44 protein-coding genes and 2 pseudogenes are annotated in these 50,882 nt (G+C 46.7%); 25 read left to right on the top strand and 21 right to left on the bottom strand.

Features of this window, described 5'->3' with window-relative positions; translation table 11 throughout:
• The 21 genes and pseudogenes from IX315_RS04410 to IX315_RS04510 form a co-directional block, all read left to right on the top strand.
• A partial coding sequence (locus IX315_RS04410) for a hypothetical protein (protein ID WP_211837218.1) occupies positions 1 to 2,751 on the top strand: 2,751 nt, incomplete at its 5' end.
• Between the two features lie 116 nt (positions 2,752 to 2,867).
• Complete coding sequence (locus IX315_RS04415) at positions 2,868 to 3,980, top strand: OmpA family protein (RefSeq protein ID WP_211837219.1); 1,113 nt, start codon at positions 2,868 to 2,870, stop codon at positions 3,978 to 3,980.
• A gap of 444 nt (positions 3,981 to 4,424) precedes the next feature.
• The gene (queC, locus tag IX315_RS04420) at positions 4,425 to 5,081 is read left to right on the top strand and encodes a 7-cyano-7-deazaguanine synthase QueC (RefSeq protein WP_211635092.1); all 657 of its coding nucleotides are present in this window, start codon (positions 4,425 to 4,427) and stop codon (positions 5,079 to 5,081) included.
• Complete coding sequence (locus tag IX315_RS04425; protein WP_211639388.1) at positions 5,078 to 5,518, top strand: 6-pyruvoyl trahydropterin synthase family protein; 441 nt, start codon at positions 5,078 to 5,080, stop codon at positions 5,516 to 5,518. The genes queC and IX315_RS04425 overlap by 4 nt, the downstream gene beginning before the upstream one ends.
• On the top strand, positions 5,515 to 6,123 hold the full coding sequence (locus IX315_RS04430; protein WP_211835527.1) for a 7-carboxy-7-deazaguanine synthase QueE: 609 nt from the start codon (positions 5,515 to 5,517) through the stop codon (positions 6,121 to 6,123). Before IX315_RS04425 ends, IX315_RS04430 begins: the two co-directional genes overlap by 4 nt.
• Positions 6,124 to 6,336: 213 nt before the next feature.
• Positions 6,337 to 7,335: an AAA family ATPase gene (locus IX315_RS04435; RefSeq protein ID WP_018358890.1), complete on the top strand. Its 999-nt coding sequence runs from the start codon at positions 6,337 to 6,339 to the stop codon at positions 7,333 to 7,335.
• Positions 7,336 to 7,343: 8 nt separating this feature from the next.
• Complete coding sequence (locus tag IX315_RS04440) at positions 7,344 to 8,216, top strand: DUF58 domain-containing protein (protein ID WP_018358891.1); 873 nt, start codon at positions 7,344 to 7,346, stop codon at positions 8,214 to 8,216.
• Entirely contained in the window at positions 8,213 to 9,187 is a 975-nt protein-coding gene (locus IX315_RS04445; protein ID WP_211837220.1) for a hypothetical protein, read from the top strand. The genes IX315_RS04440 and IX315_RS04445 overlap by 4 nt, the downstream gene beginning before the upstream one ends.
• Positions 9,184 to 10,164, top strand: a complete 981-nt coding sequence (locus IX315_RS04450; RefSeq protein WP_211642360.1) for a vWA domain-containing protein — start codon at positions 9,184 to 9,186, stop codon at positions 10,162 to 10,164. The genes IX315_RS04445 and IX315_RS04450 overlap by 4 nt, the downstream gene beginning before the upstream one ends.
• Positions 10,164 to 11,189, top strand: a complete 1,026-nt coding sequence (locus tag IX315_RS04455) for a vWA domain-containing protein (RefSeq protein WP_134848842.1) — start codon at positions 10,164 to 10,166, stop codon at positions 11,187 to 11,189. Before IX315_RS04450 ends, IX315_RS04455 begins: the two co-directional genes overlap by 1 nt.
• Positions 11,189 to 11,917, top strand: coding sequence for a tetratricopeptide repeat protein (locus IX315_RS04460; protein WP_167620579.1), 729 nt, complete (start codon positions 11,189 to 11,191; stop codon positions 11,915 to 11,917). Before IX315_RS04455 ends, IX315_RS04460 begins: the two co-directional genes overlap by 1 nt.
• Positions 11,917 to 13,713 (top strand): BatD family protein, encoded by a 1,797-nt coding sequence (locus IX315_RS04465; protein WP_134848843.1) that lies wholly within the window; start codon positions 11,917 to 11,919, stop codon positions 13,711 to 13,713. Before IX315_RS04460 ends, IX315_RS04465 begins: the two co-directional genes overlap by 1 nt.
• A gap of 9 nt (positions 13,714 to 13,722) precedes the next feature.
• The gene (locus IX315_RS04470) at positions 13,723 to 14,481 is read left to right on the top strand and encodes a tetratricopeptide repeat protein (RefSeq protein WP_018358897.1); all 759 of its coding nucleotides are present in this window, start codon (positions 13,723 to 13,725) and stop codon (positions 14,479 to 14,481) included.
• Between the two features lie 11 nt (positions 14,482 to 14,492).
• On the top strand, positions 14,493 to 15,188 hold the full coding sequence (locus IX315_RS04475) for a phosphatase PAP2 family protein (protein WP_018358898.1): 696 nt from the start codon (positions 14,493 to 14,495) through the stop codon (positions 15,186 to 15,188).
• Between the two features lie 41 nt (positions 15,189 to 15,229).
• Positions 15,230 to 16,330 carry a phosphotransferase enzyme family protein gene (locus tag IX315_RS04480; protein WP_134848844.1) on the top strand — a complete coding sequence of 367 codons (1,101 nt, stop codon included), beginning with the start codon at positions 15,230 to 15,232 and terminating at the stop codon, positions 16,328 to 16,330.
• Positions 16,330 to 16,758 (top strand): diacylglycerol kinase family protein, encoded by a 429-nt coding sequence (locus IX315_RS04485; RefSeq protein ID WP_134848845.1) that lies wholly within the window; start codon positions 16,330 to 16,332, stop codon positions 16,756 to 16,758. Before IX315_RS04480 ends, IX315_RS04485 begins: the two co-directional genes overlap by 1 nt.
• Complete coding sequence (locus IX315_RS04490) at positions 16,755 to 17,792, top strand: adenosylcobinamide amidohydrolase (RefSeq protein WP_211635103.1); 1,038 nt, start codon at positions 16,755 to 16,757, stop codon at positions 17,790 to 17,792. Before IX315_RS04485 ends, IX315_RS04490 begins: the two co-directional genes overlap by 4 nt.
• A 541-nt stretch (positions 17,793 to 18,333) precedes the next feature.
• Positions 18,334 to 18,549, top strand: coding sequence for a (4Fe-4S)-binding protein (locus tag IX315_RS04495; RefSeq protein WP_018358230.1), 216 nt, complete (start codon positions 18,334 to 18,336; stop codon positions 18,547 to 18,549).
• Positions 18,550 to 18,643: 94 nt separating this feature from the next.
• A pseudogene (locus IX315_RS09865) lies at positions 18,644 to 18,835 on the top strand (GNAT family N-acetyltransferase); the annotation flags it as partial.
• A 799-nt stretch (positions 18,836 to 19,634) separates the two neighbouring features.
• Entirely contained in the window at positions 19,635 to 20,501 is an 867-nt protein-coding gene (locus IX315_RS04505; RefSeq protein ID WP_018358233.1) for a GLPGLI family protein, read from the top strand.
• Positions 20,502 to 20,573: 72 nt separating this feature from the next.
• Positions 20,574 to 23,060 (top strand): TonB-dependent receptor, encoded by a 2,487-nt coding sequence (locus IX315_RS04510; protein WP_211639384.1) that lies wholly within the window; start codon positions 20,574 to 20,576, stop codon positions 23,058 to 23,060.
• A gap of 23 nt (positions 23,061 to 23,083) precedes the next feature.
• On the opposite strand, the gene IX315_RS04515 is transcribed toward IX315_RS04510, so the two are convergent.
• Entirely contained in the window at positions 23,084 to 23,425 is a 342-nt protein-coding gene (locus IX315_RS04515; protein WP_134848847.1) for a PAS domain-containing protein, read from the bottom strand.
• A 129-nt stretch (positions 23,426 to 23,554) separates the two neighbouring features.
• On the opposite strand from IX315_RS04515, the gene IX315_RS04520 reads away from it, so the two are divergent.
• The 4 genes from IX315_RS04520 to IX315_RS04535 all read left to right on the top strand — a co-directional run bounded on the left by IX315_RS04520 (position 23,555) and on the right by IX315_RS04535 (position 28,801).
• Complete coding sequence (locus IX315_RS04520; protein ID WP_018358236.1) at positions 23,555 to 24,676, top strand: mannose-1-phosphate guanylyltransferase; 1,122 nt, start codon at positions 23,555 to 23,557, stop codon at positions 24,674 to 24,676.
• Positions 24,677 to 24,679: 3 nt separating this feature from the next.
• Positions 24,680 to 25,414 carry a JAB domain-containing protein gene (locus tag IX315_RS04525; protein WP_018358237.1) on the top strand — a complete coding sequence of 245 codons (735 nt, stop codon included), beginning with the start codon at positions 24,680 to 24,682 and terminating at the stop codon, positions 25,412 to 25,414.
• A 15-nt stretch (positions 25,415 to 25,429) separates the two neighbouring features.
• Positions 25,430 to 25,993: an FHA domain-containing protein gene (locus IX315_RS04530; RefSeq protein ID WP_026215637.1), complete on the top strand. Its 564-nt coding sequence runs from the start codon at positions 25,430 to 25,432 to the stop codon at positions 25,991 to 25,993.
• Positions 25,994 to 26,083: 90 nt separating this feature from the next.
• The gene (locus IX315_RS04535; RefSeq protein WP_211638809.1) at positions 26,084 to 28,801 is read left to right on the top strand and encodes a TonB-dependent receptor; all 2,718 of its coding nucleotides are present in this window, start codon (positions 26,084 to 26,086) and stop codon (positions 28,799 to 28,801) included.
• Positions 28,802 to 28,885: 84 nt separating this feature from the next.
• Here IX315_RS04535 and IX315_RS04540 read toward each other — a convergent pair whose 3' ends face one another.
• From IX315_RS04540 to IX315_RS04635, 20 genes and pseudogenes are all read right to left on the bottom strand, one after another.
• Complete coding sequence (locus IX315_RS04540) at positions 28,886 to 29,902, bottom strand: porin family protein (RefSeq protein ID WP_211830245.1); 1,017 nt, start codon at positions 29,900 to 29,902, stop codon at positions 28,886 to 28,888.
• A gap of 12 nt (positions 29,903 to 29,914) precedes the next feature.
• The gene (locus IX315_RS04545; protein ID WP_211837221.1) at positions 29,915 to 30,688 is read right to left on the bottom strand and encodes an ABC transporter permease; all 774 of its coding nucleotides are present in this window, start codon (positions 30,686 to 30,688) and stop codon (positions 29,915 to 29,917) included.
• On the bottom strand, positions 30,685 to 31,302 hold the full coding sequence (locus IX315_RS04550; RefSeq protein ID WP_018358242.1) for an ABC transporter ATP-binding protein: 618 nt from the start codon (positions 31,300 to 31,302) through the stop codon (positions 30,685 to 30,687). The genes IX315_RS04545 and IX315_RS04550 overlap by 4 nt, the downstream gene beginning before the upstream one ends.
• On the bottom strand, positions 31,289 to 32,197 hold the full coding sequence (locus IX315_RS04555; protein WP_018358243.1) for an ABC transporter substrate-binding protein: 909 nt from the start codon (positions 32,195 to 32,197) through the stop codon (positions 31,289 to 31,291). The genes IX315_RS04550 and IX315_RS04555 overlap by 14 nt, the downstream gene beginning before the upstream one ends.
• Complete coding sequence (locus IX315_RS04560) at positions 32,194 to 32,643, bottom strand: DUF695 domain-containing protein (RefSeq protein ID WP_018358244.1); 450 nt, start codon at positions 32,641 to 32,643, stop codon at positions 32,194 to 32,196. Before IX315_RS04560 ends, IX315_RS04555 begins: the two co-directional genes overlap by 4 nt.
• Positions 32,630 to 33,538 (bottom strand): hypothetical protein, encoded by a 909-nt coding sequence (locus IX315_RS04565; protein WP_033408426.1) that lies wholly within the window; start codon positions 33,536 to 33,538, stop codon positions 32,630 to 32,632. Before IX315_RS04565 ends, IX315_RS04560 begins: the two co-directional genes overlap by 14 nt.
• Complete coding sequence (locus tag IX315_RS04570) at positions 33,535 to 34,239, bottom strand: MBL fold metallo-hydrolase (RefSeq protein WP_211635128.1); 705 nt, start codon at positions 34,237 to 34,239, stop codon at positions 33,535 to 33,537. Before IX315_RS04570 ends, IX315_RS04565 begins: the two co-directional genes overlap by 4 nt.
• Positions 34,236 to 35,222: a ferrochelatase gene (gene hemH / locus IX315_RS04575; RefSeq protein WP_211640495.1), complete on the bottom strand. Its 987-nt coding sequence runs from the start codon at positions 35,220 to 35,222 to the stop codon at positions 34,236 to 34,238. The genes IX315_RS04570 and hemH overlap by 4 nt, the downstream gene beginning before the upstream one ends.
• Positions 35,219 to 35,836: a ribonuclease H1 domain-containing protein gene (locus IX315_RS04580; RefSeq protein ID WP_018358248.1), complete on the bottom strand. Its 618-nt coding sequence runs from the start codon at positions 35,834 to 35,836 to the stop codon at positions 35,219 to 35,221. The genes hemH and IX315_RS04580 overlap by 4 nt, the downstream gene beginning before the upstream one ends.
• Positions 35,837 to 36,493 (bottom strand): thiamine diphosphokinase, encoded by a 657-nt coding sequence (locus IX315_RS04585; protein WP_018358249.1) that lies wholly within the window; start codon positions 36,491 to 36,493, stop codon positions 35,837 to 35,839. It lies immediately after the preceding gene.
• Positions 36,490 to 37,071, bottom strand: coding sequence for a nicotinamide riboside transporter PnuC (gene pnuC / locus IX315_RS04590; protein ID WP_018358250.1), 582 nt, complete (start codon positions 37,069 to 37,071; stop codon positions 36,490 to 36,492). The genes IX315_RS04585 and pnuC overlap by 4 nt, the downstream gene beginning before the upstream one ends.
• Positions 37,072 to 37,134: 63 nt before the next feature.
• Complete coding sequence (locus IX315_RS04595; RefSeq protein ID WP_167657136.1) at positions 37,135 to 37,278, bottom strand: hypothetical protein; 144 nt, start codon at positions 37,276 to 37,278, stop codon at positions 37,135 to 37,137.
• Positions 37,279 to 37,550: 272 nt separating this feature from the next.
• Positions 37,551 to 37,853, bottom strand: a pseudogene (locus IX315_RS04600) (four helix bundle protein); the annotation flags it as partial.
• Positions 37,854 to 38,116: 263 nt separating this feature from the next.
• Positions 38,117 to 41,065: a DUF4906 domain-containing protein gene (locus IX315_RS04605; RefSeq protein ID WP_211837223.1), complete on the bottom strand. Its 2,949-nt coding sequence runs from the start codon at positions 41,063 to 41,065 to the stop codon at positions 38,117 to 38,119.
• Between the two features lie 23 nt (positions 41,066 to 41,088).
• Positions 41,089 to 43,974 (bottom strand): fimbrial protein, encoded by a 2,886-nt coding sequence (locus IX315_RS04610; RefSeq protein WP_211837224.1) that lies wholly within the window; start codon positions 43,972 to 43,974, stop codon positions 41,089 to 41,091.
• A gap of 25 nt (positions 43,975 to 43,999) precedes the next feature.
• Complete coding sequence (locus IX315_RS04615) at positions 44,000 to 46,321, bottom strand: fibrobacter succinogenes major paralogous domain-containing protein (RefSeq protein WP_211837225.1); 2,322 nt, start codon at positions 46,319 to 46,321, stop codon at positions 44,000 to 44,002.
• A gap of 132 nt (positions 46,322 to 46,453) precedes the next feature.
• Positions 46,454 to 47,467, bottom strand: coding sequence for a FimB/Mfa2 family fimbrial subunit (locus IX315_RS04620; protein WP_211837226.1), 1,014 nt, complete (start codon positions 47,465 to 47,467; stop codon positions 46,454 to 46,456).
• A gap of 103 nt (positions 47,468 to 47,570) precedes the next feature.
• Positions 47,571 to 49,148 carry an Mfa1 family fimbria major subunit gene (locus IX315_RS04625; protein WP_211837227.1) on the bottom strand — a complete coding sequence of 526 codons (1,578 nt, stop codon included), beginning with the start codon at positions 49,146 to 49,148 and terminating at the stop codon, positions 47,571 to 47,573.
• Positions 49,149 to 49,215: 67 nt separating this feature from the next.
• Positions 49,216 to 50,673, bottom strand: coding sequence for a DUF3868 domain-containing protein (locus IX315_RS04630; RefSeq protein WP_211837228.1), 1,458 nt, complete (start codon positions 50,671 to 50,673; stop codon positions 49,216 to 49,218).
• Positions 50,674 to 50,727: 54 nt separating this feature from the next.
• Positions 50,728 to 50,882: DUF3575 domain-containing protein (locus tag IX315_RS04635; RefSeq protein WP_211837229.1), on the bottom strand; the 155-nt coding region annotated here is incomplete at its 5' end.

Consider the following 50,882-nt stretch of genomic DNA (forward strand, 5'->3'; position numbering starts at 1 on the left):
TCTGTGGTTAAAATCGGAGAAAACGGCAATTGGTTCATCGATGGTAGGGACACAGGTCTCCCATCCCGTGGCAAGGACGGTGCTAAGGGCGACCAAGGCGCTCCTGGCAAGGAAGGCGCTAAGGGCGACAAGGGCGACAAGGGCGACAAGGGCGACAAGGGCGACAAGGGCGCTAAGGGCGACAAGGGCGACAAGGGCGCTAAGGGCGACAAGGGCGCTAAGGGCGACAAGGGCGCTAAGGGCGACCAAGGCGCTCCTGGCAAGGACGGTGTATGGTACGAGCCAGGCACTGAGGGAGCAGAGAAGGGCTTCTGGGTGGAGGTATCTACCGATGCTGAAGGCAAAAAGGTTCGCAACGTTACTACCATAAAGTGGCTTCCAGAGGGTACAATCACTGCTATATTCAAGGATGGGGCAGTTACATTCTTCAACGTTGCTGGTGCACATGAAGGTGTTAAGATTGGTCTTGTGCCAATTACTAGCCTAGTCATCATTCCTGATGCTGTAACCAAGCAAGGATCTTTCCCTATCATTAATTTCGGCAATATTATCTATAATGGTGGTTGTGATAGTGAAAGTACTCCATCATCAGAAAGCACTATGAAGTTTAGGGTTTCTCCATCCAATGCAACTCTAGCTTCTATTGACGTAGAAAATATAGATTTTTACCTCAATTCCCCAACCCTACGCGCAGAGAAAAAGTTTATAGAAAAAGTAACGAATGTAGAGCTTAAGGATGCTATTCTTTCTGTAACTTTCAAGGTAAATAAGGAGATGGCACCTAAGGGTAATGATAAGGAGCATCAGATTCAGTTACGCCTGCCTTTTGCAAAGGAAATTAACGAAGGAACAGAAGTCCATAGCGATTGGGCAAAGGTAAACTTCACAGACATTTCGTTAGAACTTGGTCGTAGTCCTAATAACGCTATCGATGATCAGGACGAGAGCCCAGTACGTTTATACCCTAGCCTAGAAATAGCGAAGGAGAGCAGAGTTGCTTATCCTATTTATTACAACGAAAAGACTGACCTTCGTGATATTGTTAAAACCTTTGAATGGTGTGACAATGATGTCCTGAGACCATTTTCTGACAACGCTAAGTATGACTTAAACTATGTCTTTGATCTTCTTGATAATGATGGAAAGAAAATCGTCTATAAATTAGGCGACAATAAGACCGATCAGCAAGAGTTTATTGACCTTGAGAATGGTTTTGTGAGTGCACGAGTTTACGGACAAAAAGGAAACAAAGCAGCTATCGACAAAACCCCTATCGTTAGGGTTCGCCTAATGAACGGCAAATGCATTGCAGCAGCTGGATACATTAAGCTCCAATTTACTGAGGAAAAGACTCCGATTGTTAAGCCAGAAATTAAGCGCGTTGTTATTAAGCCTATTGAGAAGGATGCTAGTTGTGATGCTATCATAAGCGTTATGACTGCTAAGCAAATGAACGAGGAGTTATATCATCACGCTAATCTAAGCAAGGCAGACTTCCACGAGAAGTTCCAAATCAGGAAAAAAGTATTTGCGACCTCTCCATACACCAAGGATGGCAAGTCATATATCGTAAATACTTCAAAGGAGACAGTGGCTGATCCATCGTTCCAATGGGACTACGAGGAACGCACAGGAACCGAGCCTGTAAGATTCTATGTAACACGTCAGATGCAAGCTAAGTATGCTGGGCAAACCATCAGAGCGGTAGCGGAGATCTACGACGTAACCACCAAATTTGTACACTATGAGGTAATCTTCGACATCAAGATTGGTGTAGAGAAAGTTTATGTTCAGCGTTTCACCAATATGTGGAATGGGAATAGGGGTATGATCAATACTGAGATTCCTGCAAAGGAAAATAACAACAGTATTATGCCTAATCTGAATAGTATGTTCAAACTTGAAGGAAACACCTCTAGTTTAACTCTTCGCTATGAAGATGGTAAGGTTATCAATGATCCTTCTTATACCTATGAATACGAGTTTGATACAGAATACTATAATACAAATCGTACAGTAAAAGGAACTGATGGTAAGACTTATACTTTCGATGTAGATAAAGACAAAAAGAGCCTATTTGCTAAACTTGGCGACAAAAGGGAAAAGATTGCAACTTTAGAAAAGTTCGACGGAGATCTGAGTGACTACTTAAAGTATGAGAAGGGAAGTGAATTCGCGAAGAGAATCCTCAATGCCGAACGTGAGAATGTAGTGATAGGTCTTGTCATTAAGACAACAAAGTGCAATGGTGAGACTCCTACTGCCATTACTTCATTAAATGGTGGTCTAGAGCGAGGAAAGTTCCAAGTAGTAGTTCGTCGTCCTATCAATATGAACTCTGAGACTGATAAATACTTCATTGACGGTCGTGATAAGGGTGCAGAGAATGCTTTCTTTAATGTTGCTGAGATAGTTGAGCTTACCGACTGGAGGAACATTACCTTTACCAAGAGAACTGCAAGCCCTGAGGGTGTTAACTATTACAACTACTATGGCATTGGTACCTTCAAGATTGATGCTACTAAGATCACATATCAGGACAAAAAGGATGGTGAGAAGTTCCCTCTACAACCGACTATCCAAGTAGACTATAATGCAAGCACTGGCGTACTTAGCTATATCAACAATGATATTGCCCTTACATCTTCTATCTACCTCAATGTCCCAGTAATTATCCCTCATCAGTGGGGTGAGCTTCATGGAACATTCACAATTGAGGTAAAGCCTACTTCTGAGGCCATCAAAAAGTAATCCATCTCTAGCTGCAGCTGTTTTAAATAACAGCTGACAATTGTACAAAAGTTTCTGAGCCCGCCAAGGTATGCTTTGGCGGGCTCTCATACAAATACAAACAACTACATATAACTATGACAATTAAGAAAACAATATTGGCTCTAACGCTAGCATTAGGATCTGTAGTAGTGTATGGACAAAATGTAGACCGCAAGGTAAAGGAAACGGCAAACACTTTGTTTAATAAGCACCTATACATGCAACTACAAGGTGGGATGGCACATACTGTTGGAGAGACAAAGTTTACAGACCTCCTCTCTCCCTCAGCATCTCTCCATATTGGATATCAATTTTCACCAGGTTTTGGGGTGAGAATAGGTGCCACCGGATGGCAAGCGAAAGGGGCTTTGGTAAGCCCTAATGAGCTTTACAAATGGAATTATTTACAAGGAAGTGCTGACCTAATTTGGAACATTGTCAACAGTTTTAATTACAATCCTCACCGCACTGTAAGTCCCTACCTCTTTGCTGGAGGAGGTGCTGCAATGGGCTTCAAGAATATAGAAGCACAGAAGTTGAACAAAAGCAAGTTGCCCCTATTATGGAGCTCAAAAAAGTTGTTCTGGGTAGCTAGAGCTGGATTAGGCATCGATATTAGAGTATCTGACCATATCAGCCTAATGCTAGAAGGTAATGTAAATATGCTCCCAGACAACTTTAATTCGAAGGTTGGAGATGTACTCGACTTCCAAGCCAATGCTCTGGCTGGAATCAAGATAAATTTGGGCAAAAGTTATACAAGAACAGAGCCAGTATACTACGAACCAATATCCATTGCAAAACCAGAAGAGCCAGAGGTGAAAGAGCCAGAGGACGCACCTACGGTCAAAACAGAAGCTACTACTACTCTACGTAAGTTTCCAAACCTTCCATCGATCCACTTCGAGTTTGATAGCGATAAGATAGATGAAGTGAAGTACGAAGCTGAGTTGTCTGAAATTGTGAGTATTCTCCAAGAGTTCAAGGAGACTAAAGTAAATATCATCGGATTTACGGATCATGCTGGAAGCAACCAGTATAATGATGCCCTTTCTATGCGACGGGCAATAGCTGTGAAGAATTACCTTATTTCAAAGGGTATTACTGCGGATAGAATGAACGTCACTGGAATGGGCAAGGATCCTAAAATAGTGGGCGAAAAGGCGTTTACTATACAAGCTAGAAGAGTAGATGTGCAGAACGATTAATAGCTGAGACATAATAATTTACTTTAGAAGACTGTTGCACGAAAGCAAACTACTTCGTTGCTTTCGCACAACAGTCTCTTTACACTTACATCGGCACCGGATACGATAGTTCCGATATCTAGAGCTGATATTTTATTGATTCGAATATATCAAGAGAATGTTGCACGAAGTGCCATTCTCGCCGATTTGCAAGCAAATCGGCTGAGACGTTGCACGGTAGTGAAATACAAGGCACTGAGACTGAGGCTGAGGCTGACGGGAGCGTACTCACGTACGTGACCGAAGCCGAATATCGAAAGTAACGCAGTAGTTCGCCACCGTGCAACAGTCTCATCAAATGGGTTACTAGCTATCTTACCTATGCTCGATATGATGTTTGTCTGATTAGTTTATGAAAGTAAAGTATATAGCCAGCCATTATCTTTTTTGTAACTTTGCAGGGTTATGGATAAGAAAGGAATAATAGTTGTTTCGGGCGGTGTCGATAGTATCACGCTCCTCTACGATAAGAGAGAGGAAATAGCTCTCGCCATCACCTTTAAGTATGGGTCGAACCACCAAGACAAGGAGGTACCTTGCGCAGTCTACCACTGCCAGAAACTAGGTATCCCCCATCAGGTAATAGACCTAGATTTCGTTCGCTCTATGCAGAGCTCGCTCTTACAAGGAGCTGAAGCTATCCCCACAGGGCAATACAAAGAGGATAACATGAAGAGTACCGTGGTTCCCTTCCGAAATGGCGTGATGCTAGCGATTGCGGCAGCATTTGCAGAAGATAGGGGGCTAAACAAAGTCTTTATCGCTAACCACTTTGGCGATCACGCCATCTACCCCGACTGCACTAAGGCTTTCATAGATGGCATGAATGAAGCGATGCGCCAAGGGACTTACAATCATGTAGAGGTCTCGGCACCCTACACGGGCAAGTCTAAGGCGGAGATTGTAGCCATAGGCACCGCTCTTGGTGTAGCGTACGAACACACCTGGAGCTGCTACAAGGGGCAGGAGCTACCCTGTGGCGTCTGTGCCACCTGCCGTGAGCGCATAGAGGCATTTGAGGAGAATGGTCTCACAGACCCAGTAAAGTACCAAGAGCTATGATAAAGAAACGTATTCGTGCGGAGCGCTACCACGACATCTGCTGCGGACATAGGGTAGTGAATCATGAGAGTAAGTGTAAGCACCTCCACGGGCATAACTACCGCTTTCACTTCGCTATAGAAGCGGAGGCAGGATTGGACGAGCTCGGCAGGGTACTAGACTTCAGTGTCATCAAAGATACCCTCTGTGAGTGGCTCGAGGAGCACTGGGATCACAGGTTCCTCATCTACGACCAAGACCCCTTTCTTCCCACACTTAATGAGCTAAGCCCCGAGAGTCTAGTGGTGGTGCCTTTCAATCCTACGGCAGAAAATATTGCAGAGTATATGCTCTCCCAAATAGCACCTCCACTGCTGGCACCTTACCAGTGCAAACTTACCGAAGTGCGGATAGAGGAGACCCGCAAATGCTCTGTTACAGCACAGTTGGAAGAATGAAGGAGCGCACACTCAAGCTAGTAGAACTTTTCGAGAGCCTACAAGGCGAAGGTGGCAATACGGGCCGCCTAGTGGTCTTTGTCCGACTAACGGGCTGCAACCTCAGTTGTTCTTTTTGCGACACAGCCTACAACATGATGACTCTTGAGCTCACACCATCAGAGCTTTTGGCTAGAATCCAAACGGACTTTCCTCACTGCAAAAGTATCATATGGACAGGAGGCGAACCCACCCTCCAACTGACCCAAGAGATTGTGCAGCTATTCAAAGCATCCGGCTACTGGCAAGCCCTCGAGAGCAATGGACTAAAGGCGGCACCCTTGGGACTAGACTATATTACCCTTTCTCCTAAAGGCAACACCCGTCCTCAGGTTCTGGAGCAATACCAAAATAGGCAGGTAGGTGAAGTGCGTATCGCTATAGCTGATGGGGAGGCCTTACCAGCAATAGAGGACTTGCCCCAAGCAGAGCATTATTTTCTCTCCCCTATTTTTGATGGCGATACCATTGTCCCTGCCAATGTAAGCCACTGCGAAGCCCTTATCCGTCGCGACCCTCGCTGGTGCCTTTCCCTACAGACCCACAAACTTATCGGCATCCGATAGCCTTGTACACGCGGGGCATCTACTTTACTAGATGACCGTGCACTAACAAGCGATATGGCGCACTCCCGACTATGGAATGGGGTCTCCCGCTTTTAGCATTCTTTATTATGATAAATGGAAATATCTTAGAGATAAATGGCTATATTTGCGAGCATTGGGTGGATTAGTTGAGTAAGAAACACCGAATTTGTAAGAATATAAATTATAATATAGATGGACGAGAGCAGAGTAGATGTGAGGGCACTCACGGAACTTATTGAGCGGGAGAGCGGGTTCCTCGACCTCCTAGAGAGTGGTATGAACAAGGTGATAGTAGGACAAAAGCACCTAAGGGAGAGCCTCCTCATAGGGCTCCTCGCTGATGGTCATATCCTGCTCGAGGGTGTGCCTGGATTAGCAAAGACCCTAGCCATTAAGACCCTTTCGGATCTTATGGATGCGAAGTTTAGCCGTATCCAGTTTACGCCCGACCTTCTTCCTGCCGATGTTATCGGGACTCAGATATACAGCCAGAAGAACGAGAGCTTTAGCGTAAAGCATGGACCGATATTTGCCAATCTCGTATTGGCAGATGAGATAAACCGCGCACCAGCCAAGGTACAGAGTGCACTACTCGAGGCTATGCAGGAGCGCCAAGTAACTATTGCAGAGCAGACCTTCAAGCTCCCAAGCCCATTCCTAGTGATGGCAACACAGAACCCAATCGACCAAGAAGGAACCTACCAGCTGCCTGAGGCTCAGAGCGACCGTTTTATGCTGAAGGTCGTAGTGGGCTATCCAACCAAGGCGGAGGAGCAGCAGATTGTAGAGGCTCAGATACGTAAGCAGAAGCCTAGCGTAATGCCGGTGGTTAATACCGATCAAATACTCAAGGCGCGCGATATCGTTCACCAAGTGTATATCGACGAGAAGATACACAAGTATATCGTGGACATTGTATTTGCCACTCGCTTCCCTGCTGAAGCTGGACTACCCAACCTCCGTGGCATGATTAGCAATGGCGCTTCTCCACGTGCGTCCATCAATATAGCACTAGCAGCAAGAGCCTATGCCTTTATCAAGCACCGTGGGTTTGTAATCCCCGAGGATGTACGTGCGGTATGCCATGATGTGCTCCGACACAGGATAGCCCTTAGCTACGAGGCAGAGGCAAATAACCTAATCCCCGAGGAGATTATTAGCGAGATATTGAATAAGGTACAAGTGCCATAAAGTCGGTGATGGAGACACAAGACCTCTTACAGAAGATACGCCGTATAGAGATAAAGTCGAGGAGACTCTCCCAGAATATTTTCTCGGGAGAGTATCGCTCTGCTTTCAAGGGCAGGGGAATGTCCTTTAGCGAAGTACGAGAGTATCAAATGGGGGATGATGTGCGGGATATCGACTGGAATGTGACGGCTCGATATGCCAAGCCTTTTGTGAAGGTGTACGAAGAGGAACGTGAACTTACGATGCTACTCCTTGTGGATGTATCGGAGAGTGGTCTATTTGGCACCGCCGAGCGAACGAAGCGCCAGCTAATTGCCGAAGTGGCAGGGACGCTTGCGTTCAGCACGATTACCAACAACGACAAGGTGGGGGTTATCTTCTTTTCCGACAGAGTGGAGAAGTTTATCCCACCGGGAAAAGGAAGGAAACATGTACTACATATCCTCACCGAGATTCTTCGTCTAGAACCGAAAGGCAAGGGTACCAACCTATCCCAAGTGCTTATCTATGCTAATAATGTACAGAAAAAGCAGTGCACACTCTTTATCCTCTCCGACTTCATAGACCAGAGTGCCTATGAACAGACACTCAATGTGGTGAGCAGGAAACACCAAGTTATGGCTATGCAAGTCTACGACCCCAAAGAGACAGAGCTCCCCAATGTGGGACTACTGAGGGTGCAGGATGCAGAGAGCGGAGAGGTGACGATGATAGACAGTTCATCTAAGCGCATACGCACTATGTACCGTGAGTATTGGCAAGCGCTGACGCGCAAGATGAGCGAGGCGCTCACGAAGTACGACATCAACTTTGTGAGTAGCCCTACGAATGAGGACTATGTGCCAGCGCTGCAAAGATTATTTAATAAGAGTAGCAGGTGAGGAGTATTAGATATCATATTATAATAGGTGTGGTGGCAATGCTGGCACTAGCTGCGCCTCTTGGGCTACATGCTCAGGAGGTGAGGGTAATCCCCAAGCTAGAACGCTCCACCATACTAATAGGAGAGCAGGTGCAACTGAATGTAAGAGTTGTATACCCTAGCGACCAAGCAATGCGCCTAGTTCTGCCAGAGGACACCCTCGTGGCTGGTGTGGAGATTATAGAGAGTGTATTGGCAGACTCTGTGATTGTCAATAACCGACTCCATGAGATGATTTACAATGTAACCATTACTAGCTTCGACTCGGCCACTTATACACTGAGGAACATCAACGCACTGGTGGGGGATTCGGTCTACACAGCTACCGACGAACTTAACTTGATAGTCAACACTGTACCAATAGACCTCAGTACTTCTCCCGAACCTATGGATATCAAGGGGCAGTGGAAGCCAAAGTTTGTATGGCAAGACTATATTCTCTACCTCTATATCCTACTTGGTATTATAGCGGCACTAGTAGCGGCGTATTATCTAAGGAAGTACTTGAGAGATCGTAAGAATACTCAAGAGGTGGGGTCTGTAGTAGTGCCTCTACAGGATCCATATCAAGAGGCGATACAGAGTATCGAAGCCCTGAAGCAGCAGGAGCTGTGGGAGCATAATCAGACTAAGGAGTATTATACCCAGATGACCGATATCCTTCGTCGCTACTTGTGGCGTGTCTATTCGATAGACACTATGGATAAGACTTCGAGTGAGATACTAGAGACCTTCCGAACCAAGATAGGTAAGGATCGTATGTATCCTGAGCTAAGCAAGATACTCCAGACTGCCGATCTAGCTAAGTTCGCTAAGTACCAGCCGGATTCGAACGATAACATCAGCCTCCTATCGGCATCTGTTGCCTTTATCGAGGAACATAAACCTGCGAAAGAAGAACCGAAGAAGGAGGGAGGTGAAGAGGTATGACGTGGGCTAATCCGATATACTTTTGGCTACTCCTCCTGATTCCGCTATTCGTTTGGCTGTATATCTCGCGGGAGAAGAGTCCTGCCACTTTCACTCTTAGCTCTATTGGTGCTTTCAAGGGACGTAAAGTATCGTGGCGTACCCGCCTTAGTTGGCTCCCTTTTGCTTTGGCAATTGTAGGTTATGCTCTAGGCATTGTAGCACTGGCACGACCACAGAGTAGCGACTCATACTCTACCCAGAGCACTGAGGGTATCAACATTGTATTGGCGCTCGATATATCTGGTAGTATGTTGGCTCGCGACTTAGAGCCCAACCGTTTCGAGGCAGCGAAGCTTGTCGCTGGTGAGTTTATCAATTCACGCCCTAATGACAATATGGGGCTTGTAGTATTTGCTGGCGAAAGCTATACCCAGTGCCCACTTACTACAGACCACGCCGTACTCCTCAATATGCTGAATACTGTGGAGATGGGATTGGTCAATGACGGCACCGCCATAGGTAGTGGACTCGCAACGGCAGTGAGTAGGCTGAAAGACATCAAAGAGGGAAGTAAGGTGGTGATACTCCTGACCGACGGCACCAATAACTCGGGAACTATTGCTCCGGTGACCGCAGCCGAGATAGCAGAGAGCTTTGGTATTAGGGTCTACACGATCGGTGTGGGGACAATGGGAGAGGCGCTCTACCCTATTCAGACTATCCTTGGTATTGAGTACATGCCTATGCAGGTAGAGATAGATGAAGCGAGCCTTCAGCAAATTGCTGCGACAACAGGCGGACAATATTTCCGTGCTACAGACAATAATAGTCTGAGGGCTATCTATGCCGAGATTGACCAACTAGAGAAGACCAAGCTCAAGGTAGAGAGCTTCACACAAAAGGAAGAACACTTTCCTCCTTTCGTATGGGGCGCGTTGGCAGCGCTATTCGCTGCCCTACTACTTAGGAGTACACTATTTAGGAGGATGCCATAATGAGATTTTTACATCCATATATATTGTTCTTGCTCATTCCATTGGGAATGGTGGCTATCTACCTCTTCTGGAGGATGGCTCGCCAGAGAAAGGAGCTAAAGCGCTTTGGGGACACCGAGCTGGTTCGCCTACTGATGCCCGATTTGTCGCTACGCAGGAAGCTTGCCAAGGAGATAGTGCTATTGCTTGCTATTGCGATGTTGGTAATGACGCTCGCTCGTCCGCAGATGGGTTCTAAGAGTGAGAAGGTGGAGCGACAGGGGATAGAACTGATGGTTGCTATGGATATCTCCAACTCTATGCTCTCCAACGATGTGAAGCCTAGTCGCCTGGCGCGGGCAAAGGCTATCGTCTCCAAGATGATTGATAAGCTGGGGAATAATAAGATAGGACTCATCTTCTTCGCCGGAGATGCCTATGTACAGCTCCCTATTACGGGTGATATGATTTCTGCCAAGATGTTCCTCAACAATGCGGCACCCGATCTGATACAGATTCAAGGTACAGCACTAGAGGACGCTATTAATCTGGCTGTTCGTAGTTTCTCTAGCGACGACCAAGTGTCGAAGGCGATTGTAGTGATTACCGATGCGGAGGATCATGAGGGGAATGTAATATCGGCAGTAGAAGACGCCCGCAAGTATGGTGTACTGGTAGATATTGTTGGCGTCGGTTCTCCTGAGGGAGGACCAATCCCTATGCCCGAGGGGGGCTATCTCCAAAGCAACGAAGGGATGGTGATTACCAAGCTCAATGAACAGCTCGGCATGGAGATTGCAACAGCATCGGGGGGTATCTACGTACGGGCTAATGACGTATCCCAGACCGTGAAGCTCTTGCAGGAGAGCATAGAGAAGCTAGATCAGTCCGAGCTAGAAATGACGATATACTCAGCCTATAACGAGGTTTATTATATCCCATTGACCTTGGCACTATTGCTACTAGCGGTATACTTTGTACTGTTGGATAGGAAGAATAGATACTTCAAGAGGATTCAGCTTTTTGAGCAAAAGAATAAGAAGTAATGAGACGGTTACTACTAATCATATTTATGTTGTCGGCTCTCTCTCTCGCGGGCTATGCACAGAAGGAGGTGAGAAGCCAAGTGCGTAAGGGCAATAAGCAATTCGCCAAGGAGAGATATAGCGAGGCAGAAATCGAATACCGTAAGGCACTCGAGCTCAATCCCAATGATCCTGAGACGAATTACAACCTCGCTAACACCCTCTATCGGACAGAGCGAGGCGAAGAAGCGGGGAAGATTTATCAGGAACTGATGAAGGAGATTAAGCTAATGCCCAAGGAACGGGCAGCCGATCTCGCTCATAATGCTGGCAACCTAGCGATGAAGGCTAAGGACTACCAGAGTGCAATCGAAATGTATAAGGAGTCGCTCCGTAGGCGTCCTACCGACGAAGAGACGCGCTACAACCTCGCACTGGCTCAGAAACTACTAGAGCAACAACAGCAGCAAGGCGGTGGCGGTGACGATAATCAGCAACAGCAAGATGACCAGCAGAAACAGCAGGACGACCAACAGCAAGATCAGCAACAGCAACAACAGCCTCAGGAGCAAAACGATCAGCAGAATAAGGAACAACAGCAGCAAACGCAAAGTCAGCGCATGAGCCAAGACAATGCTGAGAAGATACTTAATGCGTATATCCAGGACGAAAAGGATACACAGCGCAAGGTAGAGCAGATGAAGCAACAACAGCAACAGGGGAGAAAGTCGAGACCTAAGAATTGGTAATGATGAGTAGAGCACAACGATATATCCTAGCAACCCTCTTCCTCCTAGTCGGTACTCTGGCGTGGGGACAAGATAAGGTAATTTTTGAGGTAGAAGTACCCAGTCACATCATAGCGGGCAAGCCTTTCAAGGTAGAGCTAATGGTCAATGCCTCGGCAAAAGATGCCAAGCTCGCTACGCCACAAGGGCTACAGCTCTTATATGGTCCGGCAATTAGCTCAACCACTAGTATGAGGATTGTCAATGGCAAGCGTTCATCAAGCAGATCCACGATATTTACCTACACCTTCTTAGCAGAGAAGGAGGGCAACTACGTTATACCCGAGGCATCTGTAGTGGTAGATGGCTCCACCTATAGAAGCGCTTCAAGGCGTATCAAGGTCTTTGGTGCAGAAGCAGTCGCCGAGGATATGCCGACAGAGAGCGGAAGCATCTCTAGCCAGGATTTATATATAGTAGCGACTCCGAGCAAGCAGAGAGTATACGAGCAGGAGGCGATAACCATCAATTACAAGCTCTATTCGAGGCTCGAGAACCCACAGTTTACCAACATCACCTTTCCCGACTACGAAGGCTTCGTGCAGTATGTCCAAAACGATGGGAGCAACGCTCAGTTCCAAGCCGAACAAGTCAATGGGAAGCTATATTACACTGCCACCTTCCACTCTGTAGTTCTCTACCCACAGAGAGCAGGCAAACTAACTATTAAGCCTGCCGAGTTCGAGATGTTGGTAAATATGCCTATCTCCAATCCCCAAAGGAGTATCTTCGACGCCTTCTTCGATAACTTCCAACAAGTTTCCAAGCAACTACGTACCAAGCCAATTACAATAGATGTACAGGCACTCCCTAGCCCCAAGCCCGAAGGTTTCAATGGCGCTGTAGGGCAGTTTACCCTCTCCTCTGAGATCCCCACTAAAGTACTCAAGACCAATGAGAGCTTCACAATGAAGCTCCTCCTAGAGGGGTATGGCAATATCAAGCTCGCACAAATTCCTGAGCCCAAGTTGCCCGAAGGCTTTGAGACCTACGACCCCAAGGAGACTGACGATACAGAGGTGAGCGGAGGGCAAACCCGTGGCAGCAAGAGTATGGAGTATTTCGCTGTACCACGCCATGTAGGGGACTTCGTGATACCTGCGTTCCCTTTTAGCTACTTTGACCCAGCTAAGGGCTCCTACCAGACCATTACAATACCCGAAGTAAAGCTCCACATAGACAAGGGGGATAATTCCGAAGCGATAACCACCACTGGAGGCGCCAATAGAGAGGATGTAAAGTACATAGATAGGGATATCCGTTACCTCAAGAGCGGCAATACCACCACGCCTCTAAACAGAGCACAGTGGCACAATGCATGGTGGTTCTACCTCCTCGTGATAGTGCTACTTATTGGTGCTATTGCAGTAGATAGAAAGCTAGAAGCAGACAATGCGGACACCGCTTCAAATCGTAGCCGAAAGGCAGGTAAAACAGCGCAGAAATACCTCAAGATAGCAAGCAAGATGAGAAGTAAGGGCGAAGCCTCGGCATACTACGAGGCACTCCTCAAGGGTCTTAGCGACTACCTGAGCGCTAAGTTCCATATCCCTCTCTCGGAGCTTTCCAAAGACAATATCCGAACAACGATGACCCGTCTCGGTGTCAGTAGTGAACTTACAGAGGAGGCAATAAACACCCTCTCCGCACTTGAGATAGCGCGCTATACGCCTAGCGAGAGCGAAGATCGCGTAGAGCTATACGACCGAGCTACAGAGGTTATTGAGGGGATACAGAAGACCAAACTAAAGAGATAAGCGACGACTATGCGACGACTACTATTATATACTCTATTAGTGCTCTTGGCAGTACCAACCTCTTTCGCCTCTACCATGGACGAAGGGATTGCTGCCTATCAGGAGACCAACTACTCCAAGGCAATCGAGCTATTTACCCAAGCACTCTCACAAGAGGGTGTTACTGCCGAGGGGTATTATAATCTCGCTTCGGCATACTATAAGAATGGAGATATGGGGCTCGCTGTGCTCAACTTCAATAGGGCCTACCGCATAGATCCTTCTGACCGAGACACTCGTTTCAATCTCCAGTTTGTCTCTTCCCAGATTACCGACAAGATGGAGGAGACCCCCAAGCTATTCATCAGCCGATGGTTCGATGCCGTATCACATTGGTTTAGTCTGACCACATGGAACCTTCTGAGTGCCCTCTTTATCCTCCTGGTAGCCATAGGTATCTTCCTATATTTCAGAGGACGAAGCACCACGGCACGTAGAGTAGGATTCTATGGTGGTATCACAGCGCTCCTACTCACCTTGCTCGTCAATATCATTGCCTATCGCTCCTACCATTTCGCCCATGAGGCAAAGGAAGCTATCCTGCTGAGCAGTATCATTACCATCAAGAGCTCGCCCGATGCCTCTGCCAAGGATATCGCAGTCGTACATGAAGGGCTCAAGGTAGAGACACTACAGAGCCTATCGGGATATACCGAGGTACGTCTCCCCGATGGCACCATAGGGTGGATTCCTATGGGCTCGTATGAACTAATCAATAACTTCGACTAAGGGACTAAGGTATGGTAGAATCTCTCGTTGGCATAGAGAAGGATTTATTTCTCTTCCTCAATGGTTTACATACTACCTACTTGGATAGCGTGATGTTTATCATCTCTGATCGCTGGCCATGGATAATCTTCACGCTACTCTTCCTTACCCTCATGTCGGCAGGACAGAAGCGGAGCGAGGTGCTTCTATTTATCTTAGGTATCGGCATGGTCATCTTTCTAGCCGACGGCACCTCTTCCGGAATCATCAAAGAGATATTCCAGCGCCTCCGACCCACACACCACCCCATCACCAAGGATTTAGTACAGACCGTACTTGGGCACCGAGGCGGAGGGTATGGTTTTGTCTCAGGGCATAGTGCCAACTTCTTTGCCTTCGCCCTCTTCTCCTCCCTCGTGATTCGTCATCGCCTATACACCATAGCCGCCTTTGTCACCGCCGCTACCATCGCGTACTCACGCATATATCTCGGCATGCACTTTGTGACAGACGTCATCCCAGGACTACTCTTAGGGCTCCTTTGTGGTTGGCTAAGCTATTGGCTCTACCAGCAAGCCCGTGTCACCTTCTTGCACATAGACAAGCGAGAGAGCACAAGGAGCTACCTACGTACCCCTGAGCATAGACGATTAGTTGCCCTATTTATGGTTGTGTTTTACATCCTTATATGGGTTACAGCACCATTTTTCTTTAGGTTCTATAGCTAACAACCATTAGCATATCCATAATGTAAGAAAGCAACAAAGTTATGCAGTATCAAACCCAATTAAGTGCACTCTCCCAGTTCCCAATCGCAGAGGAGGTCCTCGAACTCCAGCCTATTGGCAATGGTCACATCAATGACACCTTTGGTGTCACTGTCCAGACCCCTCAAGGACCACAGCTTAAGTACGTTCTTCAGAGAGTCAATGACAGCATCTTCCAAGATGTAGACACCCTACAGTCCAACATCTTTGAGGTGACTGCCCATATCCGTCGCAAGCTAGAGCAGAAAGGGCAAAGCGATATCGACCGCCATGTCCTCACCTTCTTCAAGACCACAGATGGTCATACCTACGTTCGCCAAGACGGTTCTGTTTGGCGACTTTGCCTTTTCATCGAGGGCAGTAAGAGCTACGACGCGGTCACACCACAGCTAGCCTACGAAGCGGGAAAGGCGTTTGGCGACTTCCATACCATGCTTTCCGACATCCCAGAAGGCAAACTCGGCGAGACCATCCCCGACTTTCACAACATGACGTTCCGCCTCCAGCAGTTACGTGATGCAGTAGCTGAGAATAAGGCTGGCAGACTTTCGGAAGTCCAAGAGCTAGTGAATCAACTCCTAAAGCGTGCCGAGCAGATGACCATCCAAGATCGTCTTTATGCCGAGGGAAAGCTCCAGAAGCGTACCAATCACTGTGATACCAAAGTCAATAACATCCTATTCGACGAGCAGACCGACAAAGTTCTATGCGTGATAGACCTCGACACCGTGATGCCTGGATTTGTGCTCTCCGATATTGGTGACTTTATCCGCACAGCCGTCAATACTGGTGCGGAGGACGACCAAGACCTCCAGAACATACAGGTCAATATGGAGATTTTCCAAGCATATACCCGTGGGTATATGGAGGAGGCGCAGAAGTTCCTTACCCCACTAGAGATATCACTCCTCCCCTATGGTGGGCGTCTACTCACTTATATGCAGACCGTCCGTTTCCTCACCGACTATCTCAATGGTGATACCTACTACAAGACCCACATGCCAAAGCATAATCTGATTCGCAGTATTGCTCAGTATGAATTTCTCCTCCGCCTTGAGGAAAAGAGGGAAGAGATGGACGCATTTATGCAGGAGTGGCTCTAATGAATCCCAAATCAGCCCCCCAACCTCCTAAGGATGGCTCCGACAAGACTCATGGTTCCCCTTTTAGGGAGCAGGGTGTGCTTAAACGACTAAGGAAGAGTTTCCGCTGCGCCTTTAGAGGCGTGCGGGAACTCTTTTTGCATACTCCCAACGCCCGTATCCACCTCATTGCCACCATCGCGGTTATAGGGGCTGGTCTCTACTTCGGAGTCTCTCGCATGGAGTGGTGCGTACTCGTCATCTGTATTCTACTTGTGCTCTCACTCGAAGCCATCAATAGTGCACTCGAAGCCCTTGCCGACCAAGTCACTACCAACTACGCCCCTCTCATTCGCGATGCTAAAGACCTCGCTGCTGGAGCTGTCTTGATAGCGGCCATAGGATCGGCTATTATAGGGTTAGCTATCTTCATTCCCTACATCTTATGAGGTCGGCCACAGGAGATACCATCTCCATTACCCACCAGGCAATTATCGTACACTTGGCTGGGCTACGCGATGTGGTTAGTAGCGCTGCCCACAATGGCGGTAGCCGGAAAGACCTCACCCACCTCTACAATTACACCTATGCCCACTCTCCTCTTGTACAGAATAAGGTGGTATGCAAAATGGAGAGCCCAAACCTCCAAAGCCACTACGCTCGCCTTACTCAAGAGCTGGGGCTACCAGTGGAGACAACAGCTGGCATGGGGACAGCTGCACTCCTCGAAGATGCGGCACTATGCACTAGCTCCTTTGAGAATATCCACCTCAGCACCATCGTCACAGCAGGAGTAGACCATAATGGCGGACGTGCTGGCGACCCTCCCTCATACGACGAGTTTACAGGAGAGAATCTACCGCCATCTGGCACCATCAATATCATGCTTTTCATCGATGCCCACCTACCAGCAGGCACCGCTGTCCAAGCTATTATTACCGCCACAGAGGCCAAGAGTGCAGCACTCCAAGAGCTACAAGCAGGCAGCCTGTATTCCAGCGGTATTGCTACTGGCTCGGGCACCGATACGATTATGGTGGTGACACGCCCCGATGCCTCCGACACCCTGTACGATGCAGGGCACCATTCTCGGCTGGGTTCTACCATCGGGCAATTGGTAAAACAAGCCGTAAAGCAAGCTCTAGGGCACCACGATAATGGTATGACCCCCTCCCGACAAGCTAGTTTACTCTGGCAAGGTTTCCGCCATGGTATCACCTTGGCAAGCCTCTCTTCTGAATCCCAACGCCTTTATGGAGACCTTCCAGGCCACCTCCAGGTAGAGCAAATACTTAAAGACCCACAGATACTCGCCTACTGTGCCCCCTTGCTCCACCTCCGCGACCAATACGATTGGGGTATCCTCAACGAAAAACAGTTTGCCACCGTTTACCGCCAATACCTCCACCACTTCTGCCAAGCCTACCAACTCCCTATCACGGACAACCTCCTCTCTGCGCTCGCCCACCTCAACCACAGATAGTCCCTACCTCCTATTCAGGAAATCTCTGACCATACATCTCCAAATTGTACTCAGGAGAGCACCCACAGCGGCTCGCGCAACTAGAGAAATTTATTTCTAGGAATAAATTTATTTTTCTGTACAAATAAAAATATTTATCTCTAGGAAAAGTTTTATTTGTTCCTAGGAATAAATTTGGCTACTATGGCTACCTCCGTTGTGCGCTCGCCAGAGGCACAAACAATAGGAAACGTATTCAATGATCATATAGGATTAACGGGGAATAATTTTGGGCGTATAGCTCAAAAAATATACACAGGTCGAGCGATGCGATAACCTGTGTAAGGGATGGTTTCCACATCCCACGACCTTTTCGTGTTTAGCAAAAACTCTTTCTTGGCATCGAGTGTTATAGAATAAAGGAACCCTCTATGGGACAATAGTGTAGTCATAGTAGGATTTTTGTTAGTATCAAAAAGCGTTATATTTGTGTGAGTCGTAGGTGCTTAATGCTGCATGAGCGCTAAGTGCCAGATTTCTAATACAAAAAAAGAGAGATAATATGGGAAAAGTAAAAGAGTACAAAAACGATGAGATAACTGTGTACTGGGATGCGGAGATATGCCAGCATGCGGGCAAGTGTGTAGCGGGGTCAGCCGCGTTTAACGTAAAAGCCCGCCCTTGGATTGACTTATCTAAGGATAGTTCTGAAAACCTAATGAGAGTAATTGACTCCTGTCCTTCAGGGGCATTAAAGTATAAGAAGAATAACGAGTAAGACCGATTATGGTAGAGATTGTATTTGAGAGCGACAACAAAAGAGCCACAGCCTATGACGAAGGCAAATTCGTTGGTGAGAGTACCTTTCAGCATCACAGAACCTCTGGATTATCGACCACACGTTGGTAGAGGAAGAATATGGAGGTCAGGAGATAGCTACAAGATTAGTCGAAAAGATCGTCCAAGAAGCTAGAGCCCAAGGGATAAAGATAATTCCTCTTTGCCCTTTTGCGAAGAGAGAGTTCGATCATAAAGAGGAGTACAGAGATGTCTTAGCAAGATAATCATCCGTAATACCACAAAGAGCTCAGTACCAACGTGCACCCAATAGATCTTAAGGCCTAGCTAAGAAATACTAGTATGTCCAAAATGTGAACACTATTTAGAGCATTAGAGTCTTGTATATAGCCCCTTATATTTTGATCTTTTTATATACTTCCATAAGTCTTCCTACAGAAGTTCCGCAGAGAACTTTTAGCACTTCCTCAAAAGAGGATAAGACTCAATTCTACACAGATTTATTTAGTGAAAGAGGAAAACGAATGCAAATACTGAAGATGCTACATAGGAGCATTGGCTTTTGAGGTAGTCATACTTAGGTCACTGCGAAATATTTTTTATTGCAGAGCCCTTGCATATCTATAATTTTTGTTACATTTGCGAAGAAGTTCTGAGTACTGATTCAGGCGCTTCATTTTTTATTAACCCATTTATAACAAAAAGTATAAAACGACTACTATTACTAGGAGCAACATCATTATTGTTTGCGTTGAATTCAGGTGGGACACCCTCGACAGAAAACAACGTCATTAAAGTAGAGACATCATGTGGAGAGGAGACTTAGCTATTTATCGAAAAAGGGACTGAAATAGATCAAGTTCTTGAAGATGTCAAAGCAATAGAAGAGTTCCTTTGTGGGGAAGACAAAGTGCAGTAACCTAGACCGTAATCTTATTGCGCTTGTGATGTATAGCTGAGTCACAGACTCTGCTTGTAAAGTAATTAGCCCCATCGTATTTGATTGTTTCAAAGATAAAAGATTCGATGGGACATTTATAGTAGCTTTAATCTCCATACATAAATATGATTAACAATAGAAGTTATCTAATATTACTCGTCGCCTTATTCCTGTCTTGTGGGACTGCTTCTGCACAAAATATCGATGCCCCCTGGCTAACGAGGAAGAAACTAGAGTCAACACCCATAACCATTCATGACAAGAGCCACTTGCGGGTCTTTTATCAGCTATTCTATAGACCTGACCATAATGCTAAAGATGTCAAAAAAGAGGTGCTCACCACCTTGCTGGTAGGAGATAAGGCTCTTATGTATGAGGACTACAATAGTCTCAGAGAGGACTCATTAATGAGTGCCTATGTGAAGCAAGGCAAAACAGTTGGAGAATTCATGGAAGCTGCTATGCCGCTTAAGGTTAAGTATAAGGATAAGGTCATTATTCTACTAGACAAGAGCAAAATAGTATATGCACTCAATTCTGTACCCTTTAATAAGTACTATTATGAGGAAGCTATTCCCAACTTTGACTGGCAACTCCTAGATGAGACCAAGACTATTTCAGGCTTGAAGTGTCAGAAAGCCAAGATGAGTTTTAGGGGCAGAGATTATGAGGCTTGGTACAGCACTGAGGTTGCCCTGCCTTACGGACCCTATAAGTTTGGCGGACTACCAGGGCTGATCGTGGAGATTTATGATATCGATATGGATTATCAATTCACTTTGGTAAAGATAGAACAGGGGGACTTAGGCGATGAGATAGGGATGAATTATGAGAATAATAGACTCATCAAGACCTCAAGAGTCAACGCCATGAAGGCTCTAGAAAATTATAGGAACAATCCAAGTAAAACGATGTCTCAAAGGGTAAAGACCGTGGATGGCAAACCTGCGAAGGTCAAGACATTACCACACAATCCTATTGAGCTAGAGTAAAATTAATTTTTCGTGCTACGATTCATTCAATTACTCCTCTGTCTGGTACCGATTGTTGCTTCAGCGCAAAGCGTGAAACTGCAAGTTATCGTATCAGAAGCAGTAACTAATGCGCCCATAGCATCGGCTATCGTAACAAGCTATGATAACAATGGGAAACAATTGGGCTATCACCTGACCAATACCTCTGGTATAGCCGACCTTATGCTCTTACCACAAGTGCACACAATCAGAATCCGAAAGATGGGCTACAAAGAAAGAGAGGTAGCTCTATCGGATATACACAAAGGCATACTCCGGATAACCTTAGAGGAAAAGACCGAACTACTGCCTGAATTTGTCTTTCGCATTCCTGCAATAGAGCGAAAAAGCGACACGATTGTCTACAATGCAAGTTCCTTTATCTCCACTCAAGACACTTACTTGCGTGATCTACTAGAGAAACTTCCTGGAGTGCGCATCAATGAGAGCGGTATTGTTTACTATCAAGGAGAACCTATCAAGAGGTTTTATATTGAAGGCAAAGACTTGCTCGGAAGCCAATATGCCCAAGCTACCAATAACTTATCGGCGGATGTGGTCTCCAAGGTAGAGGTATTAGAGCATCATCAAGATGTAAAGATACTACAAGGCATAGTACCAGAAGAGCGTAGCTCTATGAATATCATCCTCAAGGACTCCTATAAGGTGCGACCATTTGGCTACCTTGAAGGGGGAATGGGATATAAACCAACCCTCTACGAAGCCAAGGCGAATGCTACGAAAATAAGTAAATCACCATTGCAGTACTATATTTTTGGTTCGGTGGACAATTACAATGCCGAAAATGCCGATGCCTCTCTAAGTCTCAATGTCTCCGAACTCAATAGCCTGATACCTCAAAAAGGCAAGCTGTCATCCACGGGCATAGGAGGAAAGCCCATTGGGACTAAGTACTATGCCAGCAATAAGAGTTGGCAAGCCTCTGCCAATGGTCTTTTGAGCTTTTCCGAAGACGCACAGTTGAGAATCAATGTAAAAGGGAACAACGACTGGATAGGGGCAGAAGAGCAGCAGAGAGAGTACTACAAGGAGCTTGACGTAAGATTGGAGGAGAGGAGCAAGAACCAGACCAATCAGGTGGGATTTAAGCCGATCATTGTTTACGAACTTAATAGCAAACAAATACACTTGAGCAATAAGCTCATGTCAGATATCGGTAGGAATAAAGGGTTTAGACATGTGGTTGGGGATAGGAGAGAACTAAGATACACTCCAGAGAGTAGGTATTGGTGGGTGCAAAACAACCTCAATACAACTTTCCCTATCAGTAGAGAGAGGTCACATCTCGGCAATTTTTACAGCAAAGTACTCTATGGAGAGACGACAGATCATCTGGGCATAGATAAGCTTGACCACCCTCTTTTCCAAAGTGAGTGGCAAGCATCTCATGGGTTTAGCGCAGATTTTACATTGCCTATATCTGCCCGACTAGATTTGTCTGTAGACGACCATTTCTATTATCGCCGCTACCAAGTAGAGAGACTAGAGACTAGAGTATTACACAATGAACTAGAGGTCTCGCCAAGAGTGTCCCTTCTGTTCGATAGGAAGCGTGGTCATCTGAGTGTAGGAGTAGACCTCCAACATACACTACAGAACATCTCTGAAGTGGCGACTCATCTGTGGGCGCTCTCGCCTAGTCTCCGCATGAGCTATAAGGGGAGAAATGGCTGGGAATACCTCCTCAGTAGTTCATATAGAAACCATCTACCTTTGGGCAGCAGTTACTTCCCTATGGCTTATAGTCTGAGCCACAGAGTGCAGTCCATAGACTACTTAAAGAGTTACCGGACGAGACAATGGAACACTTATGCGAAGCTATCCTACAGTGACATCATCAATTATGTATTTGCCACGCTCAACCTAAGATATACGAATACCTGGAGCCCTATAGTGCGCGACATATCACTCTCTTCCGATGCTGCTACTATTATCTCCTCCTCGCTATACAAAGGGCACTCTCAGAGTGTAACTAGCGAGATTAAGCTCGATAAATCATTTAGCGACTACGGCGTTAATATCATTTTCGATGGCTCTATCAATCTTGCATCCATACCTTCCTCACTTAATAAGAACGTGACTCAAGGCTACTACCATAATTACATGGCGCAGCTTGAACTCGTATACACCCAGATTGAATGGCTTTCTCTTTCGGGGAAACTATCTTACAACTACGGACAGGCAAAGCGAGGAGAGAGGAATGGCTGGAATAAAAGTACAAAAATCAGAGGCGACATATCGGCTCTATTCTCTTTGTCCAAGCAGATGAGCTTAGCTTGGAACTATGAATGGACTCACTTCTCTCAGGAGCTCAATAGGACGCTTCCCGACTTTCACCTTATGAGTTTGTCACTAGATTGGAAGGCGAGCAAGAAGCTCAAGTTCGTGGTGGAGTGTAACAACCTATTGAATAGCAATGACTACATCATACGTACTAACACGCCCATAGAGGAGCGAACAACCCTTCTTCAACTCCGACCACGGAGCATTTTCCTTAAACTCCATTGGTCGTATTAATGTGTCATAAGGTTAGTAGAGGATTACTTCTTAGGCTGGCGTACGTAGTGAGGCATCTCTTGTGGGATAACCATGGAGAGCTCAATAAAGCCTGCATAGGCGCCATCTTGGTACCAAGGTATTTGGTAGATCAGCTTTCTACGCTCACCCTTAGTGATGGTATACACGTGTTTCTCTTCCGCCTCCATAAGGTGCTGTAGTAGGGAGCGGGCTGGTTCGGGGTGGCAATCGAGCACATTGGCACCGATGAGCGATTGCCCAGGCTTGAGGTTGACTTCCCTCGACTGCCCATTCATCTCAATAATCTTACCCTCCTTATCACAAATGGTAACGGCAATGTCTGCTTCTTCGAAATATGGTATCATATAGTACTTATTATGTATGTGATTAAATGTATAGTGCAAATGTAGGGATTATTGGTGATAAATGGTATCTTTGTGGGAGCGGGCAAGGGAGGTATAAGCCCCATTGGTATCCAAATTGACCTATAGAATATGATGAGTATGGCTCAGGCAGATAATCTCTATTGCGTAATATTGGCAGGCGGTGTAGGGCGTAGGTTTTGGCCCTACAGCAGGAAGAGCTATCCAAAGCAGTTTCTAGATTTTTTCAATTCAGGAAGAAGTCTATTACAGACCACTGCTCGGAGATTTGAGAAGCTATTGCCCGTAGAGCGTATCATGGTATCTACTAACGAGAGTTATAGAGATATTGTTCGAGAGCAATTGCCCTATCTTCCAGAGGAGAATATTCTCTGCGAACCGAATCCCCGTAATACAGCATGTGCAATAGCAAGTGTAGTGAGGCATATCCATGCGCTCAACCCCGATGCAGTAGTAGCCATTACGCCTTCAGACCATTTAGTGACAGACGAGATGGTATTTTGCGAGCGGGTACAGCAGGCATGGGGGGATGCGCTACAGCATGATATGATTGTGACGATAGGTATCAAGCCCACGTATCCCGAGGTAGGTTATGGCTATATCCAAGCTGAGACCGAGGAGACTACGGAGCGAGGACTGCAGGAGGGGTGCTGCCAGCCGGTAAAGACCTTTATAGAGAAGCCAAACGCCGAGATGGCTAGGGTGCTAGTGGAGAGCGGAGAGTTTTACTGGAATGCAGGTATCTTTGTAGCCAAGACGAGGGTAATCATAGAGGAGGTGAAGGCGCATGCCAAGGAGATAGCTGAGCGGCTCTATGCTAAGCCTGAGGTGTGGGGAACACCCGAGGAGTACCACTTTGTTCAGGAGACCTTCCCATATTGTCCTAATATCTCTTTCGACTATGCTGTGATGGAGAAGTCGCAACGGGTGATGATGATTACGGCAGACATGGGTTGGACTGATGTGGGCACTTGGTCTTCGACCTATAGGCTCACGGAGAAGGATGCCAATGCCAATGCCTCAGTAGGCGAGCATAAGCATATTTACAATGACAGCCAAGGCAATCTTGTGGTAACAGATACGCCAGATAAACTAGTGGTGCTACAGGGTATTCGGGATCTCCTCGTGATAGAGAAAGGAGATGTCTTACTTGTGTGCAGAAGGGGCGAGGAGAGCAAGCTCCGCCAGGTAATCCCAGAGATACGAGGTCTAGGAGATCATTATATAGACTAAGCTATGGCGGAGGAGAAGAGCTATCCACTGGATAGCGTCCGTATGACTGATATTCAGGAGTCCGAGCGTCCGAGAGAGAAGCTCTTGACAAATGGTGCTCGTTCACTCACCAAGACAGAGCTCCTAGCGATACAGATAGGCACGGGGCGAGTAGGAGTGAATGCTCTGGATATGGCTCACCAACTACTGGAGCAAGCGAATTACAACTTCTACACCCTCTATTGTATGCTGACTAGTGGTCTAGAGGTAGGGGTAAAGGGATTAGGTCCTGCGAAGATGGCTAATATTCTCTCGTGCCTCGAAATAGGCTATCGCATGAAAGCAGACAAGCAGATGGTAGAGAGCGAGGGGCAACAACTGAACAATAGTGATAAGATTTATAATTATATCTTCCCTGAACTTTGCGACCTTCCTCACGAGGAGCTTTGGCTGATATTCCTAAACCAGCAGGGGGTAACCAAGTCCAAAGTACGTATAGCGGTAGGTGGTATCACTTCTTCTACCGCCGACCTGAGGGTGATCTTGCGTACCGCACTCCGTATGGGACAGCCTGCGATAGCTTTAGTGCACAATCACCCTGGGGGTGGATTGGAGCCTAGCAGGGACGATGACCAGCTTACAGAGCGCCTATATAAGGCGTGTCGATTGATTGGGATTACACTGCTAGACCATCTGATCTTTACTGATCATGGGTACTACAGCTACTTTAATAATAGTCGTTTTGACAACTGGATTTAATTAGGTGATTATTCTATGAAATATGAAGTATCTTGCCCTTATTGCGGGGCAACGCTAGTGGGGTCTATGCCGAAGGATAGTGCGGGTAGCCTGAGGATAATTTGCGATGAATGCAAGCAGCCTGTGGTGGTGTACCAAACAGCTGCCGAAGCGCTCCAGCATCGTGAACGCGGGGTGAAGTCGGTAAGCATTGAGGGAGCACAGTTCGATAAGGAAACAACCTATCTAGAGATTATTGAGACAGAGTTTACCAAGCCTCAGAACCTGAGAATACCTGAGGGTAAAAGCCTATTTGGGCGTTTCAACCCCAAGAGTACGGCACAGCTACAAGTGCTGACTGCCGACCCTAGTATTGACCGCCAGCATGCCTATTTTATGCTGAATAAGAAGGGGAAGTTAGAGGTGATGGACAACGATAGTATGACGGGCACTTTCGTAAATGGTGGAGAGATAGGCAAAGGGGAGCGTCGACGTCTTGCTAGTGGTGATGTGCTTACCTTTGGGGCAACTACAGCTATCGTTCATCTCGCAGGAGAAGAGGCTAACGAGGATGAGGCGGACTACTTCCTAGGTCTGTAGTCCTGATACATAACACCTAAGATTAAACGAATAGACCTGTTCTTTGTCTTATTGTTGAAACGTATTTGAAAATCAAATTAGTATTAACTGATGAGGCAATGGTTATTGGTGGTAGCGAGCTTGCTCGTAAGTATAGGGGCAGCCGCACAGACCACGCATTCAATTAGTGGAAAGGTCTTAGAGAAGAAGACAGGAGAGACTGTGATAGGGGCTGCGGTACGGGTGCTAGCTGTGTCCGACTCTACTTTTGTGAAGGGCGCTTCGACGGGCACTTCAGGAAGATTTAATATCACGGGAATCAAGGATGGTAAGTATATCCTCCACGTAAGTTTTATGGGCATGCAGCCCGTCTACCGTAATTTCACAGTACACGGAGCGAATTTGACGGTACCCCAGATAGAACTGGATGAGGCAGTTACCCGATTAGCCGAAGTACAGGTGACGGCTCAGGCCAACCCTATTACCGTAAAGCAAGACACCATCCAGTTTAATGCCAGTGCCTTTAAGACCCGCAAGGGTGCCAATCTAGAGGAACTTCTTCGCCGCATCCCAGGCATGGAGGTGGACGAAGAAGGTAAGGTAAGTTACAATGGAGAGTCCATTGAGCGCATAGAAATGGATGGGCGGGACTTCTTCAGTAACGACCCCCAGATGGCTACACGTAATCTTCCCTCCGATATGATTAAGAATGTGCAGGTCGTGGATAAGAAATCGGAGGAGACCCGTCTTACCGGTATGAACGATGGGGAGAAGGTTAAGGTACTTAACCTCCAGATTAAGGAAGATAAGAAGAAGGGAGTCATAGCCAACGCTACCGCTGGCTATGGTACTAAGGATCGCTATCGGGGCAATCTGATGATGAATATCTTCAATAAGGATGCCCGATATACCGTAATCGGGGAACTAAATAACACCGATGGCGTACGGAGAGGCAGGGGCGACCGTGTCACCCGACGTATCGGTGCCAATTATGACGATGTCTTGCTCAATAAAACCCTCAAGATAACTGCCGAGGCGTCTCTGGACAGTAGGGATAATATCAATAGCGGAAGGGTGCGTACGGAGCAGCTTCTAGGTGGTGAGCAGAGCAATATAGAGAACGAACAGAACTATAGCTTCAATCGCAACCAAACGGCAGGTGCCAATAGCCGAATAGAATGGAACCCTTCTAAAAATACCATGTTAATCTTCGAGCCATCGGCAGAGTACAACTGGGGAAGGGGCAATGACAATTCAAGCTTTACCACAGTCAATAACGGCGGAGATAAGATTAACGAAGGTACTTCCGATAACTCTACTCAAAACCATGGCTATGAACTGGGTGGACGTCTCCACTTTAGTCACACTTTCAATGAGCCAGGACGTAATATATACACACAGCTCTTTACAAACTACTCCAATAATAGCGGGGATGGATACAACCGCTCCACTACTCATTTCTATAATGGGAGGGGAGATCAGATAAGGGATCAGTACAACAACAAGTGGAACAATAGCCTACGCATGGGCTCTCGTATCATGTATCTAGAGCCCTTCAGTGAGCGCTGGGCTGTCCAGCTAGGCTATCATTTGGACTATAATAAGCGGGCAAGCGACCAATCCACCTACAACAAGGATACCAGTGGTGCCTATACGCTCCTCGATACCGACTACTCCCGTGGTTCTCAGAACACCTCTCTCTCGCATCGCTTACAGGCGAGGCTCAGGTATAGCTTCGGGAAGAGCAGTATCTCGGCAGGATTCGGAGCCAATCCTACCTATACACATACCATAGCCACTCAGGGGAGAGAGGTGACGTTCGATAAGGATAGGACGGTATGGAACTTCTCCCCTAGTCTGATCATGGATATACGCCCTTCCGACTCGTTGGTGTTCAACCTATTTTACAATGGTCGTACTAGCCAACCAAGTATGGAGCAGCTCAACCCCGCTACCATCATTCTCTCCCCATTGGCACAGATTAAGGGTAACCCCGACCTACTGCCCTCTTTCTCCCACAGCGTATGGGTAAGTACCAACTTCAATAGGCGCTTAGCTCGCCAGAGCTTTAGCCTCAATGGGCAATGGAGCTACACTCAGAATGGTGTTGCCTCCAAGCAAACCATCGACCCAGCTACAGGTATGCGCAGCACCACCTACGAGAATATCGATGGCAATCAAATGCTCCGCGCCGGCTTTATGATCAATACCCCTATAGGCGGTCCTCGCTCCAAGTGGACGAGCTTCACCTTTGGGCATATAATGTACACCAAAGACAAGGGGTTCGTCAATGGCGAGCTCAATACCGCCAATGTATGGTACCCCAACCTCTCCCAGCGCATCTCTTGGAATGGCTCTTGGCTTCAAGCCTCAGTGGGAGGCTTCCTATCCGTTCAGGATGTAACAAATAGCTTCTCCACACAGCTCGATAGGCGCACTTGGGATTATAACACCTTCGGAGAAGCAATTATCTCTATCCCAGGTAACATCTCCCTCAATACCAAGCTCACCTACCAGGATGCCAAGGGGTATGACGATGGTATCAAGCGTAACTTCTGCCTATGGGATATCTCGGCTAGCTGGTCTTTCTTGAAAGAGAAGAATGCGATGATTGAACTATCAGTATACGACCTATTGCAACAGCGCACCAATTTCCAGCGCCGTATCTCGGCTAATAGTATTGTGGATAGGGAGTTCAATGGCATCACGTCTTATGTAATGCTCTCCTTCACCTACCGTTTCAATAATATGGGTGGTGGCGTATCTATGGACGGGAGTCAGAGACGTGGCAGAGGTTTTGGCTTTAACGGCGGTCGCGGACCAAGGTGAAAAAGTCTGCTCATCTAAGGGAATTGCCCCCGGCTTGTACTCCAGACAAGTCGGGGGCAATTCTGTAAGATACAGTGCGTGGAATCAAAATGCGAACTGTAACTGTGCGCGGAGTAGATGCCCCTTCTGCCCCAAGTGCATACCCTCAGTAGGTAGCGTATAAGTATAGAAAAGCTGAGCACGGCAATTGCCATAGAACCACTTATTGACACCTAGTGTAGCACTATAGAGGGCTGCATCCTTAAGGCTCATGTCTGTCTTCAGGTAATCGCCACTGAGTACAACGTCGTACCGCTTAGGCAGGTGCACAGTAGCCGTGAGGTACGCACCCATACCCGCTACGCTATTGTCCTTACCATACATATATTCAGCCATTACACTGATAGGCTCATAGTCGGCAGTCATACCAGCACTTACCCTATGGCGGGTAAAGAGGCTGCCCGCATCTATTCCCTTAGCAGCCCCCATAGCTATCTGCTTACCTCCCATGTACGAAGTGTGTAGCGCTATGCCTTGGAACGGACGCACATAGATTGAGCCAGCAAAGGTCTTGCCGAGCTTTATATCTCTGGTATTCATCCCTCTACCATTGAGCATCATCAGGCGATAGGAAACCACCCTATCCCATAGATCACCAGATAGATCAATACCTATATCACGTCCCGATGTGCCAGAATACAGAGGATCCATTCCGATACCAGCAAAGTATACAGTAGGATTAGAACCTCCTGCGGCAGTCGGATTGAGGAATGGCGCTACCTGATTCTCGTGAGCGAATGGGGTCTTGAACTGTCCCATCTTTACCTTCAACTCAGGCATAAAGGTGTATTGCATATACATATCCTTGAGCATCACATGTCCATTAAACTGGAGGGTTACAGCGACCTTCCACTTGTCCGTAATGTCTGCCATACCAAGGAGCTCTAGCCTAGGGATAAAGAATGAGCTCGTAGTATTGCCCTTTTCAGGCATCGCTAAGTCTGCGCTCATCATACCATAGCCACCGAAGGTAATCCTGTCGGCAAAGGTTTCGCGCTTCTGTGCTACTGCCGAAAGGGTAACGCATAGAGCTACAAGAGCAATCGTTATAATCCTTTTCATAGAAAAACTAAATTAATTGTTTTGGTGATAAATATTAGGCTCCCGCCATCGGCAGAGCCATAGTTCTAATATGTCTGTCAATACAAATAGGATGAAGCCCGCGATACTCAGTACCACGATGCCGCCATACATATCTAGGTAGTCGAACCTCATCCAAGCATCGATAATGAAATAGCCCATACCCTTATCGGTACCATAGGTCTCGGTAACAAACAGCACCGATATGGCGGTGCCAATAGCTACTCTGAGGGTGGAAAGGATATCGGGGAGTATGGCGGGCAAGAGCAGGTGTCGGAAGAGCTGCCACTGGCTCGCACCCAATGAGGTGGTAATCAGGTAGCTCTCCCTAGGGATATTGGCAAGGCTATCTCGGATATTCACGATGACTTGGAAGAGTATGATCAATACAATCATCGTGACCTTTCCCCCATCGCCAAGCCCAGCTATTAGCATCACAATAGGCAGAAGGGCGAGCTTGGGGATAGGATAAGCGAGATAGGTAAAGGCACTCATCATACGCCCCAACCCTTGCCACCGATGCATAACCCACGCAGTAGTGATGCCTAGGATAAGGGCTATAGGTAGACCTATAAGCAGGCGCCTAAAACTGGCACCCAAATGAGCACCCATACCGCTAGTGAGTAGCTCGGGTATGTGAGTAAAGACCCTGTGAGGTGTCGCAATCACTCGCTCACCTAGCAATAGGTAGCCTGCCAACCATATTAGGTTGATAAGCAGCGCCCCCACAATGATGCGGTAAAGTATCTTACGTCCGTCTATCCTCATGGCATGCGTTGTACCCTATCGGTGAGTGTCTCTATCTCCTGAGGGTTATGGCTCACGAGTATAGTCGTTACCCCTAGTTCTTTTTGGAAGGAGCGGAAGAATGCCCGCCCCTTTTCTGCCGTCTCTATATCCAGTGCAGAAAATGGCTCATCCATGAGCAGCAGATCGGGCGACTGTACAAAGGCTCTTGCCAATGCCACACGCTGTTTTTGCCCTCCGGAAAGCTGGCTGGGATACCTCTTGAGTAGGTGACCTACCTCTAGCTGCGCCACAATCTCAGGAAGCTTACTGGCTCTCGGACACGCTTTGCCAAAGGCTTGGGGCAGTAGGATATTCTCCCTTACGCTCTTCCATGGAAGCAGACCAAAGTGCTGGGGCACTAGTGCGATCGAATGGTGCTTGGGATTGGGGCTTTCTCCGTTAATCAGTACCTCACCCTTATAGTCTTGCAATATTCCTGAGAGAATATGGAGGAGGGTGGACTTGCCGCTGCCCGAAGCGCCAACAAGTCCAAGCACCTCCCCATCCGCCACAGAGCAGGTCAGCCCCTCTATCGCTTGGGTAATGCCTTCACGGCTTTGGTAGAAGTAAGATAAGTCCTTAATAGATACCACTGTACACCAGACCTTCTCCCTCGTACTCTACTGGCACTAGTGCTCTCGCTTTGAGCCACTCTATAGTCTCTTTTATCTCCTTCTGGCTAGGCTGCTCGGCATGCCTATAGGTAGGCAATACCACCTGGCTCACCAGCTCTGCGGGGATACCTGCATCCTCTATCAGGATTTCCTGCCACTCTTCCCGAGGATGGCTATTGATATAGTCTACAGCAAGGTTGTACGCTGTCATCAGTGCCTTGATTGCTTCACCCTTTTCGGTAAGTGCCTTTTGGCTAAAGATAGTACCCGTAACCGAAATACCTAGGTCACGAGTAGAACTGAGCGATACAAATCCCTTTGCCTTGGAGATGGTGATGAATGGGTCGGGGAATACCGAAGCATCTACCTCACCGCCTACCATCATCTCCATCCTAAGCGGAATCTTATTCACCTCGGGCTTCTCTACCTCCTCAGGACTAAGACCCGCAACCTCTAGCATCTTATCTGTAGCGTACTCGATCACCGTGTTGCGGGATACAGACACCTTCTTTCCCTTTAGCTCTGCCATAGATGCCAGAGAAGGCTGTGCCATCATCTCGAAATAGCCATCGTGCTTCACCACAAGCGCAAGAGGCAGACCAGCGGCATGCTGTATGGCTGCCCCAGTGTAGTCGGTTACGGTGCCATCAACCTGTCCGCTACGGAATGCGGCATCGCGATCATTGGCAGAGAAAAACTTCACAATCTCGAGATCCACTCCTAGACTATCGGTGTAGCCGAGCTCCTCCGCTAGTACATAGGGGATGTAGTCGAGCGAAGACATCGCCCCTACTTTTAGCACTTCGCTTTTCTTCTCCTCTCCTCCGCACGCTGCTAAGAGCAGTGCTAGGGTTACGAATAACACTTTCTTCATACTTCGTTCTCTTTATTGATAAATGGAATTACTTCACTAAAGGCTTCGCCCTCACGATCCTCTTCGGCATAAAATGCTAGAGGGAATAGAGGGAGTTCGGAGAGCGCCTCATTGAGGGTCTCCTGAAATGCAGGGAGGTTGCGGGTATAGAAGCACCAGAGACGCTCTCCCTCGCCAGTCAATTGGTAAGCGAGGAGTGCCAGATTGTTTTTCTCTAGTGCCGGGATAAGGGCTTCCTCTAGAGTGCCCATTTGCTCTGTTACATCGTCCGAAGGCATACCCGACTTATCACCTTCGTAGCTCCAGGTCATATCTACGCGGATGGGGTATTTCCCCTCTGCCAGCGCTCTCGGTAGCTCATTGCGTACCTGTAGAAACCTCATCATACGCTCGTCTCGCTCTCCTGCGAGATACACCGAGGTCATATCTTTACTAATTCGTGCCATTGTGTCTTCTATAAGCTGCCAACTCTAGCGAATTGATAACATTTTGGGTGATTATATACAGTGTGGGGAAAAAGGCTATCTCGGGATCTAAGAAGGTTATCGCTAGCCAGATGGTGAATACCGTATTCTTCTGACCAAGGGTCTGCCGACCGTTTACCACTCGTTCGCCTGTCCATGACGCGCAACGCCCACCTAGGAAGTAGAGCGCCAAGGTGGTCATCGTGGTGATGAGCATGAGTAGACCTGTGTACCTGATGGTAAGCTGTTCGCTAACGACAAAGGTATGTACAGCGCTCGACATAAGTACCATGATATTGAAAGCCCATATCCAGAAGGTCCAGCTACTTAGCTTCGCTATGCGGTCGTGTACCTTGGGCAGCGCATACCTCAAGGTCCACACAATCACGAGCGGTAGTACCAGTAGCGCCGACACTTTGCCAAAGATGGCGAGTACCATGGACCAGTAGCTGCCCCCCATATCGGGATGGACAGCTCCAATGAGTACTGGACCGATAAGGGCTATGGCAATATTGCTGACAATCATGTAAGTAGTGACGAAGGCTATATTGCCCCCCAGCATCCCCGTAATCACCGCAGCCGCTGTAGCTGTAGGTGTGAGGATAAGAGCCGACACGCCTATGGCTATCAGGCGGTCAAAAGGTTCAATCACGAAGTACGCTAAGATGCCTAGCACCCATTGGACGGCAAACATGATGCCATGGGTGTACTTCAGCCTTATCTCGCTCGGCTTTATCTTGGTATACGAGAGAAAAAGCATCAGGAAGAGAGTATAGGTACAGAGGGGTGCCAACTGCCAGAGCCAAGGGTAGAAGATAGCGCCTAGTACCATCGCCCAAAATAGGGCATAATCTTTGATCAACTTCGTTAGTTTCATACCAATACGCTAGCCACCGAGGTCTGTGGTAATAATAAGGTAATACCATGTGCTCTGCAGAGGGCTTCTAGTTCTTCGGGGTCTAGTGTCCCATTGAGGTGCATGGGCGCTAAGTACTTCACGGTCACGACTGCGAGAAGCTCGCGAAGCCCCTTTAGATAATCTCTACCCAAGCGAAGGTCGGTAGGGAACATCAGTAGGTCGAGTGCCTCAATGGAGGTAGTCAACCGCCGTAGCTCTCGCTGCCACTGTGCTTCATAGAGCTCTACGTACTCTTCATCTGCCTCTTCATTCCAGTGCCAGTTATTGAGGTCTCCTGCATGGAAGAGCTGTAGCCCATGCACCTCTACATAGAAGCTACCACCACAGTCGGTGCTCCCCAGTGCTTTCACCCGAACCACACCATCGGTCCACTCTTCTTCGGTCTCTAGGAATACCACCTCTTCACGTGCCACGACCTCTTCTAGCTCTCTGTGGAAAATATACTGCACACCACCCCTATGTTGGGCGAACTGAGGACTAAATAGGACAGGGGAGTAATGATCGCCATGGGAGTGCGTAGCCATAATATAGAGGCGTTTCTCACTGTATTGAGCAAGGAGGGAAGCCACCTCGCCCTTGCCATAATAATCCCATAGGATCATGGCATCGGTGCCGACCCACAGGTAACTGCTGTGGTGTATAAAATAAAGCTGACTCATGGTGCTATCCATCTTTCTACATCTGTGGTGGAATGATTGATCAAGTCTACAATGGCTCTTGCCATAGTATGCGAAGCGTTGGGGCATGGGACTAAGGTAAACTGGTCGCCTGCCCACATTGCTTTTAGGTGTATACCGATCTCCCAAGTAGTCTCTAGTCCATCGCAGACGAAGGAGGGGCATACCACAGCCACTTTCTTATGTCCTTCACTGGGCAGATGCGCCAAACGCTCTTCTAGGGTTGGCGATAACCATTTAGTACTTCCGAAGCGAGACTGATACGCTACCTCGTGGGTGAGCTGGAGCGACTTCACCCAAGGGTGCGCCATCAGCAGGCGTGTAGTCTCGTGGCACTGTCGCTCATAGTCTTTCTCTATATTCCCTAGATAGGGCTTTGCCTGAGCTAGTGGGATGCCGTGGTAGGAAAATACCAAGTGAAAGCCCATCGGTACGGATTGGGACACTTGTTCGGCTAGAGCCTCTATATATATAGGGTGATGGTAATAGGGTGCTACGGACCTAAGGGCAAACGTGTACGCTCCCTGCTGCCACACCTCCATGGCATGGGCAATAGCACTCTCGTAGCTACTCCTCGCATAGTGCGGGAAGAGCGGTACCAATACCACCTCTTCGCACCCACGTTGGGCAGCCTTATCAAGGGTGCGCTTTAGCGAACCCTTTTGGTATCTCATGGCTGTAAAGGTAGGCACTCCGCTGATGCGTTGAACCTCTCGAACGAGTTCGACCGATCTGAGCACAAGCGGTGCTCCCTCTTCTTCCCAGATGAGTGCATACTTATCCCGTGTCTTGGGTGCCCTACGAGGCACTATAATGCCCTTCACGAGTAAGATTCTAAGTACAGAAGGGAGGTTGATGATCCGCTTATCTGTGAGGAACGCCTCTAGGAAGGCACGCACATCACTGAGCGCCAAACTCTCTGGCGAACCCGTATTAATTAGTATGATAGCTCTTTTCATCATCATTTTCTACCATAGTCTGCAGGTATCTCGCCCCACTCTTTGGTCTCCCACTTCCTAATAGAGTAGACCGAGAGGTCGTTCTCATCCAACCATTGTTTAGCGCGTTGGAGCACCTGATAGAGTTCCAAGGTCTGTTGCTCAAAAGGAAGGGTTGTCTTATAATGGTGCTTCCGCACCCACGACTGTGCGGTCATACTATCGGTATAGATGGGCACATAATAGTTGTGCTGTTTCATCCAAGCCATGGCATGGACAATGGCGAGGAATTCGCCTATATTATTTGTCCCTACTGGGTACACCTTGCTACTGAAGACAATATCGCCCGTCTCTACCCATACCCCACGGTATTCCATAGGACCAGGGTTCCCCGTAGTAGAGGCATCCACCGCTATAGCACTCTGGTCTATCGTACTGCTGCGCGAAACTATTTCTGGCTCGCCCTCCCCTCGTGCTGCTTCGGGATGCTCAAAGAGCTCCTCTGCCTCGGCTCTTGTGATTCCCTTAAAACTCTTGTACTTAGGACGACTGTAGTGCATCACCTGAGCCTTACACTCTGCCCAAGTATCATAAATACCTGGTTGGTGCCCCTCCCATACAATATAGTATTTCTGCGCCATTTAGTTTCTCTTCTCCGTGGATACAAAAAATAGTGCAACTCCTTCGCTCCATAGCTCTACCCTGGACTGGGTCACTTGGTTGAGCGTCGCTTGCCAGAGTGCGGTAAACACTCGGTGCTCAAAAGGATAGGCCACGCCTCGTGCACTCATCGGCTTGGGCTCCACAGCAAAGAGAGAGAGCTCTCGCCCCATCTCGGTCTCTAGTACCACTGTCCCGCAGAAGGGCATCATAATACCGAACGGACTGTAGAGGCGCACCTCCGCACCGCTCTTATAATAGTCGGGCAGCAAAAAGATATTCCCTAGGGTATGATCCTCGCGCCTACCGGTTGCCCCTACAATAGCAATCTCGTGCCACCCTTGCGCAAGGGCATAGGTCACTGCCTTGGTAAGATCGTTGGTTTCTTGCTCTTCTACTTTCGTAAAAGGCGCACCTATCCGCTCCAAGTCGGCAGGGTTCACCGAGTCACCATCCCCTATCACCATGTCGGGACAGCGGTCGGAGAGTTCTAGATAGCGCTCTAGTGCCCCATCGCAAACCACAATATGCTGAGCCACTTCGATAAGGCGAAGGGTCTCGGCATCCTCATAAAGGTCACCGTGGGCGACCACTAGCGCAGTAGGAATATAGGGGAGACAAAAGTTGATGGTCTTCATGACTGTATGTGCATCATGCGTCGCCAATTAAAGTAACCAGCAATGGCGATAGCAGTGTAGAGGGTAAAGAAAATACCTGAGATAGTGAAGCCTTGGACAAAGTAGAGGCAACTATAAATAACATTGGAGAGGATCCAGCAGTACCAGTTCTCCATATACTTCTTAGCGAGCAACCACATGCCCACGAAGCTTACCGAAGTAGCGATACCATCCCAGTAAGGGAAAGGACTCTGCATAAACCTATCGTAGGCAGGGGCAAGCAGCAGCGCAAGTGCTACAGCAATAGCCACCACCCACAAAAGCGTCCGCTTACCGATAAAGGAGATAGGGCGCTCGGCATCAGTAGTCCCCTCTTTTTTGTGTTTGAGCCACTCCCTCCAACCCCAGACACAAGCGATGATATAATAGATATTGACCAAAACATTACCGTACACCTCACTGTGCCACGAGATGTATATCCAGAAAAGCGGTAGCACAATGCCCACAGGCCATAGCCACACACTCGCCTTCAGCTCCAACCAGACGTATATCAGCCCTATAGTAGCAGCGGCTATCTCTATTACTTGCATCCAATCCATTGCGAATAGTCTATCACTTATAGCCCACAAAGTTACCATTTTTTTGCAGAGCCACCGCCCTCCCTAGCCATCAGTAGTAGCCCGGTGGTGCCGCGCAGCCGACATCTGCTCCCTCATCCCGCCTTCCTTCAAAAACTGCTCCTTCTGTCGCTCAATCAGATAGCTTCCTGATGGATCAGCGTAATCGCTAGGTCGCCATCTCCTCATCACCAAGGAGCGGCAGCAGCTATCCCTGCTCCTGCTCCACCCTTTTACTACGAGCATAGGCACGTAGATGATTGTATGAGAATGTTGCACGAAGTGCCATTCTCGCCAATTTGCAAGCAAATCGGCTGAGACGTTGCACGGTGGTGAAATACAAGGCACTGAGACTGAGGCTGACGGAAGCGTACTCACGTACGTGACCGAAGCCGAATGTCGAAAGTAACGCAGTAGTTCGCCACCGTGCAACAGTCTCTATATCGTGGATGCTCCAATCCCCATTGCTCCAAACCACGCACCCTGAGGTAATCCTCATAATCGATGAGCAACTCCTCCAAACTCGCCTTAGCTACATTGGTGAGCTTAATCTCGGTCTCCCGAGAAGTAGTAGCCGCCTCGCTCCCCTCCGCTATATTCTGCTTACCTGAGCGTGCAGCCTGCACCATCTGATCCACCGCACGATCGCCCCGATTCAAGCAACGCTCTGTGAAGTGAAAGGTGAGGTCGTAAATCATCTCCGACACCTTGAAAGCACGAAGCTGGCGATACCCCCCTCTAATAGGTAAAAAATCCTCCATCATAACTCCCCAAAGCTACTCATAATCCCACAAAAAGCCTACAAAAAGATCACCTTTCTTCATCGTGGCATTGTTTCCTTATCTCTGACTCCTCAGACGAGACTGTTGCACGAAGTGCCATTCTCCAGACCTCTCGGACGCCTCCGAGGAGTCAGAGGAGTCAGAGCCGTCCGAGACGTCCGAGAAAAAGGGAGCCTAGATACTAAATAAAAGAGATGCTGCACAAATAAAGTACAGCATCTCTCATCATATCTATTTCAGAATCCTTACTTATCCTTATCCCTGATACAGCGAACTGAATATCCAAAGAAACCATCATTTTGCTGCATATCAGCTCTTGTCTCTGAATATCCTAGATAGAAAGGATTGATCCCATCTGGAATACCATTTGTATAATACCTACCTTCTTTACCTCTATTGGTTAAGACCCCAGCGTTACTGACAAGAGTACTCTCACGGTAACCTGAGAATGGGAACCAACAACTCACTTTATCAGCGTTGTAGAAGAATAACCCATTATTCAAATCATCAGGATTACGAGGTCCACTGATGTCCTCAAAACCACTATAATACTTACGAACACCTTTATTAAGATAAGTACTTAGATTGCGCAATTCTAGGTAAGATGGGGTACGCCATCCAGTAGGACATGGATCCGTTAATCCTTTCTTAGAATTATCGATCAATATATCATCAGATACTTTATAGTTGATATTCCAGCATGTCTTTTCAAGATTATATTTATCATTCTTCCTCATCATCATAGGAGTTGACTGTCCCCACGCGAAGTACCCATCATCATTCTGAGTAATATTGTAACTGTATGGGTCGTAAAGATGCCCTTTAGTAGCATCATACCCCTTTATCAGCCCAGTCACTGCAATACCAGGAGTAGGAGATCGATGATCGCCATAGCAAGCTGTCATTGCTCCGTCAAAGGCAATAGGTACAGCAGCTGGATATAATATCTCGTCCAATCTTGAAGAAGTAGCAGTTAAATAGGCTCTATAACCAATTGGAATGGCATTATAATAAAATCCTTTTCTAAACCTAGAAGATTTGAGATTTCTATCCATCCAGATATCATTGCCAATCTGCACATACCCTCCTTGGTACACCATGATTCTCTGATGCATCTGGTCTCCCAAGATATCCACATACCCTTCACGAGCCTTTTTCAAGCCACCAATATCCGTACCATTTCCAGTATTGACTGGAACCTCAACAGTAAATGAGGTGTTGTAGCTACCCCCCACAAACGTTGGTTGTGATACTTTAATCCATGGATGCGAAGCCTGTACTTTCCACTTCTGCGTACTCTGTACATTGACCGTGTAGATGTAGGCCATATCTTGATTTAGTGGGGTTTCGATTACCCTCGTCGTTCTGTTTAGATCAGCATATTTTTGGGATGTTGAAGGATACTCAATCTGATAACTCAGGTCCAAACCCGAAATCACACGAATCACCTTTCTATACGCAGGAGAATTGGGCAAAGGATCGGTCTCCAACACCACAAAGGCCTCTCTGTAGAAGATATCGCTAGGTAGTTGATCCACCTCGATCCTAAGAGCTCCCGGTCCTTCCTGAAATACACCAATATTGGGTGAAACCGTTACCCAAGAAGCATCACCAGTAGAACTAAGCACCTCCTTCACCTGCCAAGGGGTTAAGGGCCAGTTCGTGGAAACATTTGTTCGGAAAACGTCTTTCTGACGACCATTGGATGTAAATAAATCTTGCCCTGTATCGATATGGTCATAAAACGCATCAAGATTCAATTGCTCAACCGCCACACCCAATTTCAGATTTGGACGACCCTCTACCCATATTGATAGAGTAGCATATCTATTGTCCGGCAGCACAATATTTCCATCAGGACCTTCCCAATTACGGAGATCATAAAAGTCGAATAGCAAAAATTGCTTCGATTCATCCACAGGAGTAGCAGGATCATCGGCTTCTCTCTCCACAAAAAGCCATTTATAATCGGTCTGTTCCCCAAAGTCCGGATGGGTAAAGGTTGGAAGCACATCACCCTCCAAACCATAATTCCACACACCACCAGGCACGTTAGTATAAACCTCTAAAAAATCTGTTCCTGGTACTGCGGCAGGAATAATTTTATCAACGCCATTGACTGTTCCTGTTTCATCTTTGGTGGATTCATAGTTGTGAGAGATTTTAGTTTTCGATACTCCTAAGAAATACTCCCCATCAAACACCATGTACTCTGATGTTATATCTTTATCTAGTCGGGTAGCAATCCCCAACACCATGTTTGCAGGCTTATTTTGCATGGCATCATCAATCGTAGCATAGCCATAGCCCGAAACGCTTTCGATGGTGATTTGATAGCGGGTATTACGTCTCACCCATTGACGTCCTCTAAAATCCCTAATATCTATTCGGTAATAGCCTTCCTGTCCATTATAAGTACCATGAACCACCAAGCTCACATTATTGATAAATTTCTGAGCATCCGAATTGAAAGATTCGTAACAATAGAGTGCATTCAGGATCTGATTGCCAGATGCTGCCACCTCTGTGGTGTAATTACCCCTACTGAGTGAAGGAGGCAATATAGGCCATTCATCCTTACCACTCTTGGATATGTGAGGCATCAGGTAAGCCGATTGTGCGACTTGATAGAGAGCAGCCCCCGTAAGCGTAAAGTCAGGAGCAGTACTGATCAGATCAATCTTAGCCACTAATCGTTCGAGACGAATAGGCACTTTCTCAGTTGCTGAGATGGAGATATTTGCGATCTCCCCTGTCATAATAAACGGAGCGGCAGGCTGGTTTGGGGCAGAAACGACGAGTGCGTCTAATTCCGCTTTACTATACACCTTACCCAGGGTCAATAACCCATCAGGTGCATTTGCGATCGCATAGAAGCTATAGGTCCCTGCATCCAGAGTAATTCTCGATGAGAAAAGACCTGCTGTAATTGGATTTGCCTTAAAGTCAAAATCAAATCGTTGGGACGTAGCACCACCTACCGCAAATAGCGTCAGGCTTTGCAATTGAGCCTCCTCAGGCAAATCCCCGTGCTCGACTGCACGAGTAGGAGCTGCCAACTCAGACACACTAAATTCCACATCCACGTTTATCTCACCCTCATTGACGCATGACGATCTTTGCTCCAAGACACAACTGCCTAGAAAGAGCACAGATAGGAGGAATGAAACCAATAAACCTATTCTATATTTCATATTCGATAACTTTTTTATCTCCATCATTTTACCTTAACACAACGCACCGAGCTAGCTGCTCCTCGGTTATCAGGGTAGATAAAAGCACTATTGTGAGTAAAGTGGAAATGCCTTATTTGATCTTGATCATAGTATTGGTCGGCGGCTTTATATTGACCATATACACCAGGGAAGACAACGTCTACACCATTGATAATCCTACTCCCTGCAGCAGGTAAATACCAATCAACCGCCCCTCCATTGGTACCTTCCACAGGGGCTACGGTAATGTACCTTCCAGCATTGTGCACCACCATCTCTCCATTTTTTGCCGAAATGAGTGGATTGAGAGAGACATCCAGAGGCTTCCCATAATAGTACCCACCATTCACTAGATCAATGATAGGATTCCACTGAGCTAACCAAGGCACTTGCCATCCAGGAGGGCAAGGATTGTAAGTGGTATAAGATGGGTCCCAATGAGATTTTGTAACGTCCAATACTGGAAATTGCTTATATCCACCATATCCAACCCTTCCGAAATATGTACCATAACCACTTTGTGGAGCTCCCGACATAAAATAGCCATCATCACCGTAATCATAAGTATTGATCCTGGGCATGGTAGTATTATTGCGTGCATAGGCGCCATAGTGGTCGGTAGAGAGGCCTACTGGTATCGCGTAAGGATAAAGCATGGGGTAGTAATAGTCATAACCATCAGTATCTTCCCCAGTATTCCAATACTCACGTGAATACCAATAACCTGTTTTAAGATTCCTATCCAACCAAATATCCTCACCGATCTTGACATATCCTCCTTGGTAGACGACAATCTCAGTTGTTCTAAACACCACCTCTTCAGCACCTGTCCCTTGATAACAGACGATATTTACGACCGCTTGTCGAGCAGGAGGATAACCTCCCACTATGGGTTCAGCATCATTAGGCTGTACGACCACCTTAAAGGAGCTCGTTTCGTCCAAGTAATGACCTGCTGTGTGCTGGTGCTCAGGAGGCGTGGTGGCGTCAAATGTCACCCATGACTCAGCTTCCTTGGGTTGTATCTCTGCCCTCCATGAGGTGTTACTGGTTACAGCCACATCGTAAGTTAGTGGATTCGTTTCAAATAATGGCGTCTCGATCACATATTTCGCACGCTTCATTTCATCAGAGACTGACGCTGGGTAGGTAATATTGTACTTCAGATTAAAATCTTGAAAAATATAGATCTCCTGAAAGTATCTCTTACCGCCCTCTCCCGAAGCAACGAGCACCCTCGCCACCCGAGGTTTTCGCTCCACACCATTAGCCAGTTTATTGGTACGAATCGTAATCTTACCATCCCCAATAGATCGTTTTAGACTTTCATTAAAACGCACTCCAGCCTCATCTGATGTAGTAAAAGTGGTAATTACACCATTCTTATCAGCAATGGAGGCAATAATGGGATTATCAACATCATCAAAATATTCTTCCACAATCCACTCCTGACGAGACAAAGGCAACGTGATCGTGGAAACATACTCCGATTCGTCTGTACTAGAGTCATAAAAGACATCTGGAGTCAGCTTGAAATTAGGGGTATAAGGGAGATAGTAATTAAAATTCACTTGATCAATTTCTCCCAATACCTTTAGGTCATCTGTATGGATGCCAGTAGCACTGACATAAAAGCCAGCACTCCGCATCTCTTCTTTTTCGAGATTCTCAAAAACACCTACATTAAGCAGATATCTTCTTATGCCATTGACTTCATCTAAGAAAGCCTCCTTTACGGCACACCAGCCCGCTACTGAATTCGTGAACGTTCTATTCCCTTCCAAATCAATAGCCATCTCTCCAGGAGGGGTGATAGCGATTCCAGGAGCATTGGTAACCACCTCTACGCTCTCAGATTGCTGTGCATAGTCAAAGAAGAAAGACCTCTTTTCCAATTTAAGGAAATAATTACCGAAGAAACTAACGCTGGATTCATTCTTATTGTCCCAGTCTGATACCGTGTACACCACTTTCTTATCAGCTGTAGCAGCTTTGGCCTCCTCCAATGTAGCATATCCCAGGTCGGTAACCTTTGTGATCATCACCCTGTAGATGTGATTCTTCTCAAGCACTTGCTGGCCATTGACTACATTCACATCAGTACGATAGTATGCAGACTGACCATTCGCCATCTTCCCCTTGAAGATGATAAAGGTGGCAGGATTTGTTTCACTAACGGTTACATTGCGAGGATGAGTATAAGCTCTTGCAGAAGTACCCGTCAATTGGATTTCACCCGACAGTGAACTCATGAACCCTGCTACAGTAGAGGGGTCGGCATACACGTATCCATTCTGCTCGATATTATATATCCAAAAGCCCTCCTCCAATGTGAACGTAGGATCCACATTTTGTATGTCAATCGCAGCACAATTCCTCTCCATTGGCACGTGCACAATATCATTGTCCGACTGTACCGTCGCAGTGACTTCTCCATACATGACAAATGGAGAAGCTGGCATGCCATTGACCGGCAGCTCACGCAAAGCATCTATATTACTTGGAGATGCAGGTGCCGTGCCAATACGCATATTGGCAAGCGCGACAAACGTATATTCCACATTCTGATTAACAGATGCCTTGACGTCAAATGTGTATGTATTGACCGCTTTAATAGCTGCTTTAGCAAAGGTTTGATGGCTCACAAATTCACCCGTAGACTTATTGAAAATGTATAAATCCACGTGGTCAATAAGGTCTTCAGCTTCAGTTCCCACCTCGGTAGCTCTCAGCACCACCTCATTGCCCTTTAGCGAAAATTGTATGGAGACATTAGCTTCATCTCCTTCTGGCATGCCATACCTCGACCCTGGTCTACACGAAGACATAAAGAATGCCGACAGCAATCCTATCCAGAAAAGGTATATATTTTTTTTGCTTATATTCATATCAAACAATTCTTTATGGTCCATTTCATTCTTTGATGCACCTAACAGGTATCCCATAACTTACTGGATAGTCATATTCGCGAGCTTGCGTTTCATGAATAAAGAGGAAGGAAACCTTGGAATTCAAATTATTGTATAGCTCGCTGGTCGAGTAATAGGTAGGATATGTATTTGGTTCAAGCCAATCATAGAGGGTACCATTAGAAGCCCTAAATTGTGCACGTGGGAAATAGACATCGGTGTTACCATCACTACTCTTTGCCCAAAAGCCATGTGTATGCTCCAAGTATTTAAGATTACTCAAAATTCCATTCATTTCAGCAAGTGTAGGTACCCTATACCCCTCAGGACAAGGATCAACCCCGACCTTCTTGGGAGAACCCCACAGTGGAGGGAATGCTCCCGAGCTGCTTAGCCAAGGCTCAGCAGTGATGAATCTGCCATACTGAGGGTCTTGGGAGCCAGGCACTACTGGGTCCCACCACTTATGAGGCATAGCATCAGGATGAGTAACATAGTCCACAGGATATGCATTCAGCTGTTCAGAAGTGAGAGAAGTATTTATGGTACCATCCAGTACATTGATCCCATGCCAGTGATATCCATCAGGCACCCTACCCCATTGGTAGTAAAAACCGTTCATCCTTACGCGTTCTTGATTCGAGATAGGAGCCCCCTCCGTCCATGCATTTCGGTTGGTAGCCGACCTAAGGGCGCCTAAGTTTCGGTCAAGGATGGTATAGCCATTCACCGTCACCTCCTTGTAGTTACCCTGCTCTACCCAGATATAGGCAGCACGATCAGAGCCATCGTAGATCTTGACTACAGCATACCTCAAGAGGTTGACATCATTCGTGGTTGCGGCATTGATGGTTAGCTGCGAGCCATTCTTCATTAGAGTGACCCAGTCGGGATTACCAGCGATAGTGCTGTAGCTCTCTACGACCTCTGCACGCCAGTCATAGCCATAGTTATTCACGCTAATATTTACTATTCCCCCTGTGCCAATAAAATTGACATACTTGCGGGTCACAATATCCTGTCTCGGCAATTGTACCACCCTGACTCTCACATCATGGGCATAACCATCAACGTGGAAGGTCACCGTAGCAATTCGAGGGGTTCCCCCGATATTTTCAGAGGTAGTCGAAGTTCTGAATTCTAAGTTACCGGTGATATACGTAGGGTTAGCTGGAGTCATTGTGAACCAATCCGTATCCAAGGGATCAGCATACTCCACGCTGTAGCTCAAGATCTTATTTTCGAAGTTGCTCAAAATCTTATTTTCGAAGTTGCTCAAAATCATGAAGCTATTGGGATCCCCATTGGGATAATTCATCACCACATCCTCCTTACTGGCATTCATATAATCGTCGGTGGAGGTGAAATCATTAGCGATCAAGGTCCAAGGTTCCACTTCGAGACGAACTACTGGCTGGGTCTGAGCATCCGAGATATTGATATTCACGATGTAGTGCATATTCCTAAGAATACTTTGGGTCGTAAACTTAGTAATATCTTCTGGCTTCATCATCAGCCCTAAGTGAGCGAAGATGGTCTCCAATTCGTCGATATACTGAATATCGATAGGCAACTCTAAGGTCTTAAGTGCCGATGTAGCATCAGCGGTCTGAGTATATTCGATGACTACTGTAGTTCCTTGTGGATCCGTCCCTTGTCGAAGAAGCTCAGAGATATACATACTCTCACTAAATATTTCTCCTTTTGTGTCATAAGGAACTGCAGGCAGTGGAGTAGACAGCTCCTTAGTAGTGGTCGAGGATGTGATCCCCAGCCCTTCTTCCGCATGAGTCCTCATCGTAAATAGAGGAATAAACTGAGTAGCTAAGTTTTTGAGATAAACCTTCTTGATGACCGCATGCTTAGCCCCAGGCACTTCAATCTTTCGATTGATATTAATGGTAACCTTTGAGAAGTTGCGGATGAGGGTTACAGGGATGACCTGAGGGTCATCAATTGAGCCACCAGATACCGATACATTCTTGTACACGGCGAGCATTGGGAATAGGCTCTTAGATGGATCAAAATCAGGATCAAAAGGAATCTTCTCTTGAGGATATAGCTGAGCCACATTTCTCAGAGTCTGTATCTTGGTCCTCTGTGCTGCAGAAATCCCTGGATCATCTTCATTGGCAAAGAAGTAAAAGTCGTAGAGCCCTGCATTCTTCACCTCGATGACTTCTGAGCGCTGCTTAAAGTCTCCAGAGGGGAATATAGGCTTACCATTATAGATGACCTTACCAGTAGCGGACTCTGCCATAATCATACGGAGAGACGCCACCCTATCCTCATTATCTGTATTGATGGTTCGCAATGTTAGGGCCATCCGGGCCATACCATCACTCGAATCCACCTCACGAGGCTTACACCCATGAACCATCAGGATGGCAAGGAAAAGGAGCAATAAGCTTCCGTATGTATGTATATTCTTAGAGTTCATCGTAGCTCAATAATAATTTTATTTCTCCACCTTTTGCTCCCGCACCAGCCAATCTTCGATAAAGATTTCCACACTGAGGAAATCGGGGTCAGGAGCAGTTCCCTCAGTAAAGATAAATGTGAGTACATATTCATCCTTACGATCCAAGAACTCTTGCATCGGCATTCCACTATACTTTTCTAGCTTTAGAGCAAAGATCAACTCATTGAGATTAGCCTCAAGCAATACCTTGCCATTGGACTTATCCCGAATGATCAATATATTCTCTTGATTATCCATCAAACGCCCTGTATTCAATTCTACTACAGCCGATGCGAAATTCACAAGTCCTGGAGCAGGCGACTGAGTATTCTTCAGATTCTCTCGATAGTAGGGAGTATACTTGATGACATTATCCTTGATGACATCATTATGGGATGTATAATACCCATTATCTGAGATGATTTCAAAATCATATTTACTAGCATCTATTGGAGTAGCAGGATTTTTGGAAATCATGATCAGCCTAAAGATATTGGTATCCTTGACTAAGGGTACCGTAACAATTTGGTCCGGATTGTTACCCACCGTTACATCTTGGACGATACCATGCCACAGACCATCTAGCTCTCTATCTAGAATGCCTGATTGATGCTTTATCGCCACCTTAATATCCTCTGTGGTAGATTTACCTGGGATAAGATTTGGAAAGTCATACGAACGATCGTACAGACCTGCCCAAGTGATAAATTGATATTTACCTTGAGGAAGATTCACATGGAGGAGATAATCCTTGGGGAAGGCATCATTCTCCACAGTAATATTCTCAATGAATACGCCTTGCTCATCAAAGATGAATAGATCCACCTTCTTCACCTCATGAGGAAAAGCATCAGCATACTTAAGGTTGTAATCATAGATAAATCGTACATCCAGACCGCAAGGCTCAAGGTCCTCGTAGATGAATTTATCACATGAAGTCAGACCAAAAACAGTAAATAATGATACCAATACCGCAATAATGGTGTTATTAACAAAGGCTTTCATATTCATACTTATATCAAAATATGTGTAATAAAAAAGAATAGCCCTCCCCACTTGGGAGTACCTCCACAATGGGGAGGGCTAAGTCATATAAATGATTAATCTTTACAGATTATAGCTCAACATCTTGTGTACGAACCAACCATGGAAGTACGTCAACGTCCACAGCAATGTAATTCTTGTTTGGATCGTCTGGAATTTCCTTTTCTGGTTCTGGGATTTCTGGTTCACCAGGTCCACTGATCTTAGTAATGCTCAGCTTGTAGATATTATTACGCACTACACCATAGCGACCATAGTGCATGTCCACATCTGTATTACCTTTATCCAAATCATCATGGAAGTGACGGATGGTAGTCTTATAGTAGCTTACCCCATTTAGGTAGAACTTAATATCACCATTCACAAATGATTTAGTAGTAAAATCCAATTTTGTATCAGTACCAAGAGCTTTTACCGCATCAGTAAAACCAGCAGGCATACCAAGATCAGCATCAGTCTTTGTGTCATCTGCAACGTATGCGTCGATCTTAGCTTGGAAAGCTTCTGGCTTAAAGGTCATTCCCTTGTACTCTACGAAAGATTTACCTAGCTCAATTCCTTGTGGAGCATATACTACTTCGAATACTACGCGAGTAGTAGCCACTTCAAACTGCTCAGCAGCATCCATTGTATTTTCAGCCACATAGATACCATTTTCATCGCTAAAACCAGCAGTCTTTACAGTATGAGGAAAATCAGGCCCAGCGAAAGTCTTACCAGCACCAATGTATGAGAATTCATCAGTAAGATCTTTGGGTTCAGCTATAGCAAAAAGCTTAGGATCACCTTTCATATTTGGGTCTACGGCATAAGATTTCATACGAGCATCAGCAGTAGTTTCCTTAAGCTCAGGAGTTGTACCATCTGTGGTAAAGCCCATGTGGCGAACAGCATAGTACTTCTTATTGATCACGTCAAGGGCAAATCGCTTCACTTCAGCTTTAGCTTCATTAGCTACACCAGACACAGAGCTATTCACAAACACCTTAGCTACAGCACGCTCAACTGGCACCTTTACGGATGCAGTAGCTGCTTCAGCTGCAGCTGCAGTAGGCTTGAAGTTGGCATCAACGTCAGTTAGAACACCACCCTTAGCATTACTCATGAAGAAGCCCTCATTGGAAGTCAATTTAGCTTCTTCGTAGGCAGCTGAATTATTCATCAATGCATTCTTGTGCGTTCCCTCCTTGGTATTGTTATTAACAAATTCAGTAGGATTGAGGAATACATATACTTCATATACAGCCTTTTCAATCTGAAATGCCTTGGTAGTAAATCTACTCTTCGTAGCAGTAGCTGTTGCTTCAGTAGATACTTCACCTGTGAAAGCATCAGTACCATTAGCAGTAATGCCAGGTGTAAACACATGCTTCACCACATCATCCTTATAAAGAACGATACGTACAGTACTAACTTTCTGCTCACCTACAGTACCACCATAGGTATCACCGCGATTAGCTTTTGCTACATCTTCTGCTTCGGCTCTCAAGCCACTTGCAGTAGGTAGAGCAATGGTGAATGAGGTCCAGCCCTTTTCGCCTGTGCCACCATTTACATTCTCAGGTTCGTTCTTGCCCTTATCACAAGAAGCTAAACCCAACGCTAGAGCGAAGATCGCTCCGATTGATAAAATTTTGTTTAGTTTCATTTTCTTGAAATTTAATTAAAAAAACTCGTTTATTCTTTCTTATTACTTATCTCTTTTATTCTTCAAATCACATGCTCTCTTGTTGCTTAGTCAGCTCCTCGAGGTTGTGCTTGGCATTGTCGCTACCCATGCTTACTGCCTTCTGGAAGCTGGCACGAGCTTGCTCCACATTACCCATGCGGGCATACGCCACACCTGTATTATTCACTGCCTCAGCATTACTGCTAAGCTTGCTTAGTCTCTCTATCGCTGCTTGATAATTACCTCCCTCAATATCCGCAGCACTCGCATTGATAATCGCTACAGGCTCATCGGGATACATTCGGGTAGCAATATCAAAGACCTCCTTAAACTCCTTGCTATCTGCTGGGTAGCTCTTAGCTACTAGGTACATCTCATTCAGAGAAAGTAGCTTAGGATTGGTCTTGATGATCTCCTTAGCCTCCTCCACATCAAAGGCACGCACATTATAGGCAATCACATACTCCGTACGGCGTAGTGGTGGATAGAAGTTTTGTAGCAGATTATTATAAGTCTGACCTCCGTCAAGAGCTCTGATCTTAGCATCACGAGCATCAGGATTAGCCGTAAAGGCAATGATATCTAGGATCGCATTCTTATTAGATAGGTACGATTTGCTCACCGCTTCCTTAAGACCGTTCCAGTCCTCCCCGTGTCCCGAAACATTGAATTGGTTCCTCTGGATACCATAATTGCTCATCAAGTAATCGGCAAATGAATTGGCACGACGTCCCGCTAGAGCACGGTTGCTCTCGAAATTACCTTCAGGAGAAGCATATCCGACCACAGAAAATTCGGTAATCGTAAGGTCCTTATTCTTCACCACTTCGCTCACCACCTTATCTACGCGAGCAAACTCGGCAGCGTTATTCTTATAATCCCTAATGAGGTCATGCTTAGCCACTACGAAGTTGAAGGTAGCAGTGTGCCTATCAGCACGTGCCTTTACAGGCTCTACCTTAGGTGTGATATAAGTAAGCATATAGGAAGGCTCATAGGGCTGCTCTACAAAAGGTGTCAAAAGCACCTTCTCACCCTCATGAACAAAGCAATCAGCACAACCATGTACCACTTCCAAAAAGACAAGCTCTGCCTCTGTCATATAGCTCTGGAAAGGAAGACGATGGCTGTAAGCAATAGACTGGCGACTGCCATTCTTGCGGGTAATATCTAACTCGGGTGCCACTTGCCATTCGCGTGCAATACCACTCTCTGCCATACGATTCAGTACAATACTCCGGGTACGACCAGAAACCTGCAAAGGAGGTAATACCTCCACAATATCCTTGCCATTCATACGAAGGGCAGGAGAGAGGAGAATCACATCATTAGACCGAATTTTGAGGTTGTTAAGATTGATATTCATAGCAACCCCAACCTCCTCACCCTCGTGAGTCACACGCACATCCTCTACTTTGATTTGATCTAAATACCTCTCTTGAGCCAGCAGAAACTGGGGCACAAAAAGGAGCAGAAGCACCAGTGAAGTAACCGTTTTATTCATCGCACTATATAGCTTATATATTATATGTTCAGTTAATTAATTAGGGACAAACGCTTAGAAAACGTAAACCAAGGAGAGCGTACCTCTCGTAACACCCCAGTAGTTGTAAACTCCTTCATCGAGTTTGGTACCGCAATGAGCACAAGGGAATTGCTCGTAATGAATACGTGCATAACCTCCTCCTAAGGATGCCTCAAGGTTCCAGTGAG

The organism is Porphyromonas levii, assembly GCF_018206105.1.
Taxonomy (GTDB): Bacteria; Bacteroidota; Bacteroidia; order Bacteroidales; family Porphyromonadaceae; genus Porphyromonas_A; species Porphyromonas_A levii.

Bases quoted from the DNA above. Each gene is read 5' to 3' on its own strand.
- IX315_RS04415 (WP_211837219.1), top strand. From the start codon at position 2,868: ATGACAATTAAGAAAACAATATTGGCTCTAACGCTAGCATTAGGATCT.
- queC (WP_211635092.1), top strand. From the start codon at position 4,425: ATGGATAAGAAAGGAATAATAGTTGTTTCGGGCGGTGTCGATAGTATC.
- IX315_RS04425 (WP_211639388.1), top strand. From the start codon at position 5,078: ATGATAAAGAAACGTATTCGTGCGGAGCGCTACCACGACATCTGCTGC.
- IX315_RS04430 (WP_211835527.1), top strand. From the start codon at position 5,515: ATGAAGGAGCGCACACTCAAGCTAGTAGAACTTTTCGAGAGCCTACAA.
- IX315_RS04435 (WP_018358890.1), top strand. From the start codon at position 6,337: ATGGACGAGAGCAGAGTAGATGTGAGGGCACTCACGGAACTTATTGAG.
- IX315_RS04440 (WP_018358891.1), top strand. From the start codon at position 7,344: ATGGAGACACAAGACCTCTTACAGAAGATACGCCGTATAGAGATAAAG.
- IX315_RS04450 (WP_211642360.1), top strand. From the start codon at position 9,184: ATGACGTGGGCTAATCCGATATACTTTTGGCTACTCCTCCTGATTCCG.
- IX315_RS04455 (WP_134848842.1), top strand. From the start codon at position 10,164: ATGAGATTTTTACATCCATATATATTGTTCTTGCTCATTCCATTGGGA.
- IX315_RS04460 (WP_167620579.1), top strand. From the start codon at position 11,189: ATGAGACGGTTACTACTAATCATATTTATGTTGTCGGCTCTCTCTCTC.
- IX315_RS04465 (WP_134848843.1), top strand. From the start codon at position 11,917: ATGATGAGTAGAGCACAACGATATATCCTAGCAACCCTCTTCCTCCTA.
- IX315_RS04470 (WP_018358897.1), top strand. From the start codon at position 13,723: ATGCGACGACTACTATTATATACTCTATTAGTGCTCTTGGCAGTACCA.
- IX315_RS04475 (WP_018358898.1), top strand. From the start codon at position 14,493: ATGGTAGAATCTCTCGTTGGCATAGAGAAGGATTTATTTCTCTTCCTC.
- IX315_RS04480 (WP_134848844.1), top strand. From the start codon at position 15,230: ATGCAGTATCAAACCCAATTAAGTGCACTCTCCCAGTTCCCAATCGCA.
- IX315_RS04485 (WP_134848845.1), top strand. From the start codon at position 16,330: ATGAATCCCAAATCAGCCCCCCAACCTCCTAAGGATGGCTCCGACAAG.
- IX315_RS04490 (WP_211635103.1), top strand. From the start codon at position 16,755: ATGAGGTCGGCCACAGGAGATACCATCTCCATTACCCACCAGGCAATT.
- IX315_RS04495 (WP_018358230.1), top strand. From the start codon at position 18,334: ATGGGAAAAGTAAAAGAGTACAAAAACGATGAGATAACTGTGTACTGG.
- IX315_RS04505 (WP_018358233.1), top strand. From the start codon at position 19,635: ATGATTAACAATAGAAGTTATCTAATATTACTCGTCGCCTTATTCCTG.
- IX315_RS04515 (WP_134848847.1), bottom strand. From the start codon at position 23,425: ATGATACCATATTTCGAAGAAGCAGACATTGCCGTTACCATTTGTGAT.
- IX315_RS04520 (WP_018358236.1), top strand. From the start codon at position 23,555: ATGATGAGTATGGCTCAGGCAGATAATCTCTATTGCGTAATATTGGCA.
- IX315_RS04525 (WP_018358237.1), top strand. From the start codon at position 24,680: ATGGCGGAGGAGAAGAGCTATCCACTGGATAGCGTCCGTATGACTGAT.
- IX315_RS04530 (WP_026215637.1), top strand. From the start codon at position 25,430: ATGAAATATGAAGTATCTTGCCCTTATTGCGGGGCAACGCTAGTGGGG.
- IX315_RS04535 (WP_211638809.1), top strand. From the start codon at position 26,084: ATGAGGCAATGGTTATTGGTGGTAGCGAGCTTGCTCGTAAGTATAGGG.
- IX315_RS04540 (WP_211830245.1), bottom strand. From the start codon at position 29,902: ATGAAAAGGATTATAACGATTGCTCTTGTAGCTCTATGCGTTACCCTT.
- IX315_RS04545 (WP_211837221.1), bottom strand. From the start codon at position 30,688: ATGAGGATAGACGGACGTAAGATACTTTACCGCATCATTGTGGGGGCG.
- IX315_RS04555 (WP_018358243.1), bottom strand. From the start codon at position 32,197: ATGAAGAAAGTGTTATTCGTAACCCTAGCACTGCTCTTAGCAGCGTGC.
- IX315_RS04560 (WP_018358244.1), bottom strand. From the start codon at position 32,643: ATGGCACGAATTAGTAAAGATATGACCTCGGTGTATCTCGCAGGAGAG.
- IX315_RS04565 (WP_033408426.1), bottom strand. From the start codon at position 33,538: ATGAAACTAACGAAGTTGATCAAAGATTATGCCCTATTTTGGGCGATG.
- IX315_RS04570 (WP_211635128.1), bottom strand. From the start codon at position 34,239: ATGAGTCAGCTTTATTTTATACACCACAGCAGTTACCTGTGGGTCGGC.
- hemH (WP_211640495.1), bottom strand. From the start codon at position 35,222: ATGATGATGAAAAGAGCTATCATACTAATTAATACGGGTTCGCCAGAG.
- IX315_RS04580 (WP_018358248.1), bottom strand. From the start codon at position 35,836: ATGGCGCAGAAATACTATATTGTATGGGAGGGGCACCAACCAGGTATT.
- IX315_RS04585 (WP_018358249.1), bottom strand. From the start codon at position 36,493: ATGAAGACCATCAACTTTTGTCTCCCCTATATTCCTACTGCGCTAGTG.
- pnuC (WP_018358250.1), bottom strand. From the start codon at position 37,071: ATGGATTGGATGCAAGTAATAGAGATAGCCGCTGCTACTATAGGGCTG.
- IX315_RS04595 (WP_167657136.1), bottom strand. From the start codon at position 37,278: ATGAGGAGATGGCGACCTAGCGATTACGCTGATCCATCAGGAAGCTAT.
- IX315_RS04605 (WP_211837223.1), bottom strand. From the start codon at position 41,065: ATGAAATATAGAATAGGTTTATTGGTTTCATTCCTCCTATCTGTGCTC.
- IX315_RS04610 (WP_211837224.1), bottom strand. From the start codon at position 43,974: ATGAATATAAGCAAAAAAAATATATACCTTTTCTGGATAGGATTGCTG.
- IX315_RS04615 (WP_211837225.1), bottom strand. From the start codon at position 46,321: ATGGCCCTAACATTGCGAACCATCAATACAGATAATGAGGATAGGGTG.
- IX315_RS04620 (WP_211837226.1), bottom strand. From the start codon at position 47,467: ATGAATATGAAAGCCTTTGTTAATAACACCATTATTGCGGTATTGGTA.
- IX315_RS04625 (WP_211837227.1), bottom strand. From the start codon at position 49,148: ATGAAACTAAACAAAATTTTATCAATCGGAGCGATCTTCGCTCTAGCG.
- IX315_RS04630 (WP_211837228.1), bottom strand. From the start codon at position 50,673: ATGAATAAAACGGTTACTTCACTGGTGCTTCTGCTCCTTTTTGTGCCC.